This is a genomic window from Ruegeria sp. HKCCD6604 (assembly GCF_013110635.1).
Classification (GTDB): domain Bacteria; phylum Pseudomonadota; class Alphaproteobacteria; order Rhodobacterales; family Rhodobacteraceae; genus Ruegeria.
The window spans coordinates 1-57671 of the sequence record NZ_WVQW01000007.1; the positions used below are offsets into that span (position 1 = coordinate 1).

At 59.2% G+C, this 57671-nt stretch carries 57 protein-coding genes and 1 tRNA gene (1 of these 58 running past the window's edge); 28 read left to right on the forward strand and 30 right to left on the reverse strand.

Annotated features, from left to right (window positions below; genetic code table 11):
- Positions 1-505 precede the first annotated feature (505 nt).
- The 4 genes from GS614_RS15730 to GS614_RS15745 all read right to left on the reverse strand — a co-directional run bounded on the left by GS614_RS15730 (position 506) and on the right by GS614_RS15745 (position 4201).
- A tRNA-Arg gene (locus tag GS614_RS15730) sits at positions 506-582 on the reverse strand.
- Between the two features lie 64 nt (positions 583-646).
- Positions 647-2029 carry a HAMP domain-containing sensor histidine kinase gene (locus GS614_RS15735; RefSeq protein WP_253285401.1) on the reverse strand — a complete coding sequence of 461 codons (1383 nt, stop codon included), beginning with the start codon at positions 2027-2029 and terminating at the stop codon, positions 647-649.
- 18 nt (positions 2030-2047) lie between these two features.
- Entirely contained in the window at positions 2048-3466 is a 1419-nt protein-coding gene (locus GS614_RS15740) for an NAD(P)/FAD-dependent oxidoreductase (RefSeq protein WP_171726760.1), read from the reverse strand.
- Between the two features lie 3 nt (positions 3467-3469).
- Positions 3470-4201, reverse strand: a complete 732-nt coding sequence (locus tag GS614_RS15745) for a TVP38/TMEM64 family protein (protein ID WP_171233048.1) — start codon at positions 4199-4201, stop codon at positions 3470-3472.
- A 295-nt stretch (positions 4202-4496) separates the two neighbouring features.
- On the opposite strand from GS614_RS15745, the gene rpmH reads away from it, so the two are divergent.
- The 12 genes from rpmH (at position 4497) to GS614_RS15805 (ending at position 15009) form a co-directional block, all read left to right on the forward strand.
- Positions 4497-4631: a 50S ribosomal protein L34 gene (rpmH, locus tag GS614_RS15750; RefSeq protein WP_005980833.1), complete on the forward strand. Its 135-nt coding sequence runs from the start codon at positions 4497-4499 to the stop codon at positions 4629-4631.
- Between the two features lie 25 nt (positions 4632-4656).
- Positions 4657-5082, forward strand: a complete 426-nt coding sequence (gene rnpA, locus GS614_RS15755) for a ribonuclease P protein component (RefSeq protein WP_171726761.1) — start codon at positions 4657-4659, stop codon at positions 5080-5082.
- Positions 5079-5324 carry a membrane protein insertion efficiency factor YidD gene (yidD, locus tag GS614_RS15760; RefSeq protein WP_152456928.1) on the forward strand — a complete coding sequence of 82 codons (246 nt, stop codon included), beginning with the start codon at positions 5079-5081 and terminating at the stop codon, positions 5322-5324. The genes rnpA and yidD overlap by 4 nt, the downstream gene beginning before the upstream one ends.
- A 67-nt stretch (positions 5325-5391) precedes the next feature.
- Positions 5392-7008: an acyl-CoA dehydrogenase family protein gene (locus GS614_RS15765; protein WP_171726762.1), complete on the forward strand. Its 1617-nt coding sequence runs from the start codon at positions 5392-5394 to the stop codon at positions 7006-7008.
- Between the two features lie 43 nt (positions 7009-7051).
- Positions 7052-7945 (forward strand): tRNA 2-thiocytidine(32) synthetase TtcA, encoded by an 894-nt coding sequence (ttcA, locus tag GS614_RS15770; RefSeq protein ID WP_171726763.1) that lies wholly within the window; start codon positions 7052-7054, stop codon positions 7943-7945.
- Between the two features lie 61 nt (positions 7946-8006).
- Entirely contained in the window at positions 8007-9539 is a 1533-nt protein-coding gene (locus GS614_RS15775; protein ID WP_171726764.1) for a bifunctional diguanylate cyclase/phosphodiesterase, read from the forward strand.
- A 126-nt stretch (positions 9540-9665) separates the two neighbouring features.
- A complete protein-coding gene (yidC, locus tag GS614_RS15780) occupies positions 9666-11495 on the forward strand; it encodes a membrane protein insertase YidC (RefSeq protein ID WP_171726765.1) in 1830 nt (609 codons plus the stop codon).
- Complete coding sequence (locus tag GS614_RS15785) at positions 11492-12229, forward strand: MOSC domain-containing protein (RefSeq protein WP_171726766.1); 738 nt, start codon at positions 11492-11494, stop codon at positions 12227-12229. The genes yidC and GS614_RS15785 overlap by 4 nt, the downstream gene beginning before the upstream one ends.
- Positions 12226-12879 (forward strand): ribosome biogenesis GTP-binding protein YihA/YsxC, encoded by a 654-nt coding sequence (yihA, locus tag GS614_RS15790; RefSeq protein ID WP_171726767.1) that lies wholly within the window; start codon positions 12226-12228, stop codon positions 12877-12879. Before GS614_RS15785 ends, yihA begins: the two co-directional genes overlap by 4 nt.
- A gap of 60 nt (positions 12880-12939) precedes the next feature.
- Positions 12940-13803, forward strand: coding sequence for an acetylglutamate kinase (gene argB, locus GS614_RS15795; protein ID WP_171119631.1), 864 nt, complete (start codon positions 12940-12942; stop codon positions 13801-13803).
- A 25-nt stretch (positions 13804-13828) separates the two neighbouring features.
- Complete coding sequence (locus GS614_RS15800; protein WP_253285403.1) at positions 13829-14515, forward strand: ferredoxin; 687 nt, start codon at positions 13829-13831, stop codon at positions 14513-14515.
- On the forward strand, positions 14512-15009 hold the full coding sequence (locus GS614_RS15805; protein WP_171119633.1) for a histidine phosphatase family protein: 498 nt from the start codon (positions 14512-14514) through the stop codon (positions 15007-15009). Before GS614_RS15800 ends, GS614_RS15805 begins: the two co-directional genes overlap by 4 nt.
- 49 nt (positions 15010-15058) lie before the next feature.
- On the opposite strand, the gene GS614_RS15810 is transcribed toward GS614_RS15805, so the two are convergent.
- From GS614_RS15810 to rplO, 17 genes are all read right to left on the reverse strand, one after another.
- Complete coding sequence (locus GS614_RS15810) at positions 15059-15850, reverse strand: amino acid ABC transporter ATP-binding protein (RefSeq protein ID WP_171726768.1); 792 nt, start codon at positions 15848-15850, stop codon at positions 15059-15061.
- 12 nt (positions 15851-15862) lie between these two features.
- Positions 15863-17161, reverse strand: a complete 1299-nt coding sequence (locus tag GS614_RS15815; RefSeq protein WP_171119635.1) for an amino acid ABC transporter permease — start codon at positions 17159-17161, stop codon at positions 15863-15865.
- Positions 17162-17164: 3 nt separating this feature from the next.
- Positions 17165-18397, reverse strand: coding sequence for an amino acid ABC transporter permease (locus tag GS614_RS15820; protein ID WP_152456917.1), 1233 nt, complete (start codon positions 18395-18397; stop codon positions 17165-17167).
- Between the two features lie 126 nt (positions 18398-18523).
- The gene (locus tag GS614_RS15825; protein WP_152456916.1) at positions 18524-19540 is read right to left on the reverse strand and encodes an amino acid ABC transporter substrate-binding protein; all 1017 of its coding nucleotides are present in this window, start codon (positions 19538-19540) and stop codon (positions 18524-18526) included.
- A gap of 205 nt (positions 19541-19745) precedes the next feature.
- Entirely contained in the window at positions 19746-20453 is a 708-nt protein-coding gene (locus tag GS614_RS15830; protein WP_171726769.1) for an ATP12 family chaperone protein, read from the reverse strand.
- A 3-nt stretch (positions 20454-20456) separates the two neighbouring features.
- Positions 20457-21128, reverse strand: coding sequence for an HAD-IA family hydrolase (locus GS614_RS15835; protein WP_171171040.1), 672 nt, complete (start codon positions 21126-21128; stop codon positions 20457-20459).
- Entirely contained in the window at positions 21125-22168 is a 1044-nt protein-coding gene (locus GS614_RS15840) for an RluA family pseudouridine synthase (RefSeq protein ID WP_171726770.1), read from the reverse strand. The genes GS614_RS15835 and GS614_RS15840 overlap by 4 nt, the downstream gene beginning before the upstream one ends.
- 120 nt (positions 22169-22288) lie before the next feature.
- Positions 22289-23095, reverse strand: coding sequence for a crotonase/enoyl-CoA hydratase family protein (locus tag GS614_RS15845; RefSeq protein WP_171726771.1), 807 nt, complete (start codon positions 23093-23095; stop codon positions 22289-22291).
- A 98-nt stretch (positions 23096-23193) separates the two neighbouring features.
- A complete protein-coding gene (locus GS614_RS15850) occupies positions 23194-24504 on the reverse strand; it encodes an AAA family ATPase (protein WP_171616744.1) in 1311 nt (436 codons plus the stop codon).
- 3 nt (positions 24505-24507) lie between these two features.
- Positions 24508-25893, reverse strand: coding sequence for a trypsin-like peptidase domain-containing protein (locus GS614_RS15855; protein WP_171616745.1), 1386 nt, complete (start codon positions 25891-25893; stop codon positions 24508-24510).
- A 160-nt stretch (positions 25894-26053) separates the two neighbouring features.
- The gene (gene rplQ / locus GS614_RS15860; protein WP_152456909.1) at positions 26054-26476 is read right to left on the reverse strand and encodes a 50S ribosomal protein L17; all 423 of its coding nucleotides are present in this window, start codon (positions 26474-26476) and stop codon (positions 26054-26056) included.
- Between the two features lie 130 nt (positions 26477-26606).
- Positions 26607-27623, reverse strand: coding sequence for a DNA-directed RNA polymerase subunit alpha (locus tag GS614_RS15865; RefSeq protein ID WP_117870179.1), 1017 nt, complete (start codon positions 27621-27623; stop codon positions 26607-26609).
- Between the two features lie 114 nt (positions 27624-27737).
- Positions 27738-28127, reverse strand: coding sequence for a 30S ribosomal protein S11 (rpsK, locus tag GS614_RS15870; RefSeq protein ID WP_008757289.1), 390 nt, complete (start codon positions 28125-28127; stop codon positions 27738-27740).
- Between the two features lie 15 nt (positions 28128-28142).
- Positions 28143-28511 carry a 30S ribosomal protein S13 gene (rpsM, locus tag GS614_RS15875; RefSeq protein WP_008757392.1) on the reverse strand — a complete coding sequence of 123 codons (369 nt, stop codon included), beginning with the start codon at positions 28509-28511 and terminating at the stop codon, positions 28143-28145.
- Between the two features lie 200 nt (positions 28512-28711).
- Positions 28712-29356, reverse strand: a complete 645-nt coding sequence (locus tag GS614_RS15880) for an adenylate kinase (RefSeq protein WP_152456908.1) — start codon at positions 29354-29356, stop codon at positions 28712-28714.
- The gene (secY, locus tag GS614_RS15885) at positions 29353-30717 is read right to left on the reverse strand and encodes a preprotein translocase subunit SecY (protein WP_152456907.1); all 1365 of its coding nucleotides are present in this window, start codon (positions 30715-30717) and stop codon (positions 29353-29355) included. Before secY ends, GS614_RS15880 begins: the two co-directional genes overlap by 4 nt.
- A gap of 109 nt (positions 30718-30826) precedes the next feature.
- Complete coding sequence (rplO, locus tag GS614_RS15890) at positions 30827-31300, reverse strand: 50S ribosomal protein L15 (protein ID WP_152456906.1); 474 nt, start codon at positions 31298-31300, stop codon at positions 30827-30829.
- A 309-nt stretch (positions 31301-31609) separates the two neighbouring features.
- On the opposite strand from rplO, the gene GS614_RS15895 reads away from it, so the two are divergent.
- The 4 genes from GS614_RS15895 (at position 31610) to GS614_RS15910 (ending at position 34183) form a co-directional block, all read left to right on the forward strand.
- A complete protein-coding gene (locus GS614_RS15895) occupies positions 31610-32644 on the forward strand; it encodes a fatty acid desaturase (RefSeq protein ID WP_171726772.1) in 1035 nt (344 codons plus the stop codon).
- Positions 32645-32943: 299 nt separating this feature from the next.
- Positions 32944-33135: a hypothetical protein gene (locus GS614_RS15900; protein WP_171206002.1), complete on the forward strand. Its 192-nt coding sequence runs from the start codon at positions 32944-32946 to the stop codon at positions 33133-33135.
- Positions 33136-33258: 123 nt separating this feature from the next.
- Positions 33259-33465: a cold-shock protein gene (locus tag GS614_RS15905; RefSeq protein WP_152456904.1), complete on the forward strand. Its 207-nt coding sequence runs from the start codon at positions 33259-33261 to the stop codon at positions 33463-33465.
- 163 nt (positions 33466-33628) lie between these two features.
- Positions 33629-34183, forward strand: a complete 555-nt coding sequence (locus GS614_RS15910; RefSeq protein WP_171726773.1) for a L,D-transpeptidase — start codon at positions 33629-33631, stop codon at positions 34181-34183.
- Positions 34184-34201: 18 nt separating this feature from the next.
- Here the strand turns inward: GS614_RS15910 and GS614_RS15915 are convergent, their stop codons facing one another.
- A complete protein-coding gene (locus GS614_RS15915; RefSeq protein WP_171233063.1) occupies positions 34202-34828 on the reverse strand; it encodes an arylesterase in 627 nt (208 codons plus the stop codon).
- A gap of 66 nt (positions 34829-34894) precedes the next feature.
- On the opposite strand from GS614_RS15915, the gene GS614_RS15920 reads away from it, so the two are divergent.
- Positions 34895-35590, forward strand: a complete 696-nt coding sequence (locus GS614_RS15920) for an ABC transporter ATP-binding protein (protein WP_171726774.1) — start codon at positions 34895-34897, stop codon at positions 35588-35590.
- Complete coding sequence (locus GS614_RS15925; RefSeq protein ID WP_171726775.1) at positions 35587-38115, forward strand: ABC transporter permease; 2529 nt, start codon at positions 35587-35589, stop codon at positions 38113-38115. The genes GS614_RS15920 and GS614_RS15925 overlap by 4 nt, the downstream gene beginning before the upstream one ends.
- Positions 38116-38117: 2 nt before the next feature.
- On the opposite strand, the gene GS614_RS15930 is transcribed toward GS614_RS15925, so the two are convergent.
- The gene (locus GS614_RS15930) at positions 38118-38564 is read right to left on the reverse strand and encodes an Rrf2 family transcriptional regulator (protein WP_170346430.1); all 447 of its coding nucleotides are present in this window, start codon (positions 38562-38564) and stop codon (positions 38118-38120) included.
- 93 nt (positions 38565-38657) lie between these two features.
- Here GS614_RS15930 and GS614_RS15935 point away from each other — a divergent pair, with 93 nt between their 5' ends.
- Positions 38658-39227 carry a gamma-glutamylcyclotransferase family protein gene (locus GS614_RS15935; protein ID WP_171726776.1) on the forward strand — a complete coding sequence of 190 codons (570 nt, stop codon included), beginning with the start codon at positions 38658-38660 and terminating at the stop codon, positions 39225-39227.
- A gap of 52 nt (positions 39228-39279) precedes the next feature.
- Here GS614_RS15935 and gltX read toward each other — a convergent pair whose 3' ends face one another.
- Positions 39280-40605, reverse strand: coding sequence for a glutamate--tRNA ligase (gltX, locus tag GS614_RS15940; protein WP_171726777.1), 1326 nt, complete (start codon positions 40603-40605; stop codon positions 39280-39282).
- A 75-nt stretch (positions 40606-40680) separates the two neighbouring features.
- Positions 40681-41115, reverse strand: coding sequence for a DUF1801 domain-containing protein (locus tag GS614_RS15945; RefSeq protein WP_171726778.1), 435 nt, complete (start codon positions 41113-41115; stop codon positions 40681-40683).
- A gap of 122 nt (positions 41116-41237) precedes the next feature.
- On the opposite strand from GS614_RS15945, the gene GS614_RS15950 reads away from it, so the two are divergent.
- Positions 41238-42170: an MBL fold metallo-hydrolase gene (locus tag GS614_RS15950; RefSeq protein ID WP_171726779.1), complete on the forward strand. Its 933-nt coding sequence runs from the start codon at positions 41238-41240 to the stop codon at positions 42168-42170.
- A gap of 4 nt (positions 42171-42174) precedes the next feature.
- Here GS614_RS15950 and GS614_RS15955 read toward each other — a convergent pair whose 3' ends face one another.
- The 3 genes from GS614_RS15955 to GS614_RS15965 all read right to left on the reverse strand — a co-directional run bounded on the left by GS614_RS15955 (position 42175) and on the right by GS614_RS15965 (position 45837).
- Entirely contained in the window at positions 42175-43506 is a 1332-nt protein-coding gene (locus GS614_RS15955; protein ID WP_171726780.1) for an FAD-binding oxidoreductase, read from the reverse strand.
- Positions 43507-43642: 136 nt separating this feature from the next.
- A complete protein-coding gene (locus GS614_RS15960; protein WP_253285404.1) occupies positions 43643-44020 on the reverse strand; it encodes a hypothetical protein in 378 nt (125 codons plus the stop codon).
- 158 nt (positions 44021-44178) lie between these two features.
- Positions 44179-45837 carry an NAD+ synthase gene (locus tag GS614_RS15965; protein ID WP_171726781.1) on the reverse strand — a complete coding sequence of 553 codons (1659 nt, stop codon included), beginning with the start codon at positions 45835-45837 and terminating at the stop codon, positions 44179-44181.
- A 153-nt stretch (positions 45838-45990) separates the two neighbouring features.
- On the opposite strand from GS614_RS15965, the gene GS614_RS15970 reads away from it, so the two are divergent.
- Positions 45991-47472, forward strand: coding sequence for a 2-isopropylmalate synthase (locus GS614_RS15970; protein WP_171331332.1), 1482 nt, complete (start codon positions 45991-45993; stop codon positions 47470-47472).
- A gap of 4 nt (positions 47473-47476) precedes the next feature.
- On the opposite strand, the gene GS614_RS15975 is transcribed toward GS614_RS15970, so the two are convergent.
- Positions 47477-48142, reverse strand: a complete 666-nt coding sequence (locus tag GS614_RS15975; RefSeq protein WP_171726782.1) for an SDR family NAD(P)-dependent oxidoreductase — start codon at positions 48140-48142, stop codon at positions 47477-47479.
- Positions 48143-48430: 288 nt separating this feature from the next.
- Between GS614_RS15975 and GS614_RS15980 the strand changes: the two genes are divergently transcribed.
- The gene (locus GS614_RS15980) at positions 48431-49999 is read left to right on the forward strand and encodes a 2-isopropylmalate synthase (protein WP_171119655.1); all 1569 of its coding nucleotides are present in this window, start codon (positions 48431-48433) and stop codon (positions 49997-49999) included.
- A 178-nt stretch (positions 50000-50177) separates the two neighbouring features.
- On the opposite strand, the gene GS614_RS15985 is transcribed toward GS614_RS15980, so the two are convergent.
- Complete coding sequence (locus GS614_RS15985) at positions 50178-50963, reverse strand: 23S rRNA (adenine(2030)-N(6))-methyltransferase RlmJ (RefSeq protein ID WP_171666459.1); 786 nt, start codon at positions 50961-50963, stop codon at positions 50178-50180.
- A gap of 155 nt (positions 50964-51118) precedes the next feature.
- Between GS614_RS15985 and GS614_RS15990 the strand changes: the two genes are divergently transcribed.
- The 6 genes in view from GS614_RS15990 to GS614_RS16015 are tightly spaced (at most 58 nt apart) and all read left to right on the forward strand, a layout consistent with a single transcriptional unit that may run on beyond the window.
- Positions 51119-52165 carry a rod shape-determining protein gene (locus tag GS614_RS15990; protein WP_039523195.1) on the forward strand — a complete coding sequence of 349 codons (1047 nt, stop codon included), beginning with the start codon at positions 51119-51121 and terminating at the stop codon, positions 52163-52165.
- 58 nt (positions 52166-52223) lie between these two features.
- Positions 52224-53126 (forward strand): rod shape-determining protein MreC, encoded by a 903-nt coding sequence (gene mreC, locus GS614_RS15995; RefSeq protein ID WP_171726783.1) that lies wholly within the window; start codon positions 52224-52226, stop codon positions 53124-53126.
- On the forward strand, positions 53119-53655 hold the full coding sequence (locus tag GS614_RS16000) for a rod shape-determining protein MreD (protein ID WP_171666461.1): 537 nt from the start codon (positions 53119-53121) through the stop codon (positions 53653-53655). The genes mreC and GS614_RS16000 overlap by 8 nt, the downstream gene beginning before the upstream one ends.
- A complete protein-coding gene (gene mrdA, locus GS614_RS16005; RefSeq protein ID WP_171726784.1) occupies positions 53652-55601 on the forward strand; it encodes a penicillin-binding protein 2 in 1950 nt (649 codons plus the stop codon). Before GS614_RS16000 ends, mrdA begins: the two co-directional genes overlap by 4 nt.
- Complete coding sequence (gene rodA / locus GS614_RS16010; protein WP_152456886.1) at positions 55598-56737, forward strand: rod shape-determining protein RodA; 1140 nt, start codon at positions 55598-55600, stop codon at positions 56735-56737. The genes mrdA and rodA overlap by 4 nt, the downstream gene beginning before the upstream one ends.
- A gap of 15 nt (positions 56738-56752) precedes the next feature.
- On the forward strand, positions 56753-57671 hold the 5' portion of the coding sequence (locus GS614_RS16015; RefSeq protein WP_171726785.1) for a glyoxylate/hydroxypyruvate reductase A. Its footprint extends 14 nt past the window's final position; 919 of the gene's 933 nt are visible here — the first part of the coding sequence; the start codon lies at positions 56753-56755; its stop codon lies beyond the right edge, outside the window.

Sequence of the window (57671 nt, forward strand, 5' to 3'; positions counted from 1 at the left end):
CTCAGTCCTCCGTTTCCTAAACATAACGGTGGACCCGTTCAGTTGGGGAGGCTCATATCGCAACTTCAAAGAATGTCTGCCATCCGCCTTGTTCTTTAGAAAAACAAAGTGTTCTGGCGCAAAGAGTTACGGCGCAGCCCACACCGCCGCACATCTTTTGGGGACAGTGGGATTTGGACAAGCCAAACGCCCCTGTCCATCAGGGGTAAGACGCTGCCTTCCCCCTCGGGCAACCCTATTGGACAACACCGTGTCCTCGGCTGCGCCTGCGGGCCGCACCACTATTGTCGAATAGCATTGCCTCGCCCCCATCCGCGTTCGCCACGTGGCAGATCAGCAGGAACAAGCGCCTTCGGCGTCTGATCCGCAAATCAGCCCTGATTATCCCAAATGGGAAGTCAGGATCATTGAAATCGGTCTAGGTGCTGGATGAAGGAAGTGAGTCGAAAATGGCAAGGTTCTGTCGCTGGTGGCAGAACTATGTGTCGCCTGACACAAAGGAAAGTGGCGGACCGAGGAGGATTCGAACCCCCGACCCCTTGATTCGTAGTCAAGTACTCTATCCAGCTGAGCTATCGGTCCGCGTTGGTGAGGCGGTGTTTAGACCTGCTGCCCGAGACGTGCAAGCCGATTCTTCAAAAAAAAATCAAAAAGTCATGTCCCCGCGCGGAAGGCTGATTTCAAAGACTGTTCCCTCGGGTCCTGTCTCTTTCAAAACCAGATCCCCGCCATGGCCGCGCACCAGCTCCTGCGAGATTGCCAGCCCCAGACCCGAGCCACCCTTTCGGACCCCGCCCTGGAAAGGCGTGAACAGGTTTTCGCGCGCCTTGGGGGGAAGACCCGGCCCCGTGTCGCGGATTTCGATGCACCAAGCATCGTCGTTTTCACACCCCGCAATGGTAACCCGTCCAGGTTTTCCGGAGGCAACCAGAGCCTGTCTTGCGTTGCGCACGAGGTTCATGATGACGCGGTACAATTGTTCGGGGTCGGCACGGGCCACAAGGGTGTCCGGCACTTCGTTCACGATCTCGACGCAAGCATCGGCGACGGCGAGTTGTTCGCTGGCCGCGACATCCGCCGCGATTGCGCGGATCGGAACCATTGTCAGGGTGGGTGCGGGTTCTTCCGCGCGGCCAAAGGCCAATGTGCTTTCACAAAGAGACACGGCCCGGGTGATGGAATTCACCAGTTTCGGCGCCATCCGCCGTACCAGCGGATCATCGCTGGCCTCGATCCGATCGGTAAACAGCTGCGCCGACGTCAGGATATTGCGCAAGTCATGGCTGACTTTGGCGACGGCCCCCCCAAGCTGCGCCAGCCTTTCCCGCTGTTTGAGCGCCTGGGTCAGGTCCGTTTGCAGCATCTTCAGTGCCTCCTCGGCCTCTCGCAGCTCCGTCACCTTCGAATTCGGCGAGATTATGCCACGCGCGTCCTCTGGCGCACTGGCATAGCGCTGCATGTAGCCGACGACGCTTTTGATGGGCCGCACAAGTACGACGCGTACGGCGAGAAACAGGAAAAACGCCGTGATGATGGAGATCACAAAGGACAGACCGAGAATACGCAACCCGTAGTCAATCATCGCCGTTCGCAACGGTATGCTGTCCATGGTGACTTCGATCAGAAGGCCTGCCCCCTTGACCGGTTCTCCGATGACCCGGATGACTTCGTTTTCGGGTTTGAGAAAGCGGCTGATCGCATCCCGGATAAGAATCCAGGGGCTTGCATCCCGCAAATCGAACGTGCCGGCGATTGGATCGGGAATCGGCGACGACAGCATCAGTTGCCGAACCTCATCCCGTCGCAATACGACATTGTAGACGCCTGCGTTTGCCAGCAGTTCCGCCTCAAGATCTTCGGCCAGCATATCATCCGCCAGCAAAGCCAGCGAGGCGATCTGCGCGCGTTCGAGCCTGTTCAGCAGAAAGTCCTCGCGGAACCGAGCGATCGACGGGACAAAGATCAGAACCTCGGCCAACATGACGAAGACCGTCGTCAGGATCAGAAATCGGCCCGAAAGCGAGTTCAATTTGCGCCCCTCCTCAGGTCAGGGAATCCAGCGCTGGACGAACCTGACCACTCGTTTAACTGTCTGATTCTCAAACAGCCTTGGCGAGAAATAAGCACCCGCCACACGTTTGTTAAGCTCTCCGATCGTCGGATAGGGTGAAACCATGGCGGCGATCTGCCCCATCTTCAGGTTATTGGCCAAAGCCAACGACCACAAGTTGATCAACTCACCCGCCTGATGCCCGACGATTGTGGCGCCGACGGGTCGGCCTTTCACGACCATGACCTTGACGAAGCCTTTGGTTTTGCGCTCGGCAATCGCCCGGTCATTGTGGAGATAGTCAAAGCGGGCGATTTCGAGCTTTTTACCATGCGCCTCGCGGGCCTGAGCTTCGGTCAGTCCGACCTGGGCCAGCTCCGGGTCCGTATAGGTGGCCCAAGGAATATGTTCCGTTTTCGCCCTGGACGGCAGTCCGAACAGGGCCGAACGAATGATGACACCTGCATGATACCCTGCAACATGGGTGAATTGCAGGCCACCGGCCACATCTCCGATCGCATAGACGCAGCGATTGGTCGTGCGCAGCGCGTCACCCGTTCTGAGGCCTGTTTTCGTGCGTTCAATTCCGGCTGCCTCCAGGTTCAGACGCTCGATATTGGCTTTGCGACCGGCAGCGATCAAAAGATGAGAGCCCCGGTGAGTTTCACCGTTTTCGGCAACGACTTCCACAGCGCCCTCTGTTCCGCGAACCTGCGCGATCATGGCGTTTTCCCGGATGTCCACGCCTTCACTGCGCAGGGTATCCAGCACCACGGAGGCAGCCTCGGGATCGTCTTTGCCCAAGGCTTTGAGCCCTTCGACGACCGTCACCTTGCTGCCGAGGCGAATATGGGCCTGCGCCATCTCCATCCCGATCGGGCCGCCCCCGATGATCAGCAGGTGATCTGGCCGCTCTCTCAAGTCAAAGATGGTTTCGTTCGTATAATAGGGCACCGTGTCCAACCCCGGAATCGGCGGCACCAGCGGTGATGAACCGGTCGCGATGACGATGCGACGTGCACAGATGACATGATCCCCGGCCTGCACCTTTTCAGGGGATATGAACGTGCCGTATTCGCGGATGACCTTCACGCCGAAGCCTTCGAACCGCTGCTGACTGTCCATCGGTTCGATCTGCGCGATAACATCATGAACATGATCCTTTACTGCGGCGTAGTCGACCTGAGGGATTGTATCAGCGATGCCAAAACGAACGGAATGCGCCTGAGCATGGGCCGCTTTGCCACTTGCGATCAGCGCCTTCGACGGGACACAGCCGAAATTCAGGCAATCCCCGCCCATCTTGTGCCCTTCCAGCAGGACAACATCCGCGCCCATCTGGCTGGCGCCCGCAGCGACGGACAATCCTCCGGACCCGGCGCCAATGACCAGGAGATCGGTTTTCAACTCTTTCATGGTTCAGGTGCCTCTTTTCGCGCGCAGTGCTTTGAAAACGATGGGCAAGGCGGCCAATACGCACAACCCTGTAATCGGCCCGATCACGAACGGTTCCCACAGCAACGAAACATCAGGCGTTTCCCCACGGTCGAATACACCGCCCAAACCGACCCCGATCCACGTGTACACGATACCTCCGGGGATGATGCCCAGCGCGGTCGTCAAAAGAAAATTGCGGAACTTCACACCGACCAAAGCCGGCACGAGATTGGCAACAAAGAACGGCACCACCGGCACCAGACGCAGCAGAAACAACACCGAGATTTCGTTTTCCCGCAGACCGTCCTTCAGTTTCCTGACCGTGCCTTCTGATGATTCCAGGCGCGACGTCAGGGCTTCGCCCAAGCCCCAGCGCGCCGCCAGAAAGATCGCCGACGCACCGATGGTGGCGGACACGACATTGAAAACGGTTCCAGCAAAAAGACCGAAAAGAAAACCGCCCGTCATCGAAGCCACTGCGGCACCGGGCAGTGAAAAGGCCACTATGACGATATAAATGGCGACAAAAGCGGCTGCCATGACCCAATAGTGACCGTCCCGCCACGCCAGAAGCGCCTCGCGATTGTCCCGCAAGGTCTCGAAAGTCAGGTAATCCCCAAGCGTGAAAAAGCCGACAACGGCAACGCTCAGGATTACAAGCAACGGAATGTGGCGCGCGAAACCATTGCGCGGCGCCTGGCTCGTGTCGGACATCAGATTTTCCGGTTCTTTGTGCTTCATCTTGTGCCCAAGATGCGCTGACTGACGGGCCAGCAACAGGGGGATCACGGGGCCTTGATCTTTGTGGCACCGAATGTGAGAGATTTCGGCGATAAACGGGTATTTTGAAACCTTTTGCCGTTGCCGGTAACAGAATTGTTGCAAAAGCTGCGAAAACCTGGCCGTTGGGGTTTGACTTACCCCCCGCTTGGCAGTAGAGGACGGGCTTCGAACACCACGGGCAGGCGAATCCGCGCCGCACCCGACCGCATAGATTGGAGACGGAGCGATGAAACGCACCTATCAGCCTTCGAACCTGGTTCGCAAACGCCGCCACGGTTTCCGCGCGCGCATGGCCACTAAGGCCGGCCGCAAGATCCTGAATGCACGCCGCGCACGCGGCCGCAAATCGCTGAGCGCGTAAACCGCTCACCGATCAGGTTATGAACATGACGCCGCCGGAGGCCCCTGAGGTTGGTAGGAACCACCCCGGGAACAAGCCCCCGGCGGCGTCCGTTTGTGCATCTGCACCTCTGACCGTTCTCAAGAAACGGTCCGACTTTCTGAAAGCGGCGCGTGCCCGCCGACAAGGCACGTCGTCGATGATGGTTCAGGCCCGCAACCGCGCGCCCGGCGAGGCCAATGGGATTCGCGTGGGGTTCACCTGCTCGAAAAAAGTGGGCAATGCCGTGGCCCGCAACCGCGCCAAGCGCCGTCTGCGCGAAGCCGCACGGGCCGTGTTGCCCGAAGCCGGCCGCGACGGGTGGGATTACGTCCTGATCGGCCGCGCCGAGGTTACCGCCAACCGCCACTATGACGCATTGTTGGACGACCTGCGCTATGCGCTCCGCAAGGTGCATGCGGCCGAAAAATGACCTTCCTGTCCCATATCGTCGCCCTGCCTGTTCGGGCGTATCGGCTGATCTTCAGCCCATGGGTCGGTTTCAACTGTCGCTACCAACCCACCTGTTCCGCCTATGCGCTTGAGGCGCTGGAGAAACACGGGGCGGTCAAAGGATCCTACCTGGCCGCTCATCGGATCTGCCGTTGCCACCCTTGGGGCGGCGACGGATACGATCCGGTACCTGACGACAAACATAACGACCCTTCGTCCTGACCCCTCGTCAGACTTGACCGGCAAGTGCCGCGCCTGAACAGTTGGACCAGTCCAACCCGAGGTCCCGATGAAATCCCCAGCGCGCGATACCCTGCCAACCCACGATGTCCTGAACCAACCGCCCGCGCGCGGCGGCATCGATCTTTGGCTGTCCGATCCGGTCCTGCAAGACGCAGCAAAGACAGCGGGCGCGCGCGCTTTGGAGCTGGCGGCATATGGCAAAACACTCGGAACCGAAGAAACCCGGGAACTGGGTCGGGAAGCCAACCGGCATCCGCCAGAGCTGCGGCTGTTCGATCCCGGCGGTAGGCGCCTGGACGAGGTGCGCTTTCACCCGGCCTATCATCAGATGATGCAGATCAGCCAATCGGCGGGCTATGCCGCACTGGCCTGGGATAGACAGCCCGGAGGGCACGCGACCCATGCGGCGATGGTCTATTTGGCCGGACAGGTCGAACCCGGGCATTGCTGCCCGATGACCATGACCTATGCAGCAATCCCTGCACTGGCCGCCAATGAACACATTGCCTCGCTCTGGCAGCCAAAACTCATGGCCCGCCACTATGATCCTTCGAAGGAACCGATCGGTCAAAAGACCAGCGCGACGCTAGGGATGGCGATGACCGAGAAACAGGGCGGTTCGGACATACGCGCCAATACGACCATTGCGACACGCGACGGGGATCACTGGCGCTTGCGCGGGCACAAGTGGTTCTGTTCCGCGCCAATGTCGGATGGGTTCCTGACACTGGCACAGGCGCCCGGCGGGTTGACCTGTTTTCTGGTGCCCCGCTGGCTCGAGAGCGAACGCAATGCGATCCACCTGATGCGCCTGAAAGACAAGCTGGGCAACAAATCCAACGCATCCTCGGAGATCGAGTATCATGACGCGCTGGCCTATCAGTTGGGCGAAGAAGGCGCGGGCGTGCGCACCATACTGGAAATGGTGCACCACACGCGGCTTGATACAGCCATGGCACCGGCCGGGCTGATGCGGGCCGCGCTCAGCGAAGCGCATCATTGGGTGGAACACCGCAGCGCATTTCAGCGCCGATTGATTGATCAACCGCTGATGCAAGCGGTCCTGTCCGACCTTGTTCTGGACTGGGAAGGCGCTGTGACCCTGGGAATGCGTGTGGCGCAGGCATTTGACGGCCAGACACCCGAAGACAAGGCCTTTGCCCGGATCAGCGTCGCATTGGCCAAGTTCCTGAACAACAAGCGCTGCCCGGTCGTCGTCGTCGAGGCGATGGAAGTGCTGGGCGGCATGGGGTACGTCGAAGACACGCCCTTGCCCCTGATCTACCGTGAAGCGCCCCTGAACAGCATCTGGGAGGGGTCAGGCAATGTGATCTGCCTCGATATCCTGCGCACCCTGACGCGTGAGCCGCAGGCCGCCGAGGTTCTGGGAGCCGAATTGGATGCGGTGAGAGGCACGGACAGAAGATATGACGCAGCACTGACCGCGCATCGCAGCCGCTGGCCCGGTCTGCCGCCCGAGGCCGAAGCGCGCTGGTACGCTGAACGCACGGCACTGCTGCTGACGGCCTCGCAATTGCTGCGCCATGCGCCCGGCGCTGTGGCTGATGGCTTTGTTGCCACACGTCTTTCCGGTGACAGCGGCCGCATTCCCGGAGCAGTAGCCGGGTTGGATACCGGCGCCCTGCTGGCGCGGCTTGGCTGACCGGCCACTTGCCCGGTTGCGCCATCTGCTGTAGGGGCAGCGCATGTTTGATGATGCAGACGATATCCACCCGCTCTTTGCCGGCGCGCCCTCGACCACCGAGTTCAAGAAACTGCGCAAACGCATCGTGCGCCAGACCCGCGAAGCGATCGAGCAATACGGGATGGTGGACCCCTCCGCCCATGACAAGACCGGCACACCGCCGCGTTGGCTTGTCTGCCTGTCGGGCGGCAAGGACAGTTATACGCTGCTGGCCGTCCTCTACGAACTCAAATGGCGCGGATTGCTGCCTGTCGATCTTCTGGCTTGCAATCTGGATCAGGGACAACCCGGATTTCCGGCAACGGTCCTGCCAGAGTTTCTGGACCGCATGGGTGTGCCACACAGGATCGAGTATCAGGACACATACTCTGTTGTGATGGACAAGGTTCCGCAGGGCCGAACATATTGCGCCCTGTGCCCGCGACTGCGCCGCGGCAACCTGTATCGCATTGCCCGGGAAGAAGGCTGTTCCGCCGTCGTGCTGGGCCACCACCGCGACGATATTCTCGAAACGTTTTTCATGAACCTCTTCCACGGAGGCCGTCTGGCCACCATGCCACCGAAACTGGTGAATGAAGAGGGAGATCTTTTTGTCTTTCGCCCGCTTGCCCACGTCGCCGAAGCCGACTGCGAGAAATTTGCCAAGGCCATGCAGTATCCGATCATCCCCTGCGATTTGTGCGGCAGTCAGGACGGGTTGCAACGGCAGCAGGTCAAACAGATTCTCGATCAATGGGAATCGAACAGTCCGGGTCGGCGTCAGGTTATGTTCCGCGCGTTAACAAATGCACGCCCGTCGCACCTTCTGGATGCGAAACTCTTTGATTTTGTTAATCTTTCCGTAAACTCCGACGAAAAAGCGGAAAATTTGGAAGAAATACCGCTTCTGCGTTAACGACTGACTCAGACTGGTTTCCTAGGCTCGGCATACCATTCATGCCCAAGGTCAGGACCCGATGTGGAATCATCCTTTCGTCGACCGTATTATTGAAGCTTTGAGAAACGTGGCATACGGCCCAGCCGTTCTTGCCTTTGTTCCGGCAACAAGCCTGGGGGCGTTCTGGCTTGGCGGTGAACGCGCTTTGGTCGCGGTGGCCCTGGGCTTGCCCCTGATGATTGCCGGTATAGGCGCAATGGCCCCCAACCCGGCAGACAGGAAACGGCAACAGGGTGGCCTGCTGCCGAATGACCAGTTCGAAACCGTTCTGGCAGAGGTGCTCACGGATAGTCGCCGCAGCGGTGAAACGTCGGCCTGTTTCGCTGTGATCCTGGACGACTATATGCAAATGCTCGATCTGCATGGCCAAGCAGCAGCAAACCATGTGGCACAGCAATTCTGCTCTCGTGTCATGTCCATGATCCGCGCCAGTGACTCCGCGACCCGGATCGATGGAAACAAGATGATGGTTGTTCTGCACCCGGCGCAACAGCTTGATCTGGAAACCTGCATTCAGATGTCGGGACGAATGCAATCCGCGGTCGAAGACCCCATCATGCTGAACGGAACCGGAGTTTACTTGTCCTGCTCTATCGGTTTCTGCCTCAGCAGCAATGTCCCCGACGGCACCGCGACGGATTGGTGCAACGCTGCAAACAACGCGCTGCAAGAAGCACAGCAAAACGGGCCGTCGACGATTCGTGCCTTTTCGTCCGAAACACGTCGCCGGGCTCAGGTCAGAACCAATCTGCGCAAGGAATTTGATGCGGCGCTGGAAAGCGGTGAAATTCGTCCATGGTTTCAACCGCAGATCTCGACGGATACCGGGCGCGTGTCCGGGTTCGAGGCTCTGGCCCGCTGGGAACACCCGAAAAAAGGAGTGCTGGGTCCCAATGTCTTTCTGCCCTTTGCCGAACAGGCGGAGTTGATGGGCAAACTGGGGCAGGCGATGCGGCATCACGCCTTTTGCGCAATGCGCGAATGGGATCGCGCCGGTCTGACCGTACCACGCATCGGCATCAACTTTTCGTCGGACGAATTGCGTGACCCGGGGCTGATCGACCGCCTGAAATGGGAATTGGATCAATGCGATCTGACCCCGGACAGATTGGCGGTCGAAGTATTGGAGACCGTGTTTTCCAGAGGGCCGGATGACGTAATCACCCGCAATGTCACGGGCTTGGCCGCGATGGGGTGCTGTATTGATCTGGACGATTTCGGCACAGGGCATGCCTCGATCGCGTCAATCAAGCGGTTCAACGTGTCCCGGATCAAAATCGACCGCTCTTTCGTGACAAAGGCGGACCAGGACCCAAGCCAGCAGCAGTTGGCCAGCGCAATTCTGACCATGGCAGAACGGCTGAACCTGGAATCCCTTGCTGAAGGGGTCGAGACACCCGGGGAGCACGCCTTGATGGCGCAATTGGGATGTGACCATGTTCAGGGGTTTGGCATCGGCAAGCCCATGCCTTTCGAAAAAACCAAGGGCTGGATCACGTCTCATTGCAACAAGATTGACGGAATGCCCAAAATCGGGCGGCAAACCGGCTGAAGAACCGGAAACTGCGCCACAGAAGACCAATCCGTGACGAAATGACGAGCGATTCCGCTTGACCTTTGGGCCTGCACTCTGTTGAACCCTGCGGGTGTCTTTCACTGCTCAAGGTGGCTGTCCCAGATGGACGATCAGAACAAGAATCTCATCCTCGCAACCGCGCTCAGCTTTCTCGTGATCCTGGTCTGGTTCGTGCTGTTCCCCCCGCCGGAACCCACACCAACCACGGAACAGGCTGAAATCGCCAGCATCGAAGGGAATGAGGTTCAGACGCCCAGCGCCGCTGATACCGGTACGGTCGGCGAAGCAACTGCAAGCGCCACTGAAGCCGAAGCCGAACCCGAGGCGCCCCGCGTCAGCATCGACACGCCCCGCCTGACGGGCAGCCTGTCGCTTGCCGGTGGCCGAATTGATGAGCTGTCTCTGAAGGATTACAAGGTTTCACTGGCCGAGGATTCTCCGATCGTCGAACTTCTGTCCCCAGTTGGAAGTGACTCGGCCTATTATGCGCTTTACGGCTGGGCCCCCGGCGCGGGCCTGTCGGTCACGGACGTTCCCGGCCCGAACACTCTTTGGACGCTTGAGCAGGGCGAAACTCTGGGTGTTGATACTCCGATCACGCTGGCCTGGGACAATGGAAACGGCCTCACCTTCCGCCGCACCATTGCCGTGGATGAAAACTACATGTTCTCGGTCACCCAGTCGGTCGAGAACACCACGGACGCCGAGGTCGGCATGGCCCCCTACGGCATTCTGGCACGCCACGGCATGGGCGAAGACGGTGATCTGCCGGGCCTGAAGAACTTCTTTATTCTTCACGAAGGCGTCATGGTCATGTCTGACGGCGTTCTGGATGAGATCGACTATGGCGATGTGCGCGATTTCGATATCGACCCCAATGAACGCGCACAGGCCGAGGTCTATCAGGTCAAAGAAGGCGGCTGGATCGGGTTCACGGATCACTACTGGATGACCACCCTGATCCCGGCCGAGGGTGCAGCGTTCAAGGCCGCTGCCAAATACGATTCACGTCGCAAAATCTATCAAACGGAAACGGTGCTGCCGACACTGACAGTCGCGCCCGGTACGACGGAAGAGGTCACGACCAGACTGTTCGCCGGTGCCAAGGAGTGGGAAACCATCCGGGAGTATCAGGCAGAAGGTGTTCAGAAGTTCATCGACAGCATCGACTGGGGTTGGTTCTACTTCCTGACCAAGCCGATCTTCTGGCTGCTGCACAACATCAATGCCCTGATTGGAAACATGGGCTGGTCAATCATCGGCCTGACGCTGATCATCAAGGCCATCCTGTTCCCGCTGGCCTTCAAGTCCTACGTCTCGATGGCGAAGATGAAGGAATTGCAGCCGCAAATGGAAGCCCTGAAAGAAGCCGCAGGCGATGATCGCCAGAAAATGCAGCAGGGCATGATGGAGCTGTACAAAAAGGAAAAGGTGAACCCTGCCGCAGGCTGCTTGCCAATTCTGTTGCAGATTCCGATCTTCTTCTCGCTGTACAAGGTGATTTTCGTGACGATCGAACTGCGTCAGGCCCCATGGTTCGGCCCGTTCCAGGACCTGAGCGCGCCGGACCCAACCTCGATCTTCAACTTCTTCGGCGTGCTGCCTTGGGCCGCACCTGCACCCGAAAGCCTGATGGCGCTGATCTTCATCGGTATTCTGCCGCTGCTGCTGGGTATTTCGATGTGGTTGCAGCAGAAACTGAACCCGGCGCCAACCGATCCGACGCAGGCCATGATCTTTGCCTGGATGCCTTGGGTCTTCATGTTCATGCTGGGTGGTTTCGCCAGTGGTCTGGTCGTGTACTGGATCGCGAACAACACGATCACGTTCACACAGCAATATCTGATCATGCGCAGCCAGGGCTATAAGCCGGATGTATTCGGAAACATAAAGTCCGGTTTCAAGCGGACGCCAAAAACGGACAACAAATGAGCGGAACGGTCTCAAGCCTTTGGCGCCACCCGATCAAAAGCCATGGGCGAGAAGCCCTGAGCCAAGTCACACTCATCCCTGGGCAGACCATGCCCGGGGATCGCGTTTGGGCGGTCGCTCATGAGGCCGCCAAAACCGATGGTTCGGAATGGGCACCCTGTTTCAATTTCAGCCGCGGTTCAAAAGCGCCTCAGTTGATGGCCATTTCGGCCGAATTGCAGGGCGACCGGGTTACATTGCGCCACCCGCAGCGACCGGATCTCGGTTTTGCGCCGGACACCGAACAAGAGGCTTTTCTGGACTGGGTAAAGCCACTTATGCCGGCGGACCGGGCTGCATCTGCCCGGATCGTTCGGGTTCCGGGGCGCGGTATGACGGACAGCGACTTTCCATCGATCAGCCTGTGCAACATGGCATCGCATCGCGCAGTCGAACAGAAGCTGGGCCAGACTCTGTCCATTGTTCGGTGGCGCGGCAATATCTGGTTCGAAGGTCTGCCAATATGGGATGAGTTTGACTGGCTGGGCCGGGACGTGCGCATTGGCGAGGCCGTGCTTCGCGTACGCGAGCGGATCACGCGATGTATGGCCACCACCGCCAATCCCGAAACCGGTGAGAGGGATGCAGACACCCTGCGCGCCCTGAACAGTTGGGACCATCAGGATTTCGGCGTTTACGCCGAGGTCGTCCAGGGTGGCGAAATCCGCGTCAACGATGAGGTGCAGCTGCTATGACCACGCTTCCCTTCCCCCTGACCGAAGACCCGGATGAATTCGCCCAGGAACGAGGCCGCAAACTGTTTGCAGGCCCGTCCGAGTTCGTCAAAGGCGTTGTCGCCATGAATGGCCTTCCCGCCCCTGACCGGTTGGAAGTCTGTTTTGCGGGGCGTTCGAACGTGGGTAAATCCAGCCTGATCAATGCCTTGACCGGCACGAAGGGTCTGGCCCGCGCATCCAACACGCCTGGCCGCACGCAAGAGATCAACTTTTTCACCCAAGGCCCTGAACTCTATCTCGTGGACCTGCCGGGCTATGGCTATGCAAACGCCCCGGTGAAAGTGGTCGAGAAGTGGCAGAAGCTGCTGAAACAATATCTCAGCGGGCGCCAGACACTGCGCCGCGCCTTTGTCCTGATCGACTCGCGCCACGGGGTAAAACCGGTCGATGACGAAATCATGAAGTTGCTGGACACCAGCGCCGTGACATTTCAATGCGTTCTGACCAAGGCAGACAAGGTCAAAGCCAAGGATCGTGAAAAGGTTCTGGAACAAACCCGGGCCGCGTTGTCCAAACATCCCGCGGCTTTTCCGGAAATTGTGCTTACCTCATCCGAAAAGGGTGACGGCATCGCGACCCTGCGGTCCATCATTGCGCATCTGGAATAGCTTCGCCCTTGGCAGCGTGGGGCAAAGGTCCTAACACGGTTTTCCAGAAGGACTTTAGCTATGAAGACACGAGATATGAACCGGGACTGGATCGCCACCGCAGCCACACTCAACAGCGCCCTGCCCTATCTGCAGCGCTATGATGGAGCCATCGTCGTCATCAAACTTGGCGGACACGCCATGGGCAGCGACGAGGCGATGGAAAGCTTTGCCCGGGACGTGGTTCTGATGCGCCAGGTGGGTGTAAACCCGGTGGTCGTCCACGGCGGTGGTCCGATGATCAATGCAATGCTGGGCAAGTTGGACATTCAATCCGAATTCGTGAACGGCAAGCGAGTGACCGACAAGGCCACGGTTGAAGTGGTCGAAATGGTTCTGTCCGGGCTCGTGAACAAGCGCATCGTACAGGCGATCAATGATCAGGGCGGATCAGCCGTGGGCCTGTCCGGCAAGGACGCAGGCCTGATGGTCTGCGATCAGACGGATGCGTCGCTGGGTTTTGTCGGCACCCCTGCCGAGATGAATCCGAAGATCCTGCATGATCTGTTCTCACATGACGTGATTCCGGTCATCGCCCCGCTTGGTGCAGGCCGCGACGGTGAAACATTCAACGTCAATGGTGACACGGCAGCCGGGGCAATCGCTTCTTCGCTCAAGGCAGACCGTCTGTTGCTGTTGACGGATGTTTCCGGTGTCAAGAACGCGGCGGGCGATGTCGTGACCGAACTCAAGGCCGGTCAGATAAGGGAAATGACCCGCGAAGGCACCATTGCAGGCGGTATGATACCCAAGACAGAAACCGCACTGGACGCCCTGCACAGCGGCGTTCGGGCTGTCGTCATACTTGATGGGCGCGCACCCAATGCCGTGCTGCTGGAGCTGTTCACCGAACATGGGGCCGGGTCGCTGATACGCCCGGACTGATCCCCGCAAGAGAGGAGGTGGAGACATGACACATCTTGCACAGCCTTCCTCTGATCCTGACGCGACGCCTTATGAACAGGTTGAAAACGTCGCCCGTGATACTGGATTGTTGGTCATGGGCGCGCTGCATCCTCGCCACGTTGCAGCCAAAGACCTCGAAACCGGTACGCTGATCCTGTTGGGGGCCGGGCCGGAATTCTGGCCCGTACTAAAGGCCTCACCGGAATGGCACCAGGCCGACCCCGTTGACCGATGGTCGCAAAGGATCGTCGGTCAGATGGCCGAAAGGCTCGGCGCACAGGCGTATTTCCCGTTCGGCGGCCCTCCGTACACGCCATTCATTGACTGGGCGCTCAAATCTGGGCGGACGTTCAGCAGCCCGGTCGGGGCATTGGTGCATGATACCGTTGGGATGATGATTTCCTATCGGGGCGCACTGCATTTTGCCGAAGAGTTCGCCATCCCGGCCCCTTCCGGCGTGTCGCCTTGCGAAAGCTGCGCCGCGCCTTGCACGACGACCTGTCCGGTCAGCGCGCTGAACGCGCAGGAGTTCTATGATGTCGCTGCATGCCACGACTATCTGGGCACCGCTGAAGGTCAAACCTGTATGGCGGGCGGGTGTCTGGCCCGCCTAGCCTGCCCTCTGAGCGCGGGCGCAGGACGCGACCCGGAACAATCGGCCCATCACATGAAAGCCTTTCATCCGTCATGACCCGAATTCTGATCCTGACACGTCATGCGAAATCCAGCTGGGATAGCCCGGGTCTTGGCGATCATGACCGCCCGCTGAACAAGCGTGGACGAAAGTCAGCCCCGGCCATCGCTGCTTGGTTGCGTCACCACGGTTGGTTGCCGGATGAAGTCCTAAGCTCTACATCAACTCGCACCCGCGAGACATGGGATCGCATGGGTTTGCAGGCCGATAAAGTCAGCTTTCACAGCGCGCTCTACCACGCTGATTCAAAGGTCATGCTGCGAGAGCTTTCAGGTGCTACGGAACCGGCGGTATTGATGCTGGGCCACAATCCCGGGATCGCCGATTTTGCCAACCGTCTGGTGCGACAACCGCCAAATCATACACGCTTTTTCGATTATCCAACCTGTGCAACAACCGTCATGTCGTTCGACTTAAACAGCTGGGCCGAGGTCCGATGGCAAACCGGGACGGTGCTGGGGTTCACCATCCCGCGTGAGTTGATCGAATAGAAAAAGGCGGGGCAACACCCCGCCATAATTCTTTCAGCCTTTGTGCAGGTCAGTGACCCAGAATCTGGCTCAGGAACAGTTTGGTCCGCTCGCTTTGCGGGTTGTTGAAGAACTCTTCGGGTTCGTTCTGTTCCACGATCTGACCGGCATCCATGAAGATCACGCGGTTGGCGACCTGGCGGGCAAAACCCATCTCGTGAGTCACGCACAGCATGGTCATGCCTTCCTCGGCCAGTTCGATCATGGTGTCGAGCACCTCTTTGATCATCTCGGGGTCCAGCGCCGATGTCGGTTCATCGAACAACATGATCCGCGGCATCATGCAGAGCGAGCGGGCAATCGCCACACGCTGCTGCTGACCACCCGAAAGCTGACCGGGATACTTGTCGGCCTGTTCGGGAATTTTCACCTTTTCCAGGAAGTGCATCGCGCGCTCTTCGGCCTCTTTCTTGGGCGTCTTGCGCACCCAGATTGGGGCCAGCGTACAGTTTTCCAGAATGGTCAGATGCGGGAACAGGTTGAAGTGCTGGAACACCATTCCGACCTCGGAGCGAATCTTGTCGATGTTCTTCAGGTCATTCGACAGCTCGATCCCGTCCACCACGATCTTGCCTTGCTGGTGTTCTTCCAGCGCGTTCAGGCAGCGGATCAGGGTGGACTTGCCCGAACCCGACGGGCCCGCGATCACGATCCGCTCGCCCTGATTGACGGTCAGATTGATGTCGCGCAGCACGTGGAAGGACCCGTACCACTTGTTCATTTGGTTGATTTCGATGGCGACCTCGTCGCTCACCTGCATCTTGGAGCGGTCGATTTCGCGGTCGATTGCAAGTTCAGACATGTGTTGAACTCCTTAACGATGATCTGTGGCAAGGCGACGCTCGAGCCACTGAGAATATTGAGAGATGCCGTAGCAGACGACGAAGAACAGAAGCGCGGCAAAGCCCAGAAGCTCCCAGTAGACGCCGTTCCATTCGGTCGACGCCAGGATGGGTCCCCGGATCATGCCCACCAGATCGAACATCGAAATGACCGAAACCAGTGTCGTATCCTTGAACAGGCCCACGGCCACGTTCACAATCCCGGGGATCGAGATCTTCAGCGCCTGCGGCAAGATGATAAGCCGCATCGCCTGCGGATAATCCAACCCAAGACTGTCTGCGGCCTCGTACTGCCCGCGCGGAAGCGCTGCCAGGCCGCCGCGGATCACCTCGGCGATATAGGCGGACGAGAACATGGTGATCATGATCACAACGCGCAGGAACAGGTCGACCGTGCTGTCAGGCGGGAAGAAATAGGCCAGCATCACCGAAGCCACGAACAGCAGCGTGATCAAAGGCACGCCGCGGATGAACTCGATGAAGATGACGCAGACCCACTTGATCAGCGGCATGTTCGACTGTCGCCCCAAGGCCAGTGCGATCCCAAGTGGTACCGACAGCGACACACAGGTTACGCCCAGCATCATGTTCAGCATGAAACCGCCCAGGTCACGGCTGGGAACGGCCGTCAGCCACGCATTCTCTGATGCGCCTTCCGGGATCAGGGCCCCTCCGACGTTCCAGATGACAAGTGCCGTCACAATTGCTCCGAAGAACCCGGCGGCAAAGTTGTTGTTGCCCAGCTTCTGGAAGACACCACCGGCGGCTATGCAGCCAACTAGTGCAACCAGAGGCACGAGGATCGTGCCACCCCAGATCAGCCAGAAAGCCAGGAAGGGATAGACCGCAGTGAACAACAGCATCTTGCGAGGCAAGTCAAAGAACAGCACCGGCGCAATCGCCACCAGCATCAGAACAAAGGCCAGGTTCGGCCGCCAATAGGCATCGACGGGGTACTTGAACCCATAGATCAGCTGAGGCCAGCGTTCCGTCAGAACCGCGAAACAGGCTCCGGTCTTGTCCCCCAGAATCTCGCGGCATTCCGCGAGCGAGTTGGCATTCCACACTCCGTTCAGAATCCATGGCAAGGTATTCTTGAGAAGAATGTAGATCAGGATCAGCGACAGAACTGTCAGGATCGAGTTGACGACCCCTGAGAACAGATTCTCGCGCAGCCATTTGATGACGCCGGTCTCATTTGCCGGCGGCGGTGAGGGCGGGATGGTGCCTTCGGCCACGAAGGCGATCGGGTTTGTTGCTTGATCACTCATGGCTCAGCGCTCCTTCAGCTTGACGGAAGCGTTGTAGATGTTCATCCCCGTCGAAATCAGCAGCGAGGCCGTGAGGTAGAACAACATCAGCAGCAGAACGCATTCAATCGCCCGGCCGGTCTGGTTCAGGGTAATACCACCCAGTGTTGCGGTGATATCCGCATAGCCAACGGCAATCGCGAGAGACGAGTTCTTGGTGATATTCAGATACTGCGAGATCAGCGGCGGGATGATGACCCGCAATGCCTGGGGCAGGATGACCAGTTTCATGATCCGTCCCTGACGCAGGCCCAACGCGGCGGCCGCCTCGGTCTGACCTTTGCTGATCGCCTGAATACCCGCACGCACGTTTTCCGCGATAAAGGCACCGGTATAGATCGACAGGGCAAACCACAGCGCAATCAGTGGACCACCGGCATTCAGTCCACCGCTGAAGTTAAAGCGCTTCAGCTCGGGGACATCCCAGGTCAGGCCCATGATGATCATCAACAGCACAAAAGGCACCAGCCAGATTGCCAGTTTCGGCAACAGCGTCGCGGGGCGCTCGCCAGTTTCTTCCTGCTTCTTGGTCGCGCGTTTTTCGACTTCGCCACTAACGAACCACGATCCGATCAAGACGGCGATGACCAGCAACCAGTTCAGGGCTGTCGATGCAAACAGGCCATTGGCGAACTCGGGACGGGGAAAATAAATGCCTCTATTGGTAAAGGCGAAGGACCCAAACAGCATTGAAGACGTCGGGTTTTCCCCCCGGAACGCGCTGGGCGCCGGCAGCACGGCCGTCATGATCGTGAAGATGATGATGATCCAGATCAGAACCGGGATGTTCCGGAAGATCTCGACATATACTGCCATCAGCTTCGACACGAGCCAGTTGTTCGACAGTCTCAGAACACCCGCGATCACACCGAAAACCGTTGCGGTGATACAGGCCAGGAAGGCCACGAGCAGTGTGTTCAGCAAACCGACAAGTGCCGCGCGTGCATGCGATGACTGACTGTCATATTCAACAAGACGCTGGTTGATGTCGTACCCGGCGGAATCGCCGAGGAAAGCATAGGAAATATTGAGCCCTGCGGCCCTGAGGTTCTGGATCAGGTTGTTGCCCAGATACCAGATGGAAAGCGCAATGACGATGGCCGCAATCACCTGAAATGTAAGAGAGCGATAGCGGGTATCGTTTATGAGCATAGACAACCGAAAATCAGCTTTCGGTGGGTCAGTCATAGTCGACATATTTTGGGATCCCCGTGGCTTGCGAGCTGTTTCATTTCGGCGAGGTTTTCCCCGCTCTGCATCTGCCCGCAGCAATTTATTGTAGAAGAGGGCGCAGGTTGCCCCGCGCCCTCTTCCATTGATGCCTTAACGGAACGGCGGCGAGTACAGCAGGCCGCCTTCGGTCCACTGTGCGTTCAGGCCGCGCGCCAGGCCGATCGGTGTTTCTTCACCGATGTTCTTGGCGAAGATTTCACCATAGTTGCCGCCAGCTTTGATCGCTTTGGCCGCCCAGTCGGCGTCCAGACCCAGCATTTCACCCAGAGTGCCTTCTGTACCCAGCAGGCGGTTGATTTCCGGGTTGTCGGTGCCAGCGCTCAGTTCGTCGATATTTGCCGAGGTCACGCCCAGCTCTTCAGCCGAAATCAGTGCGTTCAGGGTCCAGCGGACAACGTCGCCCCACTCGTGGTCGCCATGACGGACCAGCGGGCCCAGCGGCTCTTTCGAGATGATTTCGGGCAGCAGGATGTGCTCGTCCGGCGCTTCGAAGGTGGCGCGGGTTGCGGCGAGGCCCGATGCATCAGTGGTGTAAACGTCACATGCACCAGCCAGGTACTGCTGCTGCGCTTCGGCGTTGGTTTCGATCGGAACCGGCTCGTAGCTGATGTTGTTGGCACGGAAGAAATCGGCCAGGTTCAGCTCGGTGGTGGTGCCGGTCTGGATGCAGACACGGGCGCCGTCCAGTTCCTTGGCCGAGCTGACGCCCAGCGCCTTGGGAACCATGAAGCCCTGACCGTCATAATAGTTCACACCGGTGAATTCGAACTTCAGGTCGACGTCGCGGCTGAAGGTCCAGGTGGTGTTTCTTGCCAGCATGTCGATCTCGCCCGAGGCCAGAGCGGTAAAACGTGTCTTACCAGTGGTCGGAACGAATTCAACGGCGTTGGCGTCACCCAGAACGGCAGCAGCAACGGCGCGGCACAGCGATACGTCAAAGCCTTGCCATTCGCCATTTGCGTCGGGCGCAGCAAAACCAACCAGACCGGTGGTCACACCACAATTCAGCTTGCCGCGTGCTTTAACGTCGTCAACGGTCCCTGCCATGGCTGCGCCAGCAGCAAGACCGGCAATCGTTGCCGCGCCCAAGATTACGGATTTTTTCATTTTTACCTCTTCCTGATTTTCCGCCTCGTCCGAGACGGCTCTGCCCGGCAAGTGGATGCCGGATAGGTTACCCCAAAGGTGTCTCCCCTTTAGTGGCACTGAGTTTGGGCGTATTCATAAACAAACGTCAAGGGCCGGATCATCGAAATCGATGGATCAGGCCCCAAGCTGTTTACAGATTTGCTCAAAAAACCGGAATTTAGGATCAAACCGATAATTCAAAGAAGCGTTTGGCATGCATAAAGGCTGCTTTCTTGGCCTCGGCAACCTGATGGGCTTCTTCGTCATGGCCCCATTGTTCAATTTGCCAGGTTTCATCCAATCTTGAAATGCGCCATATTTCGTCCGGATTGCGCCAATTCATGGCGGCCGCAAAGCCAAGAATCAATGACCCCGACAAGCTGACAAGATCGTGAAAAGCGGCCAGTTGGAACGCATCCAGCCCGTGCACCCGAGAACGCAATGTCGCCAGGGCGGATTCCGGCTGCGGCTGATGCAGGACGCCCGCAACCGGAACCAGACGGGCAGACAGCGCGGTCTCGGCCCAATCCAGGGCGGGATCCCATTCGGCGCTCTGACGATCCTGCAACTCCTGCGGGTGGGTTGCGCGATAACACAACAAATCGGAATCGCCATAATCGGCCAGCATGTCGGCCACTTCCCCGTGCTGGATGCGGACTTTGTCTATCGCTGCATTTGCAGAACGGGTGAAAGGCATCACGGCAGGATCAACTTCTTTTTCCTGCGCGTCCCATTCCCCTGCCACCGCTTCGGCCATGGGGCGGGTTGGCAGGATCAGGTCTGCCTCGGCGGGTGTTTTGACCCTGCGGCCATCCAGTTCGACGGTGAAGCCGCCATCAACCGCGACAACGGTGCTGTCCTTCCAGAAGCGTTTCGGTTTCCAGTCACTCATCTTTCAATTCCACATCCCAGCCAGCGCATTGGGCAACTGGTCAAAGGTTTCGATAATGCAAGAAGCTGCGGTCAGAGCCGATCGGTCATGATAGCCCCAGATGACGCCGATGCCGCGAACACCGGCGGCCGCGGCCATATCCATGTCAAAGCTCGTGTCGCCGATCATCACTGCGCAGGCCGGATCGACCCCGGTTTCCGCCAATGCGGTCTGCACCATGGACGGATGCGGCTTTGACGGGTGGTGATCCGCGACCTGCCGGGTCACGAAATACGGTTCCAGCCCGTGGGCTTCGATCAATGCGTCCAACCCGCGCTGCGACTTGCCGGTTGCCACGCCAAGAAGCACTTCGGGCACGGCATGCAACGCTTCAATCGCCTCGCGCGCACCGGGGTACAACGGCGAACTTGCCGCGCCCAATTCAAGACGATGGGCGTGATAGGCCTCTTTATACCCGTCGACCAGATCGTTCTGGACCGAAAGAGGCTGTTCCGGCGCCAACCTGGCGATGGCATGCGGCAGCGACAAGCCGACAATGGACAGGATCGCCTTTCGCGTCGGAACCGGCACGGAAGCGGCCTGAAAGCTGGCGGTCATGGAATGAACGATGCTGCCCTGACTGTCGACCAGAGTACCGTCGACGTCGAACAGGACCAGCCGCAAGGGTGCGCTCATTGCAGTTCCTCAAACGGGTCGTCAGCCGCCAGATCCTCGCTCCATCCGAACGTGTCCCAGCTGTGCTTCATATGCTCGGGCAAGGGCGCCGTCACGGTCACTGGTTTCCGCGTCACCGGATGCAGGAAGGACAGTCGCCGTGCGTGCAGATGCAGCTTTTTGCTGATGATCCCACCCAGTTGCGCGCCCCATCCGTCGCCAAGGTTTTCCTGACCCGAACCGCCGTATTTTCCGTCGCCGATAATCGGATGTCCGATTGCGGCCATATGCGCCCTCAATTGGTGCGTACGTCCGGTGATCGGCTCCATCGCGACCCAGGCGGCGCGGCCGGCAACTCGATAGAGTGTTGCGTAATGCGTATGCGCGCGTTTTGCGCCCGGAGTGCTGTCAATTTCGTTCATATGCACGGGGATCATCTTTTCACCCTCACCGTGCTTGCCATGACCCGGCGCTTTGACAAGGCCGGTTTTGATCTCACCCAGGTACGGTGTCGGAACACCGGCAACCAGCGCCCAGTAGATCTTGCGCGTATCACGATGACGGAAGGCGGCCGTCAGACCCTTGGCGGCCTCCCGCGTGCGGGCCAGCAGCAGAACACCTGACGTGTCCTTGTCCAATCTATGGACCAGCCGAGGGTTCTCGTCATAGCCGAACCGCAATGCTTCGGACAGGCTGTCAACATGCCGGGTCTGCCCGCTGCCGCCTTGCACCGGCAGGCCATGCGGCTTGTTCAGGGCCAGAATGTGATCGTCGCGGTAGATCACGCAGGACTGGATCATCTTGGCATCCGCATCCGAGATACGATGCTTGACCTCGGCCGGTTTGTGATCGGCATCCGGAAGGGGCGGCACGCGAACCACCTGCCCTGCCTCCAACCGGGTCGAGGCCTTGGCGCGGCTTCCGTCAACACGCAATTCCCCCTTGCGGCACATCTTTTCAATGCGGCCCTGGCTGACATGCGGAAACAGGCGGCGCAGCCAACGATCCACGCGCTGGTCCCCATCCCCTTCAGCGACTGTAATCATCTGTACGCCACTCATGCCATTACCCCTTGTTCCGCGCGGGTGATCCGCCCGGATTGCGTGTTTACCCGTGTCCCAGAAATCATGGGCGTCTGTCGCGCGCAACGCGGCAAGAGTCAAGGTATCTGGCTATGGTTCTCAGATGTTCGAGAAGTCGCCGTGCCGCCCTGCCCCATCCCGGAAACGGGCAGCCCCAGCTGTACCTTCACGGCGAATGGCGTCCAACCCGTTGGCCCATTCGACCTTGAGCGCGTCACGTACCGGCATTCCACGGGTTTCGATGATCGACCGGCGGTCTGCCCGAACGGCCTCTTGCGGGAAACGGGCGATATCATGTGCCATGTCTTCAGCCGCCTTTCGTGCTGTGCCATGTGGAACGACCTTTTCCGCCAGCCCAATTCTGTAACACTCCTCCGCCTCGACCTTGCGCCCGGTCAGAGCAATCTCCAATGCTTTGCCCTGCCCCACCAGACGCGGCAACCTGACCGAACCACCATCCATCAGGGTAATCCCCCAGCGGCGGCAAAACACACCCAAGTAAGACGTTTCCGCCATGACCCGGATATCGCACCACAAGGCAAGCTCCATTCCTCCGGCCACTGCCGCGCCCTCTATCGCGCCGATGACAGGTTTCGAAAGCTCCAGCCGCGACGGCCCCATGGGCCCCAGCGTTGACGGGGCCGAACCGATGGGAAAACCATGTTTGTCGAAATACGCCTCGCGCCGTTCGGGATCGGCCAGCGATGCGGCAAGTTTCAGATCCCACCCTGCACAGAAATTGCCACCTTTACCCCAGAATACCGCAGCCTTGGCCGAACTGGCCTCGAAACTCAGAAATGCCTCAACCAGAGCCTCGGCATGTTTCGTATCAACGGCGTTCCGCGCATCCGGCCTGTCGTGAATGACGGTCCAGACATCTTCGGATTTTTCGATTGAAACCGGCATATCAAGTCCTCCCCTGCAAGCGTTGACCCAAGGGAAGCGTCCAACTTCAATCCTGTCGCCTGTGACGCCGCGGAACCTTTACGACTGACCCTGCGTAACTAGCTGTTCCGCTGTGTCCGCAGCTTGGCAAAGTAATCGAGGCGTTTCTTTAGCTCACGCTCGAAACCGCGCTCGACCGGCTGATACAACACCGGGCGTTTCATCGTCTCGGGGAAGTAGTTCTGACCGGAAAACCCGTCCTCGGCATCATGGTCATAGGCATAGCCCGCGCCGTAACCCTGATCCTTCATCAAAGAAGTCGGCGCGTTCAGGATATGCTTTGGCGGTGGCTCGCTGCCGGATTGCTTGGCCAGCCGCATTGCCGCCTTGTAACCGACATAGGCGCCGTTGGATTTTGGCGCCAGGGCAAGATAGACCAGCGCCTGAGCAAGCGCCAACTCGCCCTCGGGTGAACCCAGACGTTCGTAGGTTTCCCACGATTGCAAACAAATGGCCTGCGCCTGCGGATCGGCCAGGCCTATGTCCTCGACCGCCATGCGTGTGATCCTGCGCGCAAGATACCGCGGATCTTCGCCCCCGGTCAGCATGCGCGCGAACCAATACAGGGCCGCATCGGGGTCAGATCCGCGCACCGATTTGTGCAGGGCCGAGATCAGGTTGTAATGCTCATCACCGGATTTGTCGTATTTTGCAGCCCGCCGCATCAAACGCGTTGACAGCGCGTCGGGGGCCAGCGGCGCGTCCACCTTCCACGCCGAAACCTGTTCGATCAGGTTCAGCAAAGCCCGACCGTCGCCATCGGCCATCTCTTGCAACGCATCGCGGGCGGCAGGCGTCAATGGCAACGCGTGGCCCAACTCTTTCTCAGCCCGCTGGGTCAAACGCTCCAGATCGGCAAGGCTCAGCCGTTCCAGCACCAGCACTTGCGACCGGCTGAGCACAGCGGCATTCAGTTCGAATGACGGGTTCTCGGTGGTTGCGCCGACCAACAGGATTGTCCCGTCTTCCATATGGGGCAGAAACCCATCTTGCTGAGCCTTGTTGAAGCGGTGAATCTCGTCCACGAACAACAAGGTGCCCTGCCCGTTCTGGCGGCGTATCTTCGCGGCCTCGAAGACTTTCTTCAGATCCGGCACACCGGTAAAGATCGCACTGATCTGAACGAAGTGCAGATCGGTTTCCTGTGCCAACAGCCGTGCAATCGTGGTCTTTCCAACTCCGGGAGGGCCCCAGAAGATCAGGCTGGACAGACTGCCTGCCGCCAGCATGACACCCAGAGGGGCCTCGGGGCCCAGCACCTGCTCCTGCCCGATCACCTCGGCCAGGGATCGAGGCCGCAACCGGTCAGCCAGAGGCCGGTGAGGAGAAGCGGCAGGTTCTGCCGCCCCGGTATCGAACAGATCACTCACAGGTCACAACCGGAACCGCAAAGAGACGGACCGCCCCCCGCGCACCAGACCTATCTGCACGTAACGGCCCGGATCGGTCAGCGCGGTCTCAACGTCCCGAGGGCGATGGATCTCATCGGCATTGATGCTTTCAAGAATATCACCGGTTCGCAAACCCGCCCTTCCGCCATACGGGCCGGGATCCACCACGACGACACCGGTCAGCGACAGCGACAATCCCATCCTGGTGATCACCGCGGGATTGACCCGGGACACCACCAACCCCGGAAGAACGGTTCTGTCATTCAACGTCGTTTCTTCGGCGGCCGGAACATCGGGGGCTTTGATAAGCGCCACCTCGACATCTTCACTTTGGTCGCCGCGCAGACGGGTCAGAACCGAGGTTCCGCCCACTCCGGCGACCGACATCCGAAACTTCATCTCGGCGGGTGAATTGACCTCGTCCCCGTCCACATGGGTTACCACGTCTCCCACTCTGAACCCTGCGTCGCGCAAAGGGCTGAGCTCATGCAGATCAGAGATCACAACGCCCAACGGGATGGCCAGGCCAAGGGATTCCGCGATATCCGCGCTCATGTGTTGACCCGACATTCCCGCCCACGGGCTGACGAAGGTTTCGTTTCCCTGCTGCGCCTGCTTGAGGAATTGCGCCACCAGATTGGCGGGGATGGCAAAGCCTATTCCGTTTGACCCACCCGATCGGGTCAGAATCGAGGTATTGATCCCGATCAGCTGGCCATTCACATCGATCAGCGCCCCACCGGAGTTGCCCGGGTTGATTGCCGCATCCGTCTGGATGAAATATCCGCGGCCATTTCCGGTTGCCGTGCCCGTGCGCGCCAGCCCCGAGATGATGCCGGACGATACCGTCTGCCCCACCCCGAACGGGTTTCCGATGGCCAGCGCCAGCTCTCCAACCTCGACCTGGTCGGAATCGCGAAGGGTCAGGTAGGGCAGGTCTTCGGCCTCTTTCAAACGCAGGATCGCAATATCGCTTTCCTCATGGCCCAGCACAACCTCGGCCGAAAACTCGCGCCGATCGGTGGTCACGACCCGGATCTCGGTCGCGGATCCGACCACGTGATAGTTGGAAACAACATACCCATCGTCAGACAGGATAACCCCGGAACCCAACGAGTTTTGAACCCGCTGACGTGGTTCGCCAAACCCCCGGCCAAAGAAATCCTGAAAGAACGGGTCCGAGAAAAACGGGCTTGCCCGGCCCTGCCGGACGATCTTGGCATAGATGTTCACAACCGCCGGCGATGCCTGTTTCACGACCGGGGCAAATCCCAACGAAATCTCGGCCTGTGACTGCGGAACTTTCGTTTCGGCCATTCCTTGCGTCGCGCAGGTCAAGGCAACAAGGGTCAGCATTACGCGGATCATGGTGGCTCCGTTTTTTGCGATTGGCCCAGATATGCTGACACAAAATCTGAATTGCAAGTCGGCGGTCGGGTATGCCCCGCAACATGTCGGACATGCCATAACGAAAAAACCTCCGCCCGGTTTCCCGAACGGAGGTTCGACCGTGACCTTGGGTCAGATCTTATTCTTCGTCTGCTGCCTCTTCGGCGGCAACGCGGGCTTTGTCAGCCGCACCTTTGGCGTCCAGATCACGATCAACGAATTCGATGATCGCCATCGGGGCCATATCGCCATAGCGGAAGCCAGCTTTCAGAATGCGGACATAACCGCCCTGACGCTCGGCGTAGCGGGGGCCCAGAACTTCGAACAGCTTGGCGACGTCTTTGTCTTCCTTCAGCTGTGCTGCGGCCTGACGGCGGGCGTGCAGGTCGCCGCGCTTGCCCAGAGTGATCAGTTTTTCAACGATCGGGCGCAGTTCTTTTGCCTTGGGCAGAGTCGTTTTGATTTGCTCATGTTCGATGAGCGAGCCAGCCATGTTCGCAAACAGCGCCTTGCGGTGCTCATGAGTACGGTTCAGGCGGCGGTAACCACGTGCGTGACGCATTTTCTAGTTCCTTCTTTCGCGTTTTGCTTTGTCTGGCCGGCGATGCGTGTCACCGGCTCTCCTTGGGGCGGGAATGCCCATATGGTCCCCGGATATTCCCACTTCGGGCCGGGCATTGGGGAAGACGCGCTTAGAACGCGTCTTCGAATTTCTTGGCCAGATCTTCGATGTTGTCCGGCGGCCAATCCTCGACATCCATGCCCAGGTGCAGGCCCATGCCGGACAGCACTTCCTTGATCTCGTTCAGCGACTTGCGGCCGAAGTTCGGGGTGCGCAGCATCTCGGCTTCGGTCTTCTGGATCAGATCACCGATATAGACGATGTTGTCGTTCTTCAGGCAGTTTGCCGAACGGACCGACAGTTCCAGCTCGTCCACCTTCTTCAGCAGCAGCGGGTTGAACTCCAGACCATCGTCTTCGTCCTGGCGGCTTGCCGATTCCGGCTCGTCGAAGTTGACGAAGATCGACAGCTGATCCTGAAGGATACGAGCGGCAAAGGCCAGTGCGTCTTCCGGCGTGATCGAACCATCGGTTTCGATCTTCAGGGTCAGTTTGTCATAGTCCAGAACCTGACCTTCACGGGTCGGCTGAACGTCATAAGCGACCTTTTTGACCGGCGAATAGATCGCATCGATCGGGATCAGGCCGATAGGCGCGTCTTCGGGCTTGTTCTTCTCGGCCGAGACATAGCCTTTGCCAGTGTTGACGGTCAGTTCCATGAACAGGTCAGCGCCATCGTCGAGGTGGCAGATGACGTGATCACGGTTCAGAACCTCGATGCCGGCGCTTTCGCTGATGTCACCCGCAGTGACGACCGCGGGGCCTTTGGCATTGATCGACAGGCGCTTGGGGCCTTCGACTTCCATGCGCAGGGCAACCTGCTTGAGGTTCAGGATGATGTCGGTGACGTCTTCACGAACGCCTGCCACGCTCGAAAACTCGTGCAGGACGTTGTCGATCTGGACGCTGGTGATGGCCGCACCTTGCAGCGAGCTCATCAGGACGCGGCGCAGGGCGTTGCCCAAGGTCAGACCAAAGCCACGCTCCAGCGGTTCGGCAACCAGGGTGGCCTGACGTGCAGGATCATTGCCCGGCTTGGCTTCCAGCTGGGTCGGCTTGATCAATTCTGCCCAATTCTTGTGGATCATGTAATCCCTCCATTCCTGTCCGCGCCCCATGACCAACAAGGTGCAGACGCCCGAGGTTCAAAATGACGTGCTGGGGCCGTGCAGAAACACAGCCCCAGCTCAATTCAAAATCGCTTAGACGCGACGACGCTTCGGCGGACGGCAGCCGTTGTGAGCAATCGGCGTCACGTCGCGGATCGACGTGATGTTGAAGCCCACGGCAGCCAGCGCGCGCAGTGCCGATTCACGGCCCGAACCGGGGCCCTGAACTTCGACTTCCAGCGTCTTGACGCCATGTTCCTGCGCCTTCTTGCCTGCGTCTTCGGCAGCCATCTGAGCGGCGTAGGGGGTCGATTTCCGCGATCCCTTGAAGCCCATGGTACCGGCAGACGACCACGAGATGGCGTTGCCCTGTACGTCCGAGATCAGGATCTTGGTGTTGTTGAAGGTCGAATTCACATGGGCAACGCCCGATGCGATGTTCTTACGCTCTTTGCGCTTAACGCGAGTCTTGTCACGTGCCATCGGTCAGACCCTCCCTTATTTCTTCTTACCAGCGATGGCCTTTGCGGGGCCTTTGCGGGTACGAGCGTTGGTGTGGGTACGCTGACCGCGAACCGGCAGGTTGCGGCGGTGACGCAGACCGCGATAGCAGCCCAGGTCCATCAGGCGCTTGACGTTCATCTGAACTTCGCGACGCAGGTCACCTTCAACGGTGAAATTTGCATCGATGTGCTCGCGGATGGCCAAAACTTCGGCGTCGGACAGTTCGTTGACGCGACGGTGCGCTTCAATACCTACGGCTTCGCAGATTGCTTTGGCCGAAGTGTTTCCGATACCGGTGATATATGTGAGGGCGATAGGTACCCGCTTTGCAGTCGGGATGTTTACGCCGGCAATACGTGCCACGTGTCACTTTCCTTTTCGTTGCGGTTCCGTAACTCCAGAACCTTTTTTCACAACGCTTTACCGTGGCAGTGTGGCCAGAGGGTTCAGCATTATTCGAGGTGGTCGGGGCGGTTGGGACGAATCCCGCACGCGGTCTTGATTCCCTTTAGGGATGGGGGTCGATATGGGCTTTTGGCGGTGCCGTCAAGCCCATATTGAAATCAGCCGAGAATGGCCTCGATCGACGCTGTGACTTCCTTGATGTCCGCCAGCCCGTTCACGGGGCGCAGATCGCCCTTGGCGTAGTAATAGCCAATCAGCGGAGAGGTCTTCTTGTAGTATTCCATCAACCGCGTACGCAGACTGTCTTCGTTATCGTCGGCGCGACGAACGAAGTCATTTTCCTTGCCGCAATTGGTACATTTGCCGTCAGCCGGGATCGGCTTGGTCTTGTCGTTATAGACCTCACCGCATCCGCCGCAGGTTGACCGTGCGGTAATCCGTTCCACCAGAGCATCGTCATCCACGCGCATCTCGATCACGGTATGCAGGGACTGGCCCAGCTTGGTCAGCAGAGCCGACAGCGCGTCGGCCTGCGCCAAAGTGCGGGGGAAGCCGTCAAAGATGAAACCAGCGCCCTTTTCGGTGGTCAGTTTCTCTTCAATCAGGCCGATCACGATCTCATCGGTGACCAGCTTGCCCGCGTCCATGATCGCAGCAACCTTCTGGCCCATTTCGGTTCCGCTGGTCTTGGCCTCGCGCAGCATATCCCCGGTGCTGAGCTGCACCATCCCGCGGGTCTCTACCAGGTGACGCGCCTGCGTTCCCTTGCCTGCCCCCGGGGGGCCCAGAAGAATGATGTTCATCGACGAGCAGCTCCCTTTCTGCCACGTTTCTTGCCTTTGCCGCGCAGCTGGGACTTTTCGATAAGCCCTTCATATTGATGCGCCAACAGGTGGCTCTGGACCTGCTGGATCGTATCCATAGTCACAGAGACGATAATCAGAACCGAGGTGCCACCGAAATAAAACGGAATAGCAAACTGACCCCGCAGAATTTCGGGCAGCAGACAGACCGCCGCCAGATAGGCCGAACCCAGAACCAGCACGCGGTTGACCACGTATTCCAGATACTCGGCGGTTTTCTTGCCGGGCCGGATGCCGGGCACAAAACCGTTCTGCTTTTTCAGGTTGTCCGCCACATCGTCCGGTTTGAACGACACGTTGAACGTATAGAAATAGGCGAAGAACACGATCATCGAGGCAAAGAACAGAAGGTAAAGCGGCTGTCCGGGGCCGAAATTGGCCAGCAGCCACGACATGACCGGCCCGTTGGCAGCACCGGACGAGAAGGTCGAGATCGTGACCGGCAGCAGCAGCAGCGAGCTGGCGAAGATCGCCGGAATGACACCCGCAGGGTTGACCTTGACCGGCAGGTGGCTTGAGCCACCTTCGTAGACTTTCATACCGGCCTGACGACGCGGGTACTGAATGTGGATCTTGCGCAGGGCGCGCTCCATGAACACCACAAAGGTGATGACCGCGATGACCATGACGATCACGCCAACGATCACGGCGGGGCTGATTGCACCGCTGCGGCCGCTTGCAAAGAACTGCGCCAGAGCAGCCGGAACCTCGGCAATGATGCCGACGAAGATGATCAAAGAGATACCGTTGCCGATCCCGCGTGCAGTGATCTGCTCACCCAGCCACATCAGGAACATGGTACCGCCAACCAGCGTTATCATGGTCGACATGCGGAAATAGAGCCCCGGATCAGTCGCCAGATCGCCCGATTCCAGCGAAACGGCCAGACCATAAGCCTGAACGGTGGCCAGAGCCACGGTGCCGAACCGGGTATACTGGTTAATCTTCTTGCGCCCCTGCTCGCCCTCTTTCTTGAGCTGTTCGAGCGCGGGAACCATGGATGTCAGAAGCTGAACGATGATCGAGGCCGAGATGTAAGGCATGATGCCGAGGGCAAAGATACCCATCCGCCCCAGCGCCCCGCCGGTGAACATCGAAATCATGCCGCCGATGCCCTGCCCCGCCTGTTCCATAAATTCGCGCAAAGCTGCTCCGTCAATCCCCGGCACCGGAATAAAGGTGCCCAAACGATAGACGATCAGCAAACCCAGCGTGAACAGGATGCGGTTGCGCAGATCGGTGGCCTTGCCCAAAGCAGCCCAGCTTGTGTTGGCTGCCATTTGTTCTGCTGCTGATACCATAAATCGGTCTCTCTTATGCAAACGCCGCCCGGAACCGTTTTCCGGCTCGGACGGCGTCTTGGAAAACTCTGAGGTCTATGTAAGCGGGTCTTTGCCCGCTCACAAGCGATTACTCTGCCGCAGCAGCTTTTGTGACCTTCAGTGAACCGCCCGCTTTCTCGACTGCCTCGACGGCAGATTTCGAAGCACCGGTCACTTCCAGGTTCACCTTGGCGCTGATTTCGCCTTTGGCCAGAACGCGGATACCGTCCAGCTTGCGGCGCACCAGACCGGACGCAACCAGAGCGTCTTCGGTGATCGCAGCCGAAGCGTCCAGCTTGCCGGCGTCGACGAATTTCTGGATCAGACCCAGATTGATAACGGCGAATTCCTTGCGGTTCGGCTTGTTGAAGCCGCGCTTGGGCAAACGCTGGTACAATGGCATCTGGCCGCCTTCGTAGCCATTGATGGCCACACCCGAACGGGATTTCTGGCCTTTGATACCACGGCCACCCATTTTACCTTTGCCGGAACCCGGACCACGGCCAACGCGGGTGCGTTTCGGGCTGGCGCCTGGATTGTCGCGCAGTTCGTTCAGTTTCATGTCGCTTCTCCTAAGCCGGATATGACCCCGAAGCGTGATGGGCCAAACACGGCATTTCTTGGTTTTGATTCTCGTGGCGGAAAGCCACCGCAGGCGTATAGGCCCGATAACCGCACTTGACAAGCCTGTAGATTGCCTTGCGCCGCGGGATGCCGGCATGAGGTCTTGAGCCCAGTGTTACGCAAAGGGCACCTCTGCCGGCCTTTGACCGAAAAGTGACCGTGAAATGCAGCAACTTTTGCAAAAACCGCTTGCTATGTCGGGGTGGTCGTCTATCCGGTGGCCAGCAAACACTTGACTGGCAGGCGTATGACTGAACCCTCTCTCTCGCTCCGCGACAAGCCGGAGACCACCGCCGCACGTGACTGGGTAACAACGCTTGCCAAATATCGCGAACCGGACCAAATGCGCAGCGCTTTTGAGCTGGGTGTAAGCATTATCCCCTTTATCGGACTGTGGGCATTGTCCTGGATGTCACTTTCAGTCAGCTATTGGCTGGCCTTTGTGATTTCCGCCCTCAATGCGGCCTTTCTGTTGCGCTTGTTTGCCATCCAGCATGATTGCGGGCACGGCGCATTCTTCAAAAACCGGGCCGTCAGCGACTGGATCGGGCGCGGCATCGGAGTTCTGACACTGACACCATATGATGTCTGGCGCCGCACGCATTCCACGCATCACAACAGTTCCGGCAACCTGGACAAGCGCGGGATGGGCGATGTCCACACCCTGACCGTGGCGGAATACCGCGCCAAAACACCACTGAACAGGTTCTGGTACCGCGTGTACCGGAACCCGATCACTCTGTTCGTGCTTGGCCCCGGTTATCTGTTTCTGTTTCAAAACCGCCTTCCGCTGGGCCTGACAGACAGCGTCAGGTTCTGGGTCAGCGCGATGGCGACCAATCTTGCCATTCTGATTGCCCTTGTGGCCATCTACTATTTTGGCGGGCTGATGCCGATGTTGCTGATCTTTCTGCCGTCGACTCTGATTGCCGCAACGGCCGGAGTTTGGCTGTTTTATGTACAACACCAGTTCGAGAACACGCATTGGGACGCCGATGCAGACTGGCAACTGCATGAAGCAGCGCTGCACGGAAGTTCGCACTATATCCTGCCCTCAGTGTTGCAATGGTTCAGCGCCAATATCGGCATCCACCATGTACACCACCTCTACAGCCGCATTCCGTTCTACCGCCTGACCGAGGTGCTGCGCGATCATGAAGAACTGGCAAACAGCAACCGGATGACCATCCGGGAAAGCCTCGCCAATGCTCGGCTTCACCTGTGGGACGAGAAGAACCGTCGCCTGTTGTCCTTCGCCGAAGCCCGCGCACTTTATGGGTAACAGGCATGCCTAGCGCTTTCGTTTCTGGAATCGCAGCGCGTGCCTTGCGTCAACGGCAGGCGTGTGGCGCGGGACAGCCTCCATCCATCGCGACGACTTTCTCGGGCGCGATTTTGACAAAGAATGCGCGCGTCACAAACCGGTATTCTGCCGGTGCAAACGCAGGCGCGACTAAGGTGCCTTCATCCCGATCGTGACTGGCTTGATCGCCCACGCCTGAACAGGAAAGCGATCGCGATTGGCGCCAACCGTATCGCGACCTGCATTGCTGCGAAAAGGGCGCGTGACCATCTGCCGACATGAACACCACTCTGCACGGTTTCTGTGATGACCAAATGCAGCCGTTCAACCTGTTCGTCGATTCTGGGCAAGGCTGCGGCACCTTGAAAGAATACGCGGCCCCCGGGCATGTGGGCACGGCGGAAATCGCTCATACCCATGCACAAACCCAACAAAATCCCTTGTCACACCCCCGCCCCGATGCCATATGAAAAGAGCTTACGTTTATCTATTCGACCTACTGTCTCCTTCATCGGCAGTCAGTCTATCGATACAGACCGACGACGCCAGGCTGCCGCAACTCCGTGGGCAGCACTCAAACAGGAGACACGGATATGCCAGCAGGCACCGTAAAATGGTTCAACACCACCAAAGGCTTCGGCTTCATCGCACCGGAAGAGGGCGGCAAAGATGTATTCGTACACATCTCGGCTGTCGAACGTTCGGGCCTGACCGGTCTGGCCGACAACCAGAAAGTCACGTACGAGCTGCGCGCCGGTCGTGACGGCCGCGAAAGCGCCGACAGCATCCAGCTGGCCTGAGCTTGATTTCGGGTGAGGGGATCCCCCTCGCCCCTTTCCCGCCACCACCTCGGGTGGCAGGCAGGACACATCACGTCCACGTGATGTCTGCCCTAGAATTGACCAAATATCGTATCATGATGAAATTGGTTTCAGTTTCTTTGGTCATTCGACGAGGGTTTCGATGTTTACACGCCGTGTTTTTCTGGCCGGAACAGCAGCAAGCATGTTGCCGGGCATCGCCCGCGCCAAAAAGGCGGTCGAGTATGATCCGACACCGCAATTCGTGCGCATCAAGAAACAGTTTGTACCAGGTCAGCTGCTGGTCGCGCCCCGGTCGTTCTATCTTTACTTCGTCACGGAACCTCGCAAGGCGATCCGCTATGGATGCGGCGTCGGAAAAGCGGGGTTGGAGTTTACCGGCACGGCCACCATCGATGTGAAAAAGGAATGGCCGACCTGGCGCCCGACCGATGAGATGATCGAACGTGATCCCGTCGCTTACTCCAAATTCAAGGACAACGACTATGTCCAACCCGGCGGCGGAGATAACCCGCTGGGCGCGCGCGCGCTGTATCTGTTCCAGAACGGTGTCGATACCTATTTCCGCATCCACGGCACGACGCAGCCGCAGACCATTGGCCGGGCGGTGTCCAACGGGTGCATACGAATGCTGAACGAGCATGTGATCGATTTGTACAACCGGGTCCCGATCGGAACAGTTGTCACGGTCGTCTAGGTGCCCATGGATGGGCGCCTATTCCGCTCGACCCGCCTGATCAACCAGCTTCAGAACGGACGGCCCCAGTGATTCAACGATCTTTGCCACCCCATCCGCGTTTGGATGAATTCCGTCCGGCTGCATGAACTGCGATACCGCACCGGGGTCGCCCTCGGCCGCAAGCCCTTCGAAGAAACTGGCGGCGAAGAGGACGTCGAACTCCTTCGCCAAGTCTGGGTACATTCCGTCGAAAGCTTGCTTGTAATCGGCCCCGTAGTTACCCGGCGCCTGCATACCGATCAGCAGAACCGGTACATTCACGCCCCGCGCCACGTCAAGGATCCTGCGCAGGTTGGCCTTTGATACGGCAGGGTCGATCCCCCGCAGCAGGTCGTTGCCGCCAAGGGCAACGATCATGCCATCCACATCCGGTGTCAGGGTCCAGTCCACACGTGCGGCCCCGCCCGCCGTCGTGTCACCCGAAACACCTGCGTTGATGATGCGGACATCCGCGCCCTGCGTCTGCAACCAGCGTTCAAGCTGCGGAACAAACCCGCTTTCCTCCACCAGCCCATAGCCCTGAGTCAGCGAGTCCCCCAAAGCCGCAATCACCACTTGTTCGGCTGTGACCGCAAAACCGCACCACGTGAAAAGGCCTGCCATCAAAGCCTTGCGCAACGTGGTGATCGCTCCATATCCCAAAAGACCGCTCCTTTTTCGGGTAGACCCATGACGACTGCTGTTCTCGCCCTCCAAAATGCCGCTTTGTCCCTGGATGGCAATGCCGGGCGGGTCGATATTCTGCATGACATTACGTTGACTGTGAACAAGGGCGAGACGCTGGGGCTAATCGGGCCTTCTGGCTCGGGCAAGTCTTCGCTGCTGATGTTGATGGCGGGGTTGGAACAGGCGACGCACGGTCAAATCATGGCGCTGGGTCAGGACCTGACCGACATGGATGAGGACGCTCTGGCCCGGTTTCGGCGCGACAGTATGGGGGTGGTGTTTCAGAACTTCCATCTGATCCCGACAATGACCGCGCTTGAAAACGTGGCAACCCCACTGGAACTGGCAGGGCACAAGGATGCGTTCGACCGGGCCGAGCAAGAGCTGGACGCCGTTGGCCTGTCGCACCGTCGCGATCATTACCCGGCGCAACTGTCGGGCGGAGAACAACAACGTGTTGCCTTGGCGCGAGCATCTGCACCACGTCCCCAAATCCTGTTGGCTGATGAACCGACCGGGAACCTGGACGAAACCAACGGGGCCGCAATTGTTGATTTACTGTTTGGTCTGCGCCGGAAATATGATGCAACCCTAGTTCTGGTGACACACAGCCATTCATTGGCCGAAAGATGTGATCGGGTCGTTCGGTTGCGTGACGGCAGGATCGCCGAAGAGACCCGGCAGGAGGCCGCGGAATGAGCCTGCGGATGGCCGGGCGGCTCGCCCGCCGCGAGCTACGCGGAGGCCTGAGCGGTTTTCGGATCTTTCTGGCCTGTTTGGCGTTGGGGGTCGCAGCCATCGCGGCCGTCGGGTCGGTGCGGCAGGCCATACAGGCTGGGCTTGCGCAAGAAGGGGCCTCGCTGCTGGGGGGCGATGCCGAACTTGAATTCACCTATCGTTTTGCCGATGAGGCAGAGCGCGCCTGGATGCAACAGACATCCGTCCAGATGTCCGAGGTTGTCGATTTCCGCTCGATGGCCGTTGTGCCCGGCGCGACAGGTCCGGAACGAGCGCTGACTCAGGTCAAGTCGGTCGACAACGCGTACCCACTTGTCGGCTCGGTACGGCTGGAACCCCAGATCCCGCTGGAAGACGCCCTGAACGGCAGTTTCGGCTTGCCTGGGGCCGTGATGGAACCTGTGCTGATGGACCGGCTTGGGTTGTCCGTCGGTGATCGGTTTTCACTTGGGACGCAAGAGCTCATCCTGACGGCTGCCTTGCTGGACGAGCCCGACAGCGCGGCGGATGGGTTTGGCCTTGGGCCGCGCACTCTGGTGCGAACCGAGGCATTGCAGGCGTCCGGTCTGCTGGAACCCGGAACACTGTTTTCAACAAAGTACAGGATGATCCTGCCCCGGAACGCAGATCTTTCGGATGTATCCGCAAGGGCTGACGCGGCATTCGAAGGCACTGGAATGCGCTGGACGGATGCACGCAACGGTGCCCCCGGGATATCCGAGTTCGTCAATCGCCTGAGTGCATTTCTTGTCCTTGTCGGGCTGTCCGGGCTTGCCGTCGGAGGCATCGGCGTTTCTGCCGCCGTGCGTGCTTATCTGGCGCAGAAGACAGAAACGGTTGCGACTCTGCGTACCTTGGGGGCCGATCGCGCCACCATTTTTCAAACCTACATGATTCAAATTGGCGTTCTGTCCGTCTTGGGGATCGCGATCGGCCTGACGCTGGGTGGATTGGCGCCGCTTGTTCTGGCCCCGCTGCTGGAAAGCCAATTGCCGGTTCCAGCAGTGTTTTCCCTTTATCCACAGCCGCTGATCGAGGCAGCAATATACGGTCTGCTCACAGCGTTCCTGTTCACCCTTTGGCCATTGGCCCGCACCGAAGATGTGCGCGCCGCGACGTTGTTTCGCGACGCGCTGAGCTCGGCCCGCCCCTTTCCACGTCTGATTTACGTCGTGGCAACCGGTGCCGGGCTGTTGTTGCTGATCGCCCTGGCATCATGGTTCAGCGGCTCGACGCGGCTTACTGTCTGGACCGGCGGCGGGCTTGTCGGTGCACTGGCGCTGTTGACCCTCGCCGCTTATGCCATTCGCAAACTGGCCCGGGCTGGGACTTCGTTGGCCCGCGGGCGACCCACAGTCAGATGGGCGTTGTCGGCCATCTCGGACCCACGCGAAGGAGCAGGATCTGTGGTTCTGTCACTGGGGCTGGGCCTGTCGGTGCTGGCTGCGGTCGGGCAGATCGACGGAACCCTGCGCAACGCCATTTCGGGCAACCTGCCGGATGTCGCGCCGTCGTACTTCTTTGTGGATATCCAGAAAGATCAAATGCCCGGTTTCACCGAACGCCTGCAAAGCGACCCCGCGGTCAGCCGCATTGAAAGCGCGCCGATGTTGCGCGGGATCATCACGCAGATCAACGGCCAGCCCGCTCAGGACGTGGCCGGATATCACTGGGTGCTGGAAGGGGATCGCGGCGTGACCTATTCGGTTCAACCGCCGCCGAACGCACGCCTGACCGCAGGGGAATGGTGGGCCGAAGATTACGCAGGTGCGCCGCAGGTCAGCTTTGCCGCAGAAGAAGCCGAAGAGATGGGCCTGAACCTGGGCGACCAACTGACCGTCAATATCCTGGGGCGTGACATCACGGCAGAGCTGACGTCCCTGCGCGAGGTGGATTTCTCTACCGCGGGAATGGGCTTTGTCATGTCGATGAACCCCTCTGCGCTGGCCGGTGCGCCGCACAGCTTTATCGCGACGGTCTACGCCGAAGAACAGGCCGAGGCGGCCATCCTGCGGGATCTTGCGGGCCAGTTCCCCAATATCACGGCCATCCGGGTGCGCGACGCCATTGATCGCGTCTCGGGCCTGCTGGCAGGCATCGCCGCAGCGACCTCGTACGGTGCAGGAGTATCGCTGCTGACCGGATTTTTGGTTCTGATCGGCGCAGCGGCGGCGGGCGAACCTGCCCGCAGATACGAAGCAGCGATCCTCAGGACATTGGGTGCAGATCGTGGCAGTATCCTGCGCAGCTTTGGCCTGCGATCTGTTCTGCTTGGGGCCGCCGCGGGATGCGTCGCGCTGTTCGTTGGCATTCTGGGCGGCTGGGCTGTTGCCACCTACATCTTCGACACAGAGTTCACGGTCATCTGGTCATCGGCCTTCGGCATCGTACTGGCCGGGATAGGCGTCACATTATGTGCTGGGCTGGCATTTGCCCTGCGTCCACTTTCGGTGCGTCCGGCGCGCATATTGCGAGCGAGCGATTGAAATCAGCGCACGCAGGCCACGGGCTGCAAGAGCCTCAGCAGCGGATCATTGTCACATACCAGCGCATCCAGGGTAACATCGTCCAGGGATGCATAGAACACCTCTGCCGCGTCCTGAAGCGCAAGCCTCAGCCGGCAGGCATCCGTAAGAGGGCACGTGTTGTCAGCGTCGGCGAAACACTCGGCAATGGGCAAAGCCCCTTCAACATGCCGGAACACCGCACCGATGCGGATCTGATCCGCGGGGCGCGCCAGCGACATGCCACCGTTTCGACCGCGCTGCGTGCTCAGATAGTTCAGCTGGCTCAGCTGATTGATCACCTGCGCCAGATGGTTTTCCGAAATGTTGCACACTTCGGCGATTTCGGATTTCGTGACCAGCCTGTCCGGGTGAGCTGCGCAATACATCAACAGGCGCACAGCGATATTCGTCCTTTTGGTAATCCGCATGAGGGCCTCCCTAAATACAAGATGCAACCTTATTGCATGTCCGGGAAAAAAGCGGTTTGACATACATCAATCGACCCAAAGGACACTTCTTGGATGGCCGACCCCTATTTCTTTGGCTATGGCAGCCTCGTGAACCTCGCGACGCATGATTTCCCCGATCCGCGCCCCGCGCGACTGAAGGGTTGGCGGCGGGCCTGGCGGCATACCGATCTGCGACCCGTGGCGTTTCTGACTGCCGTGCCCGACCCGAAGTCGGAGATCGAAGGCATGATTGCGCATGTTCCCAATAATGACTGGGCCGCGCTGGATGAACGGGAATGGGCGTATGACCGAATTCCCGCAACGCAGTCGGTTTCACATCCCCTGACGCACGACGTCGAAATAGCTGTCTACGCCGTCCCGCAGGATCGGCACAACCAGCCCAGCAATCACCACCCGTTGCTGCTCAGCTATATCGATGTTGTCGTGCAGGGTTACTTGCGGGCATTCGGCGAAGACGGCGCGGATCGATTCTTTGAGACGACAACAGGCTGGGACGCCCCGATCGTGAATGATCGCGCCGAACCGCGTTATCCACGCCATCAGCAACTCAAACCTGTCGAACGTGATTTTGTCGATGACCGCCTGACAAGTTTATCGGTGCGGTTCGTACAGCCGGCGTAACAAAAAAGGGCCACGCCGATGACGTGGCCCAGAAAATTGGTGTGCCACCAGGTTAGCCGCGCGCGCGGATCACCTGTAGCAACGGCATCAGCGCAGCCATTTCCGGGCCGCGCTCCATGCCGGTCAACGCTTTGCGCAGTGGCATGAACAGGCCTTTGCCCTTGCGACCGGTTGCCTCTTTCACGGCTTTAGTCCAGGTGCCCCACGTGTCACCATCGAACGGTCCTTCGGGCAGCAACGCCATCGCCTGGGCAATAAATTCCCGATCTTCATCGGCGATCAGGGGATCGGCCCCGTCACGGCACAGCTCCCACCAGCCCTTGAGATCGGCCAGGGTGGTGATGTTTTCGCGGGCCATGGCCCAGAAAGGTTCTGCCAATTCATCGGGAACACCGGCATCCGCAACGGCACTGGCCACCTCGGACAGCGGCAGCGATTGCAAATGCCTGGCGGTCAGCGGGAACAGGTCCTTTACATCGAACTTGGTCGGCGCGGCGCCAAACCGGTTTACATCGAACCCTTCGATCAGCTCGGCCATTTCCGAGCGCAGCTCAACCGGATCAGACGAGCCCAGACGCGCCATAAGGCTCAGCAATGCCATCGGTTGCACACCCTGTTCGCGAAGATCGCGCAAGGCCAGCGTGCCTAGCCGTTTCGACAATGCCTCGCCCTGCGGACCAGTCAGCAGAGAATGGTGGGCAAAGCGTGGACAACGCCCGCCCAGCGCCTCGATGATCTGGATCTGCGTCGCCGTGTTGGTCACATGGTCCGAACCCCGTACAACATCCGTCACGCCCATTTCAGTATCATCCACAACCGACGCAATCGTATAGAGAACCTGACCATCGCCACGGATCAGAACCGGATCGGAAACCGAAGCCGCATCAATCGAGATGTCGCCAAGAATGCCGTCATTCCATTCGATACGTTCATGATCCAGCTTGAAGCGCCAGACGCCGTTGCCACGTTCGGCGCGCAAGGCTTCTTTTTCGGCCTCCGACAGGTTCAGCGCAGCGCGGTCATAGACCGGCGGCTTGCCCATGTTCAGTTGCTTCTTGCGTTTCAGATCCAGCTCGGTCGGCGTTTCGAACGCTTCGTACAAACGACCCATCGCGCGCAGCTTGTCGGCCGCTTCGGCATAGCGGTCCAGACGGTCCGACTGACGCTCGACCCGGTCCCAATGCAAACCCAGCCATTCCAGGTCCTGCTTGATGGCATCGACATATTCTTCTTTCGACCGCTCGGGGTCGGTATCATCGATGCGCAGGATGAACGTACCGCCTGCCTTGCGGGCAATCAGATAGTTCATCAGGGCGGTGCGCAGGTTGCCCACATGGATGTAACCGGTGGGCGACGGGGCGAAACGGGTGGTTGTCATGGGTGTCTCCTGTTGGCGCGGCTCTTGTCACATGGGGGCGTTTTTGTCCAGCCGCCGCTTGATCCATCAGGTGATTCAGAAAGGTTTCACCGGCCACACCCTGTCGAGGTCGTCCAGTCCGGCGCGAATGAGTTCGCGCAAAACGCCCGTGTCGATATCCGCCAGTTTGTTGACGTAAAGACAGGACTTGCCCAACTTGTGCTTTCCCAATCTGGCCATGAGTTCCGCAAAATCTGCGTAACCCGGCATGATGTAAATCACCAAAGCTGATTTGCGCGGCGAAAAACCGGTTGCCAGAAAGTCCCCTTCACGACCCGATTTGTAGCGATAGTGGTAGCGGCCATACCCGACGATCGACGGGCCCCACATGACCGGGCTAAACCCGGTGGTGGCGCGAAACAATTTGTCAAGCTGGTGCGCGTCTTCAGCACGGCGCGCCGGTTGAACCGTTCTCAGGAAATTCTCGACGCTTTGATCTGTCGGAACTGTCTTGTTGTCTGATCGCGCCATGAACAAAAATTAACACGTATTATTCATCCATGCACCCCATCTGAATGGCGTATAAACTGGCAAGAGACTCTCGACGCCCTAACTGCAACAATAACAATGATGTCCTGACAGGGAGAACGAAGATGACAATAAAACTTACACGCCGCGCCGCTTTGGGAAGTGCCGCCGCCTTGCCGTTTGCTGCTGCGGCCGCACCGGTTCTGGCCGCCAGCCCGGAAACCAAAGCAAACTCGACCATCGCAAGGTCATTTCATATTGGCGATTTCACGGTCACGACCCTGCTGGATGGCAGCTTTCCACGCGACGGAGCCAAAGAGATTTTTGGGGGCGGAGCGACGGACGAAGAATTTGCCAAGGTTTCGGCTGAAAACTTCATTCCGGCAGACGTCGCACAGTTTTTCTTTACCCCCTCACTGGTCAACACGGGATCAGAGCTGGTTCTGTTTGATACCGGTCTGGGGCAAGGTGGCATACAGGCCGCGCTGGCAGATGCGGGCGTGACCCCGGATCAGATCGATGTGGTCGTGATAACGCATATGCACCCTGACCATATCGGTGGCATGACCACCGAAGGCGCGCCGACCTTTGCGAATGCGCGCTACGTGACGGCTTCTCCGGAATATGATTTCTGGGCTGCGCAGGACGCAGGCAATCGCGTGGGCGATCTGGTCGCTGAAAAAGTCACACCGCTGGCCGAGAAAATGACCTTTGTCGAAGACGGGGGCGAGGTTGCCTCGGGCATTACCGCAGTGGCCGCTTATGGCCACACACCGGGCCACACGGTCTACCATCTGGAAAGCAACGGGCAACGTCTGGTGCTGACGGCGGATCTGGCCAACCACTATGTCTGGTCTTTCGCCCATCCCGAATGGGAAGTCCGGTTTGACATGGACAAGGCCGCAGCGACTGCCGCACGCCGCGATGTTCTTGGCATGCTGGCTGCCGACAAGGTGCCAATGGTCGGCTATCACGTGCCCTTCCCCGGTGCAGGCTATGTTGAGACCCGTGGAGAAGGCTTTCGCTTTGTCCCGGTCAGCTACCAGATGATGGGCTGAGCGTTCAGTACCCCGGATCCGGCCGCACTTTTGAACCGTCACTGAACCGCGACAAGCGAAAGGCGGCCGGGTCCACGCAAGGCGTTGTTTCGGTAACCAGATCAGTCATCAGCCGCCCCGCCCCGGGGCCGATTCCAAAGCCATGGCCTGAAAACCCCGTGGCAATGTACATTCCCGGCAGATCATCCACGCCCGAGATTACGGGAATGGCATCCGGCGTCACATCGATCATACCTGCCCAGCTTTGTACGATCTCGCCCGTTTGCACAGCGGGATATCCCTTGCATGCACTGGCCCAGGCGCGTCGCAACGTTTTTTGAGACGGCTCAGGGTCCAGAATCCGGCACTTTTCGAACGGCGTCACATCGGTTGGCAGCCATCTCCGGTCCTGTTGTGCTTCGATCGTCCAGCGTTTGGACAGGCGAAAGCGCAGAGATTTCCACTCTTGCACAAATGCCGGCAGAAACTGCATCGCCAATCGAAAGCTGTCCGGCACAATGTCCACAGTATTTTCGTGACCAGACGCAATTGTGTAACCGCCATCGGCCCGTTTTCGGATCGCAAAGTCATCCGACCACAACGACGTCTCGGGCCCCTCTGCGATGGGGGATGTGCGCAGGACCGTATTCAGAACCTTCAGCTGCGGCAGTTCGATCCCCGCATTGCCTGCAAACAGGCGCGACCACGCACCCCCGGCCAGAACGACGCGGCCGCTGGCAACTTTGCCGCGCTCGGTGAAAACACCGGCGACACGTCCAGCCTGAACGTCCACACTGCGCACGGCGCAATTCGTCATGATCACTGCGCCCCGAGCCCGCGCGGCTTCGGCGATAGCGGGGGCTGTCCATTGAGGTTCGGCACGACCGTCCTGCGGCATGTACAAAGCGGTTTCAAAGCCCGATTGGTTGCCGTGCAAAAGGTCTGCCAACTCACCGCCAGAAACCATCCGCGCGCCGGTCCGCAATCCTTCGACATGGTGCAGCCAACGTTCCATGTTGCCGGTATCCCGCCTGCCGGATGCGCCAAAAAGGATACCGGATCGGGTGTAACCTGTCTTGCGGTCCAGCCGGTCATCGAGCGTCTGCCAGATGCGCAACGATTCCTGCATCAGGGGTATCTCTCTTGGGTCCCGCATCCCAAGACGGACCCAACCCCAATTGCGTGAACTTTGTTCGGCTGCAATCTGCCCTTTTTCGCACACAAGAACCGAAGCGCCCCGCTCCGCCAGTTCCAACGCGGTTGAAACGCCGATGATTCCGCCGCCGATGACCACGACATCAACGGTTTTGGGCAGGGCAAGATCAGGTTCTACAGGAGTCGGTTTGGGCGCGGTCATCAATAGGCCTTACTCTGTCGCTTGGACCGCTATGGAGACCAAAAGACAAAGCATGGGCAATACAAACTGCCACCGCAACATAAGATTTTCGGCATCTGTGACCCAGACGCCTGAGGTTAAAAGCGCGGGCCGAAGGTTACGCTGCGCCGGACAGTTCCGCCCATTTCTGGCGCAAGATCGCGGACAACCGGTTTTCCTTCAGCGTCGCTTGCGCGGATACGTCTTCCTGAGGAAGCAATTGCGGAAACTCTGGCCGCAACATGGCCGCTTTCTGATCTTCCGACTGCCGCTGCTCATTCAACAGATCGGCAATTGCTGCATCCAGCTTTTCTTCATCCAATTCTTGCGGCGGAGATTCCATTGTGCGCCATTTCAAAGGCGCATGAAGCGATCTTTCATAATCCTCGTACATTTTAACACCAAACCATTCACTCAGACATCCAACCCCGGATACGCTGCGTCCGCCACATTCGGCCTTCGCCATCAACGACAATGCGTCGCATCCGCCCCACATTGGGCAACTTCCAAGCAAAAATGTGTCAGAAAAATGTCACCCAAGCAAGCCAGGGATGGCCTTTTTAGCCCGGTTGCACGGGCTTTGCCCCTCGATCAAGGAACAATGCACAACACGGAAACTTCACTGTTTCCGATCTGACGAGTTTGGCTTCGATTTCAGCGACGATCACGCCAGCGATTTACGATCGGGTACCGCCGGTCCAGCCAGAATGCCCGCTTACTCAAGCGCGTGCCCGGAGCGGACTGGAACCGTTTGTACTCGCTGATATAGATCAGGTGCTCGACCTTTCGCGCGTCCGCCTCGTCAAATCCGGCGGCGACGCAATCCGCGATGGAGCCATCCTGATCGACCAGAATGTCAAGTATCGCGTCCAGCACGGGATAGTCCGGCAGACTGTCACTGTCTTTCTGATCTTCGCGCAGTTCGGCGCTGGGGGGTTTGTCAATGACGGACGGGCGAATGACCTCTCCGTCAGGCCCCATCATCCAGTCTCGATGATTGGCGTTGCGCCAGCGGCAGGTTTCGAACACGCGGGTCTTGTACAGATCCTTGATCGGGTTGTAGCCGCCATTCATGTCGCCATAGATCGTGGCATAGCCCACCGCGACCTCGGACTTGTTGCCGGTGGTCAACAGCATTTCGCCGAATTTGTTCGAGATCGCCATCAGCAAAAGCCCGCGCAGGCGCGACTGAATGTTCTCCTCGGTCAAGCCTTCGTCCAACCCCGCAAATAGCGGAGCAAGCGTGTTGGTGACAGCAGCCCGGCTTTCCGAAATCGGCACATAGTCATAGTGCACACCCAGCGCCTTGGCGACGGCCTCGGCATCGTCCAATGACGCTTGGCTGGTATATTCCGACGGCAACATCACACAGCGAACATTGTCGGCCCCGATGGCATCCACCGCGATGGTCGCCACCAACGCGGAGTCGATCCCTCCGGACAGTCCCAGAACTGCCTTTTTGAAACCGGTCTTGCCAAAATAGTCCCGCAGGGACTGCACCATCGCGCGATAATCCTGCTCCCACACATCCGGCTGGGGCACGATTTCTGCCGGCACAATGCGCCAGCCATCATCGCCGCGCTCAAGATCCACCTGAGAAACCACTTCGTCGAATACCGGCATCCGGAAGGCCAACTCTCCGCCCGGGTTGAGACCGAAGCTGGCGCCGTCAAAGACCTGATCGTCCTGCCCGCCGACCATGTTCAGGTAGATCAGCGGCAGGCCCGTTTCGACCACACGCGCGACCATATGGTTCAGACGTACATCGTATTTGTTCCGGAAATAGGGCGACCCATTGGGGATCAGCAGAAACTCGGCCCCGGTTTCCTCAAGCGTTTCCGCCACATCCGGGTGCCAGCCATCCTCGCAGATGGGGCTGCCGATCCGGAAGTTGCCAACCGAATACGGACCGCCCAGAAGACCCGCATCATACAGGCGCACTTCGTCGAAAACAGTCTCATTCGGCAGGTGGTGCTTCAGAACCTTGCTGGTGATCCGCCCCCCCTTCAGGATCAGATAGGCATTGTGCAACTTGCCATCATCGACCCACGGACCACCCAAGGCAATCGCGGGCCCATCGGCGCATTTCGCGGCCAGAGTCTCGACCGCATCCATGGCCGCGCGATGAAATACCGGCTTCAGCACCAGATCCTGCGTGTTGTATCCGGTTATGAACATCTCGGGGAACGCCACCAGATCGGCCCCCGCCGCCTTGCCCTGTTCCCACGCGGCAACGACCTTGGCCGCATTGCCGTCGATATCCCCTACGGTCGGGTTCAGTTGCGCCAGAGTGATGCGGAAACGGTCGGCCATGCTGCCCTCTTGCCTCGTCAGTCCTATTGCCATTTAGCAGATCATCGCGCGAGTAAAAGGCCAATGCCGCAAAACCCGTTGCCCTGCCCTCGACGGTATCCTAGTTTTGCGCCCAGGGATGCAACCAACGATGATCCGGCAGGCAGGACCAAAATGAATGTGATCCGAAACTCAATTGGGGCTGTTGCCATGAGCCTTGCAGCTGCGACCGCTTTTGCGCAGGACGGCACGATTATCGTCAAGGATGACGAAGTGGGCGGCGTCTACGAGGGCACTTATGAGAATGGCCTGCGCCACGGGACGGGTACGTATCGGCTGCCCAACGGGTTCGAATACACCGGCCAGTGGGTGGAAGGCGAAATTCAAGGCCAGGGCGTCACCAAGTACCCGGATGGATCGGTTTATGAAGGCGCGTTCGTCAAAGGTCAGCCGGAAGGACGCGGCAAGATCGTTTACGCCAATGGCAGCAGCTATGACGGTGAATGGTCCAACGGATCCATCAATGGCACGGGCATCGCTGAATTTGCCAATGGCTCGCGCTATGAAGGTGAGTTCAGGAACGCACAACGGCACGGCAAGGGCAAACTGACCTTTCCCGACGGATACGTCTACGATGGCGACTGGGTGGACGGTCAGCGGCAAGGCAAGGCCACAATCACCTATGCCGATGGCAGCGTTTACGAAGGCGATGTCAACGCCGGCTTGCGCGATGGCACGGGCACCCAGACGATGCCTGACGGAATGGTGTACGAAGGCGAATGGACGCAGGACCAGATCACCGGGACAGGTCGCCTGACCTATGCCAATGGTGATGTGTACGAAGGCGAGCTTGTGCAGGGGCGCCGTCAGGGCAAAGGCAAAGTAACTCACGCGTCAGGGGACGTCTATGAGGGCGACTTTGTCGATGATCGCCGCCATGGCACAGGCACGTTCACCGGAACCGATGGTTTTGTGTACACCGGCGACTGGAACCAGGGTCAGATAGAAGGCCTGGGTGAGCTGACCTATCCCGACGGTTCGGTTTACGTGGGCGATTTCGTGGCCGATCTGGCGGAAGGAAACGGCCGCATCACCTATCCCGACGGCTCCACTTACGAGGGTGAGTGGATCGCCGGCGTCATCGAAGGCCAGGGTACGGCGACCTATGCCACCGGCATGATCTACAAGGGCCAGTTCAAAAACGCGCAAAGCCACGGCAAGGGTGTGATGACCCGCGCGGACGGTTCGATCTATGACGGAGACTGGGTCAACGGGGTTCGTCAGGGAAAAGGCAAGGCGACCTACTCTGACGGCACGGTATACACCGGGGATTTCGTGAACGGTAAGCGCCACGGCAAAGGAGAAATCGTGACCCCTGCCGGGTTCAAGTATGTCGGCGACTGGTCCGAAGGCAAAATCAACGGCGAAGGCATAGCGACCTATTCGAACGGCGACGTCTATGAGGGCAACTTTGTCGACAACAAAAGGCAGGGCAGCGGAACCATGCGCTATGCCAACGGGCAAGAAGAAACCGGTATCTGGGAAAACGGTGTTTTGCCAAATCAAACCCAGGACCAGCAGGGCGGCGTAGACGCTCCGGCACAGCAGACAGACCCGGACTCAGAGACGGCACAGCCAGATCCGTCTGGCGAATGATCGCTCACCAGGGAACTGGTTTTCCGGCCCAGTCAAAGAACCCACCGGTATCCGCCGGGCGCAACCCGCCGATCACGGACATCAGGTTGCGCGCGGCTTCACCGGGTTCAACGGCAGGATGCCGTCCCAGATATTTCCGAGTAAACTCTGTCTTGACCGTGCCGGGATGCAGCGCAACACATATCGCCTGTTTATGGGTCCGGGCCAATTCAATTGCCGAAGTATGGACGATTTGATTGACCGCGGTCTTGGCCGCGCGGTAGCTGATCCAGCCGCCCATCCGATTGTCGCCAATGGACCCGACCCGCGCGGACAATACAGCAAATACGGAACGCCGATGTCGCGGCAACAACTGATGGGCCCGACTTAGCACCAACGCCGGACCAACGGCATTCAGAGCAAACTGGTCCATCATTGCCCTTGCCGAAACAGATCGAATGGTCTTTTCGGGCGCATTGCCTGAAATTTCCAGCGCCCCGGAAGCGACGAGAACAAGATCGAACGGGCCCGATAGGCGATCAAGCATCCGGCTTGCTCGATCTGGCTCCATCAGATCGAACCCCTCGACAGAGCGCGAGAGGCACGTCACCGCAACGCCCTGTGCCTCCAATTGCTCGCGTACGGCCGCACCAATCCCGCCGGACGCACCAATGATCAAAGCAGTATCCATCTGCGACCAGCTAGCGGCATGGACGGATCAATCAAGGGACGGGAATTTCCAACCCCGTACACCGCAACTTGTCGAAAATTGGTTCTTTTCATTCCCGGCGGCGTCTGTATAACCTCAAACCCATGATCAACTGCGCAGATATCCCTTTTGCCAAAGCCGCCCCTCACGGCGCGGTTCTGCGTGGCCTACTGATCCTAATCCGCCTCTGAGCGTGCCATCCGGCGCGCCCGCTCAGAGGAGGACGCCAGCGCGCCAACAGGCTTTAGGACAGACAAGAAAGAGATTCCCATGACCAACGTGACCGACCAAGACCGTGTCTTGATCTTTGATACCACTTTGCGCGACGGCGAGCAGAGCCCCGGCGCGACGATGACCCATGACGAAAAGCTCGAGATTGCCGAACTGTTGGATGACATGGGCGTCGACATCATCGAAGCGGGTTTTCCGATCGCATCCGAAGGTGACTTCAAAGCGGTGTCCGAGATCGCACAACGATCGAAAAACAGCCGCATCTGCGGTCTGGCCCGCGCCAATTTCGCCGATATCGACCGCTGCTGGGAGGCGGTCAAACACGCGGAACAGAACCGCATTCACACATTCATCGGCACCTCTCCGCTGCACCGCGCCATTCCGAACCTTACACAGGACGAGATGGCTGACAAAATTCACGAAACGGTCAGCCACGCGCGCAACCTGTGCGAAAACGTGCAGTGGTCGCCGATGGACGCGACCCGGACCGAGTGGGATTACCTGTGCCGCGTCATCGAAATCGCGATCAAGGCCGGGGCAACCACCATCAACATCCCCGACACCGTGGGATATACTGCGCCTCTGGAATCCGCTGACCTGATCAAACGCCTGATCGAAACGGTTCCGGGCGCAGATGAGGTGATCTTCGCCACCCATTGTCACAACGACCTCGGCATGGCGACAGCGAATTCGCTGGCGGCGGTCATCGGTGGCGCACGCCAGATCGAATGCACCATCAACGGCCTGGGCGAACGCGCCGGCAACACCGCCCTGGAAGAGGTCGTAATGGCTATGCGCACGCGCAATGACATCATGCCCTTCCACACCGGGATCGACACGACCAAGATCATGCATATCTCGCGCCGGGTCGCTACGGTGTCGGGCTTCAACGTTCAGTTCAACAAGGCCATCGTCGGCAAGAACGCGTTTGCCCACGAAAGCGGCATCCATCAGGACGGCATGCTCAAGAACCGCGACAATTTCGAGATCATGCGCCCCGAGGATATCGGCCTGTCGGGCACATCCCTGCCTCTGGGCAAGCACTCGGGCCGCGCGGCTCTGCGCGACAAACTGGAAACGCTGGGCTTTGAAGTTGGCGACAATCAACTCAAAGACATCTTCGTGCGGTTCAAGGATCTGGCGGATCGCAAGAAAGAAGTGTTCGACGACGATCTCATTGCGCTGATGACGTTGGACGAGGCGGACGACTATCTGCAATTGGTGTCGATGAAAGTCACCTGCGGCACCGGCGGGCAGGCGGAATCGACGGTTGAGCTGGAAGTCGACGGCAAGGACGTCATCGCAACTGAACATGGCGACGGGCCGGTAGACGCGACCTTCAAGGCAATCCGTGCGATTCACCCCAACACGGCCCGTTTGCAGCTGTATCAGGTTCATGCGGTGACCGAAGGCACCGATGCGCAGGCCACGGTTTCGGTCAGGCTGGAAGAAGATGGCATGATCGCCACGGGTCAGTCGGCGAACACGGATACCGTCGTGGCTTCGGCCAAAGCCTATATCCACGCGCTGAACCGCCTGATCGTGCGCCGGGAAAAGACCGGCCCGGGCGCGGATGCCCGCGAAATCAGCTACAAAGACCTGACCTGATCCAAAGTGGCGCGGTGAGGGGCTCCCGCACCTGCGGTTGCCCGGCTGCGCCGAGCGCCCTTGCAGCTTTGGGCCCGGCAGCGGACATGCAGCGCGCTGCCGGGCCCAACATGTTTGACGACATCTCTGATGCAGGCAAACAGGGCGGGAGTATCGGTTGCATTTCTGGTGGCTGACCTCAGAGGCTTGCAAATAGCTGCGACAGGCGTGTCGTCTCTTCCTCGATGCCGAATGGTGCGTTCAGAATGAACATCCCTGATCCCACCATCCGATGCCCTTCGCGCACCGGTGGAAATGTCACCTCATGACAAATAGCCTTGGGGAAGTTTTGCGCTTCAAGCGTCGCGATCATCCGGGCGTGGCGTTTGTCCGACAGAACCGGGTACCACAGCGCGATCACCCCGACATTCCATTTCCGGTGCAGTTTGGCAATCGCTCCGGGCAGTCGATCGTAATCGGTCTTCACCTCATAGCTTGGGTCAATCAGCAAAAGCCCCCTTCGCGGCGTCGGAGGCAGCAGGGATTGCACCAGTTCAAACCCGTCCTGCCGATACACCTTCGCCCCGAACGGTGACATTGCCAAAGACAGCGCGGCATGTTCCTGGGGGTGCAGCTCGGCAAAATGCTGGCTGTCCTGATCCCTCAACAGATGTGCTGCAATCATCGGCGATCCCGGATAGGCCGCGTCGCCGTGCCGGGCCTGAATGTTTTTCAGAACCCGCGCCATCGGATGTCCGGGGCCGAACCACCCTTCTCGTTTCGCGCGCTCGATTCCCGCCGCCGCCTCGCCCGTCCGCATGGATTCGTCCGCGTCCAACTGGTACAGCCCCCGTCCGGAATGCGTTTCGACATAGCTGAGCGGCTTGTCCTTCTGCGTCAAATAATTCAGCACCCAGGCCAGCAATGCGTGCTTTTGGACATCAGCCAGATTCCCGGCGTGGTAAATGTGTTGATAAGAGAGCATTTTGCCTTCTAAAGTCCCATTCAATAAGGCGGAAAGGTGCTGATTGTCGCGGAATCAGCCCTTTTACCGGGCGTGATGGCACCCTATAAGTCATCCGTCCCGGAACCGTCGAGTCGCGGGCAGTAGAAAAACCGACATACAGGATCAGGGGAAACATGGGGATCTTTGGCAATCTGGGCGGCCTGTTCACAGCGGACATGGCCATCGACCTTGGAACGGCGAACACGCTGGTTTACGTCAAGGGGCGCGGTGTCATCCTGTCTGAGCCTTCGGTCGTAGCCTATCACGTCAAGGACGGCGTGAAGAAAGTTCTGGCTGTCGGCGAAGATGCCAAGCTGATGCTGGGCCGGACGCCCGGTTCTATCGAAGCCATCCGCCCCATGCGCGAAGGCGTGATTGCTGACTTCGATACAGCCGAAGAAATGATCAAGCACTTCATCCGCAAGGTTCACAAGCGTTCGACTTTCTCGAAGCCCAAGATCATCGTCTGCGTCCCCCATGGCGCGACACCCGTTGAAAAGCGGGCGATCCGTCAGTCGGTTCTGTCCGCTGGTGCCCGCCGCGCCGGCCTGATCGCCGAACCGATCGCCGCCGCCATCGGCGCGGGCATGCCGATCACCGACCCGACCGGCAACATGGTCGTCGACATCGGTGGTGGTACAACCGAAGTGGCGGTTCTGTCGCTGGGCGACATCGTCTATGCCCGCTCGGTCCGCGTGGGTGGCGACCGCATGGATGAAGCCATCATCTCGTACCTGCGTCGCCAGCAGAACCTGCTGGTCGGTGAATCCACCGCCGAGCGGATCAAGACCACCATCGGCACGGCGCGGATGCCTGATGATGGCCGCGGCCAGTCAATGCATATCCGGGGTCGTGACCTGTTGAACGGCGTACCCAAGGAAATCGAGATCAGCCAGGCCCAGGTCGCCGAGGCACTGTCGGAACCCGTCCAGCAGATCTGCGAAGCGGTGATGACTGCGCTGGAAACCACTCCACCCGATCTGGCCGCCGATATCGTGGATCGCGGGGTTATGTTGACCGGCGGTGGCGCGCTTCTGGGTGATCTGGATCTGGCCCTGCGCGAACAGACTGGCCTGGCCGTGTCCATCGCGGACGAAAGCCTGAATTGTGTGGCTTTGGGCACCGGCAAGGCGCTAGAATACGAAAAACAGCTGCGCCACGCGATTGACTACGAAAGCTGAGGCGCGCACCTTTCGGGGGCAGTCTGAATTCGGCACGAGCAGCACGGGAAGGTAACCTGTGGCAAAAGACCGATCACAGCGCGATGACTACACGACCCCTCTGCGCCGCTTGTTGCTGGGGATCGTCATTCTGTGCTTGCTGGGCATCTTTCTGGTCTGGCGGATCGACAGCCCCCGCGTCGAGCGGTTCCGCGCGCAGGTGGTGGACGCGGTCGTACCGTCGATGGATTGGGCCATGGTGCCCGTGACCGCCGCTGTGAACCTTGTGCGCGATTTCCAAAGCTACCAGCGTCTGAGCGAACAGAACCGCGAGCTGCGCAGCGAACTGCGCCTGATGCGTGCCTGGAAAGAGGCCGCACTGCAATTGGAGCAGGAAAATGCGCGGCTGCTGGATCTGAACAATGTCCGCCTCGACCCGCGCCTGACATACATCACGGGTGTTGTGATGGCCGACAGCGGATCACCCTTTCGGCAGTCCGTCCTGTTGAATGTGGGGGAACGCGACGGGATCGTTGATGGCTGGGCCACGATGGATGGTATCGGGCTGGTTGGCCGAATTTCCGGCGTCGGACCAGATACGGCTCGGGTGATCCTGGTGACGGACGCCACCAGTGCCATTCCGGCAACGATTCAGCCTTCTGGCCAGACCGCGTTGATCAAAGGAGACAATACTCCGGCCCCAGTGGTCGAATTCCTGGAAAACCGAGAGCTGGTCCGCCCCGGTGATCGGGTGATCACATCCGGCGACGGTGGCGTTTTTCCGGCAGGCCTTTTGATCGGCCAGATCGCCGCGGATCCGGGCGGCCGTCTGCGCGTTCGCCTTTCAGCGGATTTTGAACGGCTCGAGTTTTTTCGCGTTCTGCGCTTCCATTCGCCCCCGCCAATTCAGGATCCGGGTGGGATCGTCGGGCCAACTCGGCCCGAAACTGCGCTTGTACCGGATGAGGTAAGCGATGGATAGGCCCGCCTCATACAACTGGGCCATGCGCGGCCTTTACGTTGCGCTGGCCTTTGTCGTGCTGTTCATGCACTTGCTGCCGCTCGATGCGCAACCGGATCGCTGGCCTTTTCCTGATGTATTGGTTGCGCTGACCTTTGCCTGGGTATTGCGGCGCCCCGATTATGTGCCCACTCTGTTGGTCGCGTTTGTCATGCTGATGGCGGATCTGTTGCTGCAACGTCCGCCCGGCCTTCTGGCTGCGCTGGTGGTGTTTGGCACAGCCTATCTGCGCTCTGCCGCTCCGGGTATGAAGGACACCGGATTTGTCGGAGAATGGATGTCTGTCGGTGTGGTGATTTCCATGGTCTTTTTGACGAACAGAGTCGTTTTGTCGATCTTGTCTGTGCAGCAGGCCGCATTGTGGCCAGTCGTGATTCAACTTGTGCTGACAATCGCCTTCTACCCGTTCATCGTGCTGTTGAGCCAAAGCGTATTTGGCGTCCACCGCCTGTCTGCTGCGGATGCCGGAGCGGTAGGGGGCGGGGCATGAAACAACGCAAACCCAAGTCGCAGGGCCTTGCCTATAAACGCCTGCCACGCCGGGCGCTGCTGCTGGGCGGTTTGCAGGCGGCTTTTATCGGCGGGCTGGCCGCACGGATGCGTTTCATGCAGGTGGATCAGGCCGACGAATACCGCCTGCTGGCCGAAGAAAACCGCATCAACATTCGACTGATCCCGCCAACCCGTGGACGTATCTATGATCGCAACGGGCAGATCATCGGTCAGAACTCACCATCCTATCGCATCGTCATCGTGCGTGAAGACGCAGGCGACGTCGACAAGGTGATTGCCAAATTGTCGGAACTCATCCCGCTGAACGACGATGAGATCGAACGCGCCCGGACCGAAATGCGCCGATCAGCGCCGTTCCTGCCGGTCACTCTGGCGGATCAGGTCACTTGGGAAGACATCTCGAAAGTCGCAGTCAATGCTCCGGCCCTTCCGGGTGTGACGCCCGAAGTCGGCCTGACACGGCAATACCCACGCTATGAGGATTTCGCCCATATCGTCGGCTATGTCGGCCCGGTCAGCGATTACGATCTCAGCAAGCTCGAAGACCCCGAGCCGGTTTTGCGAATTCCCCGGTTTCAGATTGGCAAGGTCGGGTTGGAAGCCAAGCAGGAAATTGCCTTGCGTGGCAAAGCCGGCGCAAAGCGTGTCGAAGTCAACGCCACAGGGCGCGTAATGCGCGAGCTGGACCGGCAGGAAGGTCAGCCGGGTGCGGACATGCAATTGGCGATCGATGCCGACCTGCAACAATATGCGCAAGCGCGGCTGGCAGGTGAAAGCGCGGCTGCAATTGTTCTGGATTGCGAAACCGGGGACCTGCGCGCTGTCAGCTCTACACCCAGTTTCGATCCTAATCTGTTTGTGCGCGGTATCTCGGTCGCGGATTATCGGGCTTTGACGGGGGACAAGTATCGCCCTCTGGCCAACAAGTCCGTACAAGGCACTTATCCTCCGGGGTCGACGTTCAAGATGGTCACCGCATTGGCCGCGCTGGAGGCCGGCGTAATAGGCCCTGGAAACACAGTGTATTGCCCCGGACATCTGAAGGTCGGCAGCCGCAGGTTCCACTGCTGGAAGCGCGGTGGGCATGGTACGGTCGATCTGAACCTGTCGCTTAAACGCAGCTGCGACGTCTATTACTACGACGTGGCTTTGCGGGTCGGGATCGACAAGATATCCGAAATGGCCCGTACATTGGGGCTGGGCGTCAAGCACGATATTCCGATGTCGGCGGTTGCCGCTGGACTTGCCCCCAATCAGGAATGGAAGCAGCGGACACACGGTCAGGATTGGCTGGTGGGCGACACGGCCAACGCGTCCATCGGGCAAGGGTTCATGCTGGCATCACCGCTTCAACTGGCCGTCATGACGGCTCGTATAGCCACCGGCCGATCGGTGACACCGCGCCTTGTACGATCGATCGACGGTGTCGAGCAGCCTTCGGGCGCAGGGGAACCGCTGGACATCAACGCCTACAATCTGGAACAGGTGCGCAAGGCCATGTACTCGGTCTCGAATGATCGGCGGGGGACGGCCTATCGCAGTCGCATCATCGCAGACGAGTTCCGCATGGCCGGCAAAACCGGCACCAGCCAGGTCCGCAACATCACCAAGGCCGAGCGTGCCGCCGGCGTTATCCGCAACGAAGACCTCCCATGGGAACGTCGCGACCACGCCTTGTTCGTCTGCTTCGCGCCCTATGACAATCCGAAATACGCGGTTGCCGTGGTCGTTGAACATGGCGGCGGCGGGTCCAAGGCGGCGGCACCGGTCGCCCGCGATATCATGCTTCAGGCGCTCTACAACGGTACTCCGCCGCTTGAAGCATATCCGGTTGCCGACCGCGAGCGCATCAAGGAACAGCAAAAACGGCTCGAGGGCGACCGTCGCCCCAAAGCGCGTCCCGATGGAAAGGACCGCGCATGAGCTATCTTGAATATGCCGTGAAATCCACGCCGTCGGGGTTTCGGAAATTCCTGTACATGAACTGGCCGCTGACCCTGTTGCTGATCAGCACGGCCAGCGCAGGGTTCCTGATGCTGTATTCGGTTGCAGGCGGGTCGTGGACACCCTGGGCAGAACCGCAGATGGAGCGGTTTGGGCTTGGCCTGATCGCGATGTTCATCATTGCTTTGGTTCCGATCTGGTTCTGGCGCAACATGTCCGTGCTGGCCTATCTCGGGTCGGTCGCGTTGCTGGTATTCGTGGAATTGTTCGGCACCATCGGCATGGGCGCGCAGCGTTGGATCGACCTTGGGTTCATGCGCCTGCAACCCTCAGAAGTCATGAAGGTGGCCCTGGTCATGGTTCTGGCGGCGTACTACGACTGGCTGCCATCGCACAAGACGTCTCGCCCTCTTTGGGTCTTTATTCCCGTGGCTCTGATTGTCCTGCCCACGCTGCTGGTTCTGAAGCAGCCGGATCTCGGCACGTCGATCCTGCTGTTGGCTGCCGGTGGCGGGCTGATGTTTCTTGCGGGTGTCCACTGGGCTTACTTTGCAGCCGTCATTGCCGCCGTCGTGGGCCTGATCGCCGCCGTGTTCAACAGTCGCGGGACCGACTGGCAGTTGCTCAAGGATTATCAGTTCCGCCGGATCGACACGTTTCTTGACCCTTCTACCGATCCTTTGGGTGCCGGGTATCACATCACGCAATCCAAGATCGCCCTTGGTTCCGGCGGCTGGAACGGGCGCGGTTTCATGCAGGGTACGCAATCCCGGCTGAACTTCCTGCCCGAGAAACACACCGATTTCATCTTCACCACCCTCGCAGAGGAGTTCGGGTTTGTCGGTGGCATCACGCTCTTGATTCTCTATGCCCTGATCCTTGTGTTCTGCATGGCGACCGCACTGGCCACCAAGGATCGGTTCTCGTCACTGGTTACTCTGGGCATCGCGCTGAACTTCTTCTTGTTCTTTGCCGTCAACATGTCGATGGTGATGGGCATGGCACCGGTTGTGGGCGTCCCTCTGCCAATGGTCAGCTATGGCGGATCGGCCATGCTGGTGCTGATGGCCGCGTTCGGCATCGTCCAAAGCGCTCATATCCATCGTCCCCGCTGATCTGAAAGGCTCCCGATGCCCGTAAACGTTCTGTTTTCCGCGCGCCCTGCCCTGTGGCCCGTCTATGAACCGCTGCTCACTCGATACCTTGCGGAAACTGGCGTTGAGGCGCGGCTCGGTACGGAATTTGACCCGGATCAGGTCGATTACGTTGTCTACGCTCCGAATGGCGGGTTACTGGATTTTTCGCCCTTTACACGCCTGAAGGCGGTTCTGAGCCTCTGGGCCGGGGTTGAAAAGATCGCGGACAATGACACGCTGACCATCCCCTTGGCGCGAATGGTGGATCACGGGCTGACGCAGGGTATGACCGAATGGGTGGTGGGCCATGTGCTGCGCTATCATCTGGGAATGGATCGCCACATCACCATCCAGGATGGCGTCTGGGCCCCGGATGCCCCGCCTTTGGCGCAAGAGCGCAAAGTGTGCATTCTGGGCCTTGGCGCATTGGGCGAAGCCGCGGCCCGCGCCCTGGCCTCGCTGAATTTCACGGTCACAGGCTGGAGCCGCACCGCCAAGGCCATCCCCGGCGTAACCTGCCTGCATGGTCCTGACGGTCTGCGTGACGCGCTTTCCCGGGCCGAGATACTGGTTCTGCTGCTGCCTGACACCGCTGCCACCGAAAACGCGTTGAATGCTGAAACGCTGGCCCTGCTGCCGAAGGGCGCGCGGATCATCAACCCGGGTCGCGGACCTCTGATCGATGACGATGCGCTGCTGGATGCCTTGAACGCGGGTCAGGTCGGTCACGCGACGCTGGATGTGTTCCGGGTCGAGCCCCTGCCCCCCGATCATCCGTATTGGGCACATCCGAACGTGACGGTGACCCCTCATATCGCGTCCGAGACCCGCCCGGTCACAGCCGCGCAGATCATTTGCGAAAACATCCGGCGTGGCGAAGCCGGAGAGCCCTTCGTGCACCTGGTGGATCGCG

Coding starts and splice junctions, on each gene's coding strand:
- GS614_RS15820 (WP_152456917.1), bottom strand. CDS start 18,397: ATGTCGACTATGACTGACCCACCGAAAGCTGATTTTCGGTTGTCTATG.
- GS614_RS15845 (WP_171726771.1), bottom strand. CDS start 23,095: ATGCCGGTTTCAATCGAAAAATCCGAAGATGTCTGGACCGTCATTCAC.
- rpsK (WP_008757289.1), bottom strand. CDS start 28,127: ATGGCACGTGACAAGACTCGCGTTAAGCGCAAAGAGCGTAAGAACATC.
- GS614_RS15975 (WP_171726782.1), bottom strand. CDS start 48,142: ATGGATACTGCTTTGATCATTGGTGCGTCCGGCGGGATTGGTGCGGCC.
- GS614_RS15955 (WP_171726780.1), bottom strand. CDS start 43,506: ATGACCGCGCCCAAACCGACTCCTGTAGAACCTGATCTTGCCCTGCCC.
- GS614_RS15835 (WP_171171040.1), bottom strand. CDS start 21,128: ATGAGCGCACCCTTGCGGCTGGTCCTGTTCGACGTCGACGGTACTCTG.
- GS614_RS15965 (WP_171726781.1), bottom strand. CDS start 45,837: ATGGCCGACCGTTTCCGCATCACTCTGGCGCAACTGAACCCGACCGTA.
- argB (WP_171119631.1), top strand. CDS start 12,940: ATGAAGACACGAGATATGAACCGGGACTGGATCGCCACCGCAGCCACA.
- mrdA (WP_171726784.1), top strand. CDS start 53,652: ATGAAACAACGCAAACCCAAGTCGCAGGGCCTTGCCTATAAACGCCTG.
- GS614_RS15775 (WP_171726764.1), top strand. CDS start 8,007: ATGTGGAATCATCCTTTCGTCGACCGTATTATTGAAGCTTTGAGAAAC.
- rodA (WP_152456886.1), top strand. CDS start 55,598: ATGAGCTATCTTGAATATGCCGTGAAATCCACGCCGTCGGGGTTTCGG.
- GS614_RS16000 (WP_171666461.1), top strand. CDS start 53,119: ATGGATAGGCCCGCCTCATACAACTGGGCCATGCGCGGCCTTTACGTT.
- GS614_RS15920 (WP_171726774.1), top strand. CDS start 34,895: ATGACGACTGCTGTTCTCGCCCTCCAAAATGCCGCTTTGTCCCTGGAT.
- GS614_RS15815 (WP_171119635.1), bottom strand. CDS start 17,161: ATGAGTGATCAAGCAACAAACCCGATCGCCTTCGTGGCCGAAGGCACC.
- GS614_RS15810 (WP_171726768.1), bottom strand. CDS start 15,850: ATGTCTGAACTTGCAATCGACCGCGAAATCGACCGCTCCAAGATGCAG.
- GS614_RS15945 (WP_171726778.1), bottom strand. CDS start 41,115: ATGGCGCGATCAGACAACAAGACAGTTCCGACAGATCAAAGCGTCGAG.
- GS614_RS15765 (WP_171726762.1), top strand. CDS start 5,392: ATGAAATCCCCAGCGCGCGATACCCTGCCAACCCACGATGTCCTGAAC.
- GS614_RS15840 (WP_171726770.1), bottom strand. CDS start 22,168: ATGAGTGGCGTACAGATGATTACAGTCGCTGAAGGGGATGGGGACCAG.
- GS614_RS15985 (WP_171666459.1), bottom strand. CDS start 50,963: ATGCTCTCTTATCAACACATTTACCACGCCGGGAATCTGGCTGATGTC.
- GS614_RS15930 (WP_170346430.1), bottom strand. CDS start 38,564: ATGCGGATTACCAAAAGGACGAATATCGCTGTGCGCCTGTTGATGTAT.
- GS614_RS15990 (WP_039523195.1), top strand. CDS start 51,119: ATGGGGATCTTTGGCAATCTGGGCGGCCTGTTCACAGCGGACATGGCC.
- GS614_RS15915 (WP_171233063.1), bottom strand. CDS start 34,828: ATGGCAGGCCTTTTCACGTGGTGCGGTTTTGCGGTCACAGCCGAACAA.
- GS614_RS15895 (WP_171726772.1), top strand. CDS start 31,610: ATGACTGAACCCTCTCTCTCGCTCCGCGACAAGCCGGAGACCACCGCC.
- GS614_RS15925 (WP_171726775.1), top strand. CDS start 35,587: ATGAGCCTGCGGATGGCCGGGCGGCTCGCCCGCCGCGAGCTACGCGGA.
- GS614_RS15855 (WP_171616745.1), bottom strand. CDS start 25,893: ATGATCCGCGTAATGCTGACCCTTGTTGCCTTGACCTGCGCGACGCAA.
- GS614_RS15950 (WP_171726779.1), top strand. CDS start 41,238: ATGACAATAAAACTTACACGCCGCGCCGCTTTGGGAAGTGCCGCCGCC.
- GS614_RS15805 (WP_171119633.1), top strand. CDS start 14,512: ATGACCCGAATTCTGATCCTGACACGTCATGCGAAATCCAGCTGGGAT.
- GS614_RS15910 (WP_171726773.1), top strand. CDS start 33,629: ATGTTTACACGCCGTGTTTTTCTGGCCGGAACAGCAGCAAGCATGTTG.
- GS614_RS15935 (WP_171726776.1), top strand. CDS start 38,658: ATGGCCGACCCCTATTTCTTTGGCTATGGCAGCCTCGTGAACCTCGCG.
- secY (WP_152456907.1), bottom strand. CDS start 30,717: ATGGTATCAGCAGCAGAACAAATGGCAGCCAACACAAGCTGGGCTGCT.
- ttcA (WP_171726763.1), top strand. CDS start 7,052: ATGTTTGATGATGCAGACGATATCCACCCGCTCTTTGCCGGCGCGCCC.
- GS614_RS15830 (WP_171726769.1), bottom strand. CDS start 20,453: ATGAGTGACTGGAAACCGAAACGCTTCTGGAAGGACAGCACCGTTGTC.
- yihA (WP_171726767.1), top strand. CDS start 12,226: ATGACCACGCTTCCCTTCCCCCTGACCGAAGACCCGGATGAATTCGCC.
- GS614_RS15800 (WP_253285403.1), top strand. CDS start 13,829: ATGACACATCTTGCACAGCCTTCCTCTGATCCTGACGCGACGCCTTAT.
- GS614_RS15740 (WP_171726760.1), bottom strand. CDS start 3,466: ATGAAAGAGTTGAAAACCGATCTCCTGGTCATTGGCGCCGGGTCCGGA.
- GS614_RS15970 (WP_171331332.1), top strand. CDS start 45,991: ATGAATGTGATCCGAAACTCAATTGGGGCTGTTGCCATGAGCCTTGCA.
- GS614_RS15785 (WP_171726766.1), top strand. CDS start 11,492: ATGAGCGGAACGGTCTCAAGCCTTTGGCGCCACCCGATCAAAAGCCAT.
- GS614_RS15745 (WP_171233048.1), bottom strand. CDS start 4,201: ATGTCCGACACGAGCCAGGCGCCGCGCAATGGTTTCGCGCGCCACATT.
- GS614_RS15825 (WP_152456916.1), bottom strand. CDS start 19,540: ATGAAAAAATCCGTAATCTTGGGCGCGGCAACGATTGCCGGTCTTGCT.
- GS614_RS15865 (WP_117870179.1), bottom strand. CDS start 27,623: ATGATCCACAAGAATTGGGCAGAATTGATCAAGCCGACCCAGCTGGAA.
- GS614_RS15960 (WP_253285404.1), bottom strand. CDS start 44,020: ATGTGGGGCGGATGCGACGCATTGTCGTTGATGGCGAAGGCCGAATGT.
- GS614_RS15880 (WP_152456908.1), bottom strand. CDS start 29,356: ATGAACATCATTCTTCTGGGCCCCCCGGGGGCAGGCAAGGGAACGCAG.
- yidD (WP_152456928.1), top strand. CDS start 5,079: ATGACCTTCCTGTCCCATATCGTCGCCCTGCCTGTTCGGGCGTATCGG.
- yidC (WP_171726765.1), top strand. CDS start 9,666: ATGGACGATCAGAACAAGAATCTCATCCTCGCAACCGCGCTCAGCTTT.
- rnpA (WP_171726761.1), top strand. CDS start 4,657: ATGACGCCGCCGGAGGCCCCTGAGGTTGGTAGGAACCACCCCGGGAAC.
- rplO (WP_152456906.1), bottom strand. CDS start 31,300: ATGAAACTGAACGAACTGCGCGACAATCCAGGCGCCAGCCCGAAACGC.
- rplQ (WP_152456909.1), bottom strand. CDS start 26,476: ATGCGTCACGCACGTGGTTACCGCCGCCTGAACCGTACTCATGAGCAC.
- GS614_RS15900 (WP_171206002.1), top strand. CDS start 32,944: ATGAACACCACTCTGCACGGTTTCTGTGATGACCAAATGCAGCCGTTC.
- gltX (WP_171726777.1), bottom strand. CDS start 40,605: ATGACAACCACCCGTTTCGCCCCGTCGCCCACCGGTTACATCCATGTG.
- rpmH (WP_005980833.1), top strand. CDS start 4,497: ATGAAACGCACCTATCAGCCTTCGAACCTGGTTCGCAAACGCCGCCAC.
- GS614_RS15905 (WP_152456904.1), top strand. CDS start 33,259: ATGCCAGCAGGCACCGTAAAATGGTTCAACACCACCAAAGGCTTCGGC.
- GS614_RS15980 (WP_171119655.1), top strand. CDS start 48,431: ATGACCAACGTGACCGACCAAGACCGTGTCTTGATCTTTGATACCACT.